We start from the raw sequence: 55717 nt of genomic DNA on the forward strand, positions 1-55717 counted from the left end.
CCAGGGTGGCGCCGCGGGTGGTGTCGAGCCGAAACGGTTCGACGAAACCCGCTGCGGTGGGCCCGATTCCGGGCGACCACCCGAATTGACGCCACGACGCGGACGCCTCACCGAACCCGCGCACCCCCGACAGGGTGCCGAAATAGTGGTCGAAGGACCGGTTCTCCTGCATGAGCAAGACGAAATGCTCGATGTCGCCGAGCCCGCCCATGCCGGCCGGATCGGCGGCAAAAGCTCGGTCGATGATCGGATTCGCCCAGGTGGCAAGCGTTCCCACCGCACCGGCGGCCATAGCCTTCGCAAGGAATTGTCGCCGGTTGAGACCGGCGAAGGGACCAGAACTCATCGTGAGTGGAGCACCTTTCCCGTAGGGGATGGAGCAATCGCGCACACGCTACACCCACCGGAAAAGGCCGAAGGCCCCGGTCCGTGTGGACCGGGGCCTTCGGTAGTGCAGTTGTCGATTCAGCCGTTACCGGTGAATCAGGCGTTGCCGCTCACTCAGGCGTTGCCGCTGAGCTTCTCCCGCAGAGCCGCGAGCTGGGCATCGCTGGCCAGCGAGCCGCCCGTGGACTCGGCCGGACCGGAGGTGGACGCAGCCGCGCTGCCACCGGTCTCGGAGGAGTAGTTGCCCGCGACGGGACCGCCAGCGGCGGCCTCGGCGGCAGCGTCGGCTGCCATCTTCTCCATCTGAGCAGTGTGCATCTTGTGGCGACGCTCGGCCTCGGCGTAGCGGCCTTCCCACTCTTCACGCTGCTTGTCGAACCCGTCGAGCCATTCGTTGGTCTCGGGATCGAAGCCCTCGGGGAAGATGTAGTTGCCCGCATCGTCGTAGCTGTCGGCCATGCCGTACTTCGACGGGTCGAACTCGGCGTTGTAGTCCTCGTTCGCCTGCTTCAGCGACAGCGAGATACGACGACGCTCGAGGTCGATGTCGATGACCTTGACCATGGCGTCGTCGCCGACGGCCACAACCTGGTCCGGGACCTCGACGTGGCGCTCGGCCAGCTCGGAGATGTGGACCAGGCCCTCGATGCCCTCTTCGACGCGCACGAAGGCACCGAAGGGAACCAGCTTGGTGACCTTGCCGGGCACGATCTGGCCGATGGCGTGGGTCCGGGCGAACTGACGCCACGGGTCTTCCTGAGTCGCCTTGAGCGACAGGGAGACGCGCTCGCGGTCCAGGTCGACGTCGAGAACCTCGACGGTGACCTCGTTGCCGACCTCGACAACCTCGGACGGGTGGTCGATGTGCTTCCAGGACAGCTCGGAGACGTGCACCAGGCCGTCGACGCCACCCAGGTCCACGAAGGCACCGAAGTTGACGATGGAGGACACGACGCCCTTGCGGACCTGGCCCTTCTGGAGCTGGTGCAGGAACTCGCTGCGGACCTCGGACTGGGTCTGCTCGAGCCAGGCGCGACGCGACAGAACCACGTTGTTGCGGTTCTTGTCGAGCTCGATGATCTTGGCCTCGATCTCCTTGCCGACGTACGGCTGGAGGTCGCGGACACGACGCATCTCGACGAGCGAGGCGGGCAGGAAGCCACGAAGACCGATGTCGAGGATCAGGCCGCCCTTGACGACCTCGATGACGGTGCCCTTGACGGCCTCGTCCTTCTCCTTGAGCTCCTCGATCGTGCCCCACGCGCGCTCGTACTGCGCCCGCTTCTTCGACAGGATCAGGCGGCCTTCCTTGTCCTCCTTCGTGAGGACCAGGGCCTCGACCGCGTCGCCCACGGAAACGACCTCGTTCGGGTCGACGTCGTGCTTGATGGAGAGCTCGCGGGAGGGGATGACACCTTCGGTCTTGTAACCGATGTCGAGCAGGACCTCGTCACGATCGACCTTGACGATGGTGCCTTCGACGATGTCACCATCGTTGAAGTACTTGATCGTTGCGTCGATGGCGGCCAGGAAATCCTCGGCGGAGCCAATATCGTTAATGGCTACCTGCGGCGAGGTGACGGTGGTGGGCATATGTGGGTTTGCTCCGGACGGATTGTGGTCGGTTGCGGACATTGGATCTTTCGGTACGCTGCGAGATCACCGCGACGACGCGACGAAGGGATACCGGTAAAGTATCGCACGGACCGTCGCACTTGCCGCTGATCAACTTCAGCGTCCCTCTACAGCGTGCATCAGCCTACGCGACCCGCGCCGAGCCGGGCAAACCACCCCCCGCACCACGCCGATACCCTGTTCGGCGTGTCCGACGACGAACGCCACGCGCAGGCCAACGCGCTTCTCGGTACCTCCGCAACCACTCGAACCAAGATCGACTCGCGCGACAGCGAGCGCGCGAATCGCCGCTGGTGGGACGCCGACGCCGAGCAGTACCACCAGACCCACGCCGACTTCCTCGGCGTCGACTCCCCGGGCGGTGAGTTCGTGTGGTGCCCGGAGGGCCTGCACGAGGGTGACATGGGCTTCCTCGGTGACGTGACCGGCAAGACGATCCTGGAGATCGGCTGCGGTTCGGCGCCGTGCTCGCGATGGCTGGCAGGCCACGGCGCGTTCCCGGTCGGGCTCGACGTGTCGATGGGGATGCTGGAGCGTGGCGTGGCCGCGATGGATCAGGGCGGACCGCGGGTGCCGCTGGTTCAGGCGGGGGCCGAGGCACTCCCCTTCGCCGACGCGTCGTTCGACCTGGCCTGCTCGGCGTTCGGCGGCGTGCCGTTCGTCGCCGACTCGGCGCTGGTGATGCGCGAGGTGGCGCGGGTGTTGCGGCCGGGCGGGCGCTGGGTGTTCTCGGTGAACCATCCGATGCGCTGGATCTTCCCCGACGATCCGGGCGAGGCGGGTCTGACCGCCACGATCCCGTATTTCGACCGCACTCCTTATGTAGAGGTGGACGGCGACGGCGTGCCGACCTATGTCGAGCACCACCGCACAATCGGTGACCGGGTGCGCGAGATCGTCGGCGCTGGCCTGCACCTGGTCGACATCGTCGAACCCGATTGGCCGGAGTGGCTCGACCGCGAATGGGGTCAGTGGTCGCCGCTGCGCGGACAGATCTTCCCCGGCACCGCCATCTTCATCGCCGAGAAGCCCTAGCTCGTCGGCCGCAGCATCAGCGCCGTGTTCGATCGCGAGCGGCATTCAATTGCTGCTGTAGGTGTGGACTCCGACCCGACCAGGTCGCCGATGAAGGCAAGTATCCACTCCATGCGCCCGCCCTCGACGGTGACGTTCACTCGCACCGAGCACCCTTATCCGGTGAGCCGGTCTATGCCTGATCGGGTGGCGGTGACGTAGCGACAAGGCTGGTCAGCTCGCGACGGAGGCGCTCGATCTCCCCGCTACCGGTGGTTGCGAAGCGCAGCAGTCGGATCCCGTAGGCGGCACAGATCGCGTTCTTGTGCGCGTCCCTGCTCAGCTGTTCCGGCCGATTCTCGTGGAATTCGAATCCGTCGACCTCGATTGCGCACAGACGTTGCTTGGTCACGCGGTTGTAGACCTCGAAATCGACCGAGGAACGGCGATTCCGCGCGAACCGCAGTTGATCACCGCGCAAGCGGTCGGTGTCGGGCAGAAGGTGCTTCAGCGGAACCTGCTCCGCAAATGTCAGCCCGGGAAACTCGGCAGGCAGCAGCTGCCCGAGCACAGCGCGCATCACTCGCTCAGACTCGTGTCCGGGGCTGCGGGCAACTCGAGAAGCCAGATGGTTCAGCCGCTCGGAGTACTGCCTGTACAGCAGGTCGAAAACCGACACAATGCCACTGTCGAAGACCTCTTTATCCGGATGTTGGTACCGGATGTAGCCGATCAGGTCGCGGAGATTCCTGCTGCGCGGCAGCATCTCGTTGTTGGTTACCAGGACGAACCGCTTCTTCGCGCGCGACACCGCGACATTGACGAGGTGCGGGTCGTCGACGAACTCGAGGCCGCCGAGTCCATTCTGGCTGCTCGACTTTTCGTCGAGCACCGTGGTCATCACGATGACGTCCTTCTCCCGACCCTGGAAGCTGTGGACGGTGTCGGCCTCGCTGTCGGCGATCGTCGCGCTGACCCGATCGGCTTGCTTACGGTAGGGCGAAGTGATCCCGATCTCGGCAGGCTCGAACCCTGCGCAATACCGTTGCAGCACATCCTGTTCGATGACGTCGATCTCGCGCTGGTTGATTCGGCCGCCACTACGGAAACGTCGCATGTGATTGCCCGCACTGGTCCGTGCCACAACCATGGCCTGGAAGTCAGGTCGGCTTTTACTGAAGGGGATCAGGTCGTCGTCGTAAAACTTCTGATTGCAGAAGCCGATGATCGCGGGGTCGCAGCGGTAGTGCTCGCGCAGCATCACTCGAGGTAGCGCGTCACCGAACAACTCGGTCAGCGAGGACAGGATGCTGTGCCGATGAAAGTCGTACGCCGGGTGGGGTACCGGCGCGCACAGGTGCGCGGGGATCTTGCTGTCGACAGGTCGCAGCTGGCGTAGATCCCCGACGACGATCAGATTGCGGCAACTCGACATCGCGACCGCGGCGGCGAGCAGGTCCACCTGTGACGCCTCGTCGATTACGAGGTAGTCGACCAACCGGCCTTTGCCGATGCTGCGCTGCAACGAATGGCAGGTACTCAGGACGACGGGGTAATCGCGACTGAATTCCGGCCACCGGCGCAGGTAGTGCTTGTCGTAGCGTTGCGTCGCCTGGTTGAGGTAGCGCACTCGCAGGCTCTCGGTCAGCCATGCTTGCGAGTGCTCCCGCTGATCCTCGGCCAGCGTGTCGAAATGCTTGCCTGCCAGCAACCTCTCCGAGGTCACAATCTGTTGCCCCAGCTCGGCGAGCTTGGTCCGGTAGTACAGCTGGTGCAGGCGGAGGACGACGTCGACATCCTGGTCGTCGGCGAAACGCATCGACCGGTACATGAAGTATTTTCCGATCCGATCGATGACCTGTCCCAGACCGCTCGTCCGTGCCAGCTCGGGGTCGGTATCGGCGATGAATGCGAGGATCTTGTCGGATCGCCACCGCAGCACCGGTAGATTTTCCGAGTCGGGCAGTTCATGGCGCGCGAGATATCCGTCGAAATGCCGCTGCTCCAAGAGATAGGCCGCGTGCTCGGCGCGCAGCTGGGCGAGGTCGCGTTCGATTTCGCGCAATCCGAGCAGTCGGCGGTCACGTTCGACCATGGCGATGGCCTGCGGCACCGGAATCGGCGCCATCGCACGCAACACATCGATCTGATGGTTGCGCGCCACCTGCTCGTCCAGAAACTGCTCTCTCTTCGCCGCCCGGCCGAGATTGGCGACGATGTAGCCGAATCCGGCCTCATGGAGCTTCGTGTTGACGTTGTCGACGGCGGTGTTGTTGGAAGAGACCACCGCGATGGTCTTCGACTCGTCTCCGACGATATTGGCGATGAGATTGAGAATGGTCTGGGTTTTGCCGGTGCCAGGTGGCCCATCGATCACCGAGATCGGATAGCCCAGCGCGTTCGCGACCGCGGCCCGCTGGCTCAGGTTGGTGCGGAACGGATACAACGGTGGCCCGCCCGGGCCGGCAACCGTATCTATCCGTCCCGCGTGGAGATAGCGATGCAGAACGCTCTCAGGATGGACGAACAACCCGGCACAGTGAATGTCGCGCAGCGTTGAGCTCGGCTCGGTAAAGTGCTGCGCGATCGATGTCCAGTACCGCAGTACTCGCTCGGGGCCGGGGTCGTGCCGATGATCTCGAACGAGTTCGACCGCTGCGGATGGGCAGGCGGTGAACTCATCGGTGGATCCGTGGAAAACATGCATCCAGGTCCCCTGCGGACCTGTGAACCGCAGCACCTGATGCACGGTTTCCCGTAGCTCGCCGCCGATCATGACTCTGGTCCGGGGGTCTAGCGGGACGACCTGCGGCCCGGTCAGGATCGCCACGTTGTGCTGGGCATAGTCGTAGGGCTTCCCTCCGCTGCGGGTGTAGACGATGCGTATGCGGTGACCGGTAGGACGGATGTCCTCGATGTCTTGTGTGCGGTCCCTGAATACGCCGTCCGTTCGAACCAGGACAGCTACCTGCCGTGGATTGACCACCAAGCCCCCATCGCCCCGTCGGTGACGTGACGAGAATACCCGCCCGGGACGGCTCAGCGTGCGCAATACGTCCAGAAAACAGCTGCACGGCAACCGATTTCAACTCTTCGAGGATCCTCAAAAGTCCGGGAGCGCAGCGAAGGACGGGTCGACCCGCACGTTCGGCACCGTGTCGGCGACCCAGCGGCGCGCCCTGGTCAGGGCGTGGTCGGGGAACTCGACGTCGAAGCGGACGTCGTCGGACAGTAGATAGGGCAACCGGCCGCGCAGGCCGGGCGCGTACGGGTGGGGCGGGCACATCTCGTCGCGTCGCACTTGCCGCCCGATCGCGGTCTCGCGCGCACCGGGCACACCGGTCTCGGGGCAGATGACCTGGAACACCGCCGAACACCGGTCCTTGGGCACCACGATCGACGCCGCGAAGACGAGCTCGCCGCGCGGACCCCCGAGCTGGGTCTTCTCCACCCGCAACAGGGCGGGCAACTGGTCGACCCACACCACGAACGCCTCGATCAAGCAGCCGGTCCGTGCGTGGTGCTCGGCCAGTCGCCTGCGTAGCCGTTTCAGGTCGTCGAGTCGAGCGGGCAGGTCGGGCACGCCGTTGACATAGTTCAGCGCGACGACGTCACGAGTGGCCGGATTCCCCCAGGTCGTGTCGTCCAACTGTTGCATTCCAGGAATGTCGAACGAGATGGGCACCGGATCAATTTACCGGCGCCGTCGACTTCGGTTGTCCCCGTGCGGCGCTCGGCGCGTCGATCAGGGGACAATCGCGCTCTTCGACCAAGTCGACGAGCCAGGCTTCGTGATCGATCACCATCGCGCGGCTGCGCGGGGTGGCGAGCACGGCCGCCAATGCGGTGCGAAACGCCTCGGCGGCCGAACGGTCGTCGAAGTCGAGATCGATGAGCACCCGCTGTGGTGTGTCCGCGACCCGGCCGACGCGGTAGCCCCGCACCCCGTTGTCGGCGCGGAACCGCTCGAACTGGTCGAACGCGGCCTTCCAGTCGTCGTAGTCGCGAACGGTGTTGTCGATGTGCAAGGTGACGGTCATGATGGCCTCCGGTGTCGTGCCGAGTGGGATATCTCGATCATCGGCCCGCCCGGAGCGCCGCAACATCCCTGATCCTGGGGGGATTTCGCCGTAGGCTGGGACATGTGCCGAGTACCTTGGCCGACCGGATCGGCCGTCTGTGCCGCGCCGATCACTCCGCCAAACGACTGCGTGAACTCGTCCTGGTCGAGATCCGCGCGACGATCCCGTTCGCCGGTCATGTCTTCGCGCTCACCGATCCCGTCACCGCGGTCGCGACGGCGCCGCTCGCCGATGTCCCCGGCCTCGACTTCGGGCTCCTGCCGGACTTGATCCACGCCCGCTACCTCACCCCGCTCAATCGCTGGGACACTGTGCGCGGCACCGGCGCCCACTCTTTGCTCGGCGCGACCGACGGCGACCCGACCCGGTCCCTGCTGTGGCGCACCGCTCAGCGCGATCTCGGCGTCACCGACTCCGCCACCATCACTTTCGCCGACCGCTATGGCTGCTGGGGCTTTCTCGAACTGCTCCGCTACACCGAATCCCCTTTCACCACAGCAGAACTCACTGCGCTGAGCACGCTGACCTCCACCGTCACCGTCGGCCTGCGCCGTACCGTCGGGGCCACGTTCGTCGAATCCGATGCCCGCCTTCCACCCCTCGGCCCCGCGGTCGTACTCCTCGACGACACCCTGCGAGTGCGCGCCCGAACAGCGGCCGCCGCGGATTCTCTCCTGCGGCTACTCCCCCCGGACGAACCGATGCCGCCTGTCCCCGCCTCGGTCTACAACGCGGCCGCCGCCCTCCTCGCCATCGAGGCGGACACGCCCCTCGGCCCCGCCACGTCACGCGTTCACCTGGGTGGCAATCGCTGGCTCACCGTGAAAGCCGACCGCATCGGCACCGATATCGCCGTGGCCCTGGAATCGAGCACCGCCACCGAACGCCTCGACCTGTTCGCCCGAGCCCACGGCCTCTCCGCCCGCGAATCCCAGGTCCTGACGCTCTTGGCGACCGGCCTGGATTCCCACGAGCTGGCCACGGAGCTGTTCCTGTCCGAACACACGATCAACGACCACGTCAAAGCCATCCTCGCCAAATCCGACACCCGAACCCGCCAACGCCTCCTGTCTCGCGTCCTCGGGGTCGGCTGATCGGCCGTGCGATCGATCCTCTAGTCCCGCTTCGGCTTTCGGCCCGCTTGGTCGAGGGCCAGGCGCAGGGCGTATTCGATTTGGGAGTTGATGCTGCGCAGGTCGTCGGCCGCCCACTTGGCTATTGCCTCGTGGACGGCCGGGTCGAGCCGCAGCAGGATCTTTTTGGGGTCCCTCTTCGGCTGGGTCATCGGGCGGCTCAGGAGTAGAGGGATCCGGCGTTGACCACCGGCTGGGTGGCGCGGTCGCCGCAGAGGACGACGAGCAGGTTGGAGACCATGTTGGCCTTGCGCTCCTCGTCGAGTTCTACGGTGCCCTGTTCGGCGAGGCGATCGAGCGCGAGGGCGACCATGCCGACAGCGCCCTCGACGATCTGGGTGCGGGCCGCGACGACCTGGGCGGCCTGCTGGCGCACGAGCATGGCCTGGGCGATCTCCGGGGCGTAGGCGAGGTGGGTGATGCGGGCCTCGATGACCTCGATGCCCGCGGTGAGGGTGCGCTCGCGCAGCTCGACGGTCAGTTCCTCGGCGACCTCGGCGCCGTCGCGCAGGCTGGTGCGGGCGTCGTCGTGGGCGTCGTAGGGGTGGGTGGTGGCGAGGTGACGCACCGCGGCCTCGGACTGGGTCTCGACGTATTCCTCGTAGTCGTCGACGGCGAAGGCGGCCTTGAAGCTGTCGACCACCTTGTAGACGACGACGGCCGCGATCTCGACGGGGTTGCCGTCGGCGTCGTTGACCTTGAGCTTCTGGGTTTCGAAGTTACGCACCCGCAGTGAGATGGATTTGCGGTCGGTGAGCGGGACCACCGAGAAGAACCCCGGGTCACTGACCGAGCCGATGTAGCGGCCGAAGAAGGTGACGACCTTGGCCTCGTTGGGGTTGACGATGATCAGCCCGGTGGCGAGCAACCACACGACAAGGATCACGACGACGGCGGCGACCGCGCCGGTCCAGGCCAGTGCGCCACCGTTGTGCTGGGTGGCGGAGATGAACGCGAGAACGGCAGCGCCGCCGAACAACAGGGTGAACACCAGCCACCCCAGCACGACGACGAACCCGTTGGCGCGGAATGCGGACCGCAGCTCCATGACATCCTCCCGATATCTGAGTGATATCACTAAGATAGTAGATATCGGGAGGACGGGCAAGGGGCGTCAGGAACCGGGGGCGATGTTGCGGTTGGCCCGAAACATGTTCCGCGGGTCGTATTTCGCCTTCGCCGCCGTCAGCCAGCGGTAGGTGTCCGGGGAGTACCCGGCCGCGGTCTGGGCCGCGTCCGCCGCACCGCCCGCGCCGTAGAGGAACGCGAGGCTGTGTCCGATCGTCCACGGCGCCAATGCTTCTCGAACGGCAGCCAGCCCTTCTGGCGCGGCGTCGCCCGCACCTGGTCCGGTGATCACCCGCACGATGTATTCGGCATTCCGAAAATCGATCGACGCCGGGCCGCCGTGTCGGAGGGCTGCGCCGAGATGGCGGATGTCGATCACCGCGTCGACCTGGCCGCCCGGCGCGGTCAACGCGCGCAGCGCGGACAGGCCCTGCGGGGTCAGCTCCGCGAGCAGCGCGTTGGTCGCGGCGTAGGCGTGTGGGAAGGGCGGATCGCTGTGGATGGTGTGCGTTTCGGCGTAGGGCATCGTCCGTAGGTCCTCGTGCAGACGAGGTCCGATCCGCCGCAACGGCGCCACCCACCGTTCCCCTTCCTCGTCCGTCCCGTCGAAGGCGATCCGGATCGAGGCAACGTGGCGGCCGCGCAGCGATTCCGGCACGGGCGGGATGTCGGGATAGGTCACCACCGCGACCGTCGAGGTCAGCTCGCTCGGCACGGTCGCGGTCCATTCCCGCCACGCCGCCAGCGCCGCATCGACGAGCGGCGCGTCGAAAACCAGCTGTCCACCATAGATTTCGGCAACGGGGACGAGGTCGAGTTCGAGCCCGGTCACCACACCGAAGTTCCCACCCGAACCCAGTACCGCGCCGAACAATTCGTCGTCCGGGCCGAGCGAGCGCACCCGGCCGTCGGCGGTCACCAGTTCGATGCGCCGGACATGATCAGCGGCATAGCCGAATTCACGCGCCAGCAGTCCGAGCCCGCCGCCGAGCACATACCCGACGACGCCCACCGACGGTGACGACCCGTTCAAAGGCGCCAGCCCGTGTCGAGCGGCCGCCTCGACCAAAGCACCAGCGCGCACCCCGGCACCGATGCGCGCGGTCCGAGTCTGCGGGTCGATGGCGATGTTGTCCATGCGTCCGGTCGTGATGAGCACCCCACCGTCGACAGCGACCGACAATCCGTGTCCGGTCGCCTGCACAGCGACCGGCAGCCCGTGCCGTGCGGCGAACTCCACCGCGGCACGCACGTCCTGGCTGTGCAGGGCGCCGACCACGAACTCCGGACGGTGCGTGTAGGCGGTTTGGAAGCCGGCGACCTCCTCGGCGTACCCGGGGTCGTCCGGCGTGAATACGGGACCAGCGAACTTCGTTGCGATATCGGTCATGTCTTCGACTCTGCGCCGACCGGAAGAATAAGTACAAGAGATAGATCTTCTCCTATCTATAATTGATAGTTATGGAACTGCGGCAGCTGCGCTACTTCGTGACGGTCGTCGAAGAAGGCGGGTTCACCAGGGCCGCCGAGCGGCTGCACTTGACCCAGCCCGGCCTCAGCACTCAGATCCGGCAACTCGAACGCGAACTCGGACAGCGCCTGCTCGACCGCGGCGCTCGCACCGTGACGCTGACCGATGTCGGGGCCGCCGTGCTCGAGCACGCGCGCACCGCCCTGGCTGCCGCAGACCGGATCGGGGACACCGTCGGGGAGTTCACGGGCTTGCTGCGCGGGCAGGTCCGGGTCGGCATGATCTCCGGGGCGGCGTCGGAGGTCTTCGATGTGGCGGGGGTGCTCGCCGATTTCCACCACGACCATCCGCAGGTCGGGATCAGCCTCACCGAGGACACCGCCGAACGGATGCTCGCCGCCGTCGAGCACGGTGAGCTCGATATCGCGCTGACCGGGTTGACCGGCGCCCCAACAGATTCCAGCATCGGCCTGCACGTGATCCTGCACACCGCACTCGTCGCCGCCGTCGCTCGCGACGCACCCGTCGACCCCGCCGAATCGGCGGGCGCTATCGCCTTGCAGGACCTCGCCGATCGCCGCCTCATCTGCCTCACTCGGGGCACCGGCCTGCGCGGCGTCTTCGAACGTTCCTGCGCCGCCGCCGGTTTCACGCCGGACATCGCCTTCGAGGCCGCCGCTCCCCCGCTGCTGCTCGAACTGGCCGCGCGCGGGCTGGGAACCGCCATAGTCCCCGCCCTCACCACCGCCGAAGCAGACGCCTTCGGTGTGCGAACCCTCGACATCGTCGAGCCCACCATCCACGGCCGACTGGCCCTGGCCTGGCGCACCGATCCCCCGCCCGGCCCGGCGGCGAAGGTGCTGCTCGGGCAGTTGCGCATCGCCTTCGGTGGTCACGCCTGACCCGTCGCCCGATAGGCGCGGCCGGTCAGGATGTGGATTTCAGACGGGCGATTTCGGCTTCGAGCTCGGCGTTGCGGTGTCGGAGGCGGTCGATTTCGGCTTCGAGTGGAGCGCGGCCGGCGCGGGCGTAGTCCTGGATCCACTCGGTGCGGTAACGGGGAGTGATGTTCTTGGTGCAGTTGCGGTCGAACGCTTCGATCCGCACCACGAACGCCCGGTCCGAGCGCGCGTCGATCGGGCCCGCCGGGGTGGTCAGGAGTCGGTCGAGGAGCTCGGGATCGTCGGCGCGTTCGACGACCTCGGCACGGCCGAAGATCTTGACCCTGGTGCGGGTCGGGTAATCGATGAAGAACAGCGCGACCCGATCGTCGGTGTCGAGATTGCCCAGCGTGACGAACTGGTTGTTGCCCGGGTATTCGGCCCACGCGATGGTCGCGGCGTCGAGCACGTGCACAAAACCCGTTGGACCGCCGCGATGTTGGATGTAGGGCCAGCCGGAGCCGGTGACGGTCGCGAGGTAGAACGAGTCGGCCGCCCGGATCAGGCCCGCCACTTGCGGCTCCAGTTCTTCGGGTTCGCCGATGTCGGCGCCGTCGGCCATCCGCCTGCCGTGGACGGTGAAACCGCCACCGCTGTGCTGGCGGCGCGCGGTGGCCGCGGAGAAGGCGATGGCTCCGTATCGGGTCGGCTTGTTCACCCCACCCACGGTACGACTCGTGATTCGTCAAGGATCGGTCCGCCGTGCCGCTGATGTCGGCGCGGGCGTCAGCGCTACGCTTTGGCTAACCGATGAAGGAGAGCTCGACCAGGACGAGGAAGGGCGTGCGTGGTGGAGTCGACTACTGCTGCGAAACTGCAAGAGCTGCGGGACAATCTGACGGCGGCGCGGGAACCCGCGGGGGATGCGGGAATCGCCAAGCGTGCGGCGAAAGGAATACCCGGCCCACGCGAACGCATCGAAATACTTCTCGACCAGGGCAGTTTCACCGAAATCGGCGCGCTGGTGAAACAGCCGGGCGCGGCCGACGGTCTCTACGGTGACGGCGTCGTCACCGGACACGGCAGGATCGACGGGCGACCGGTGGTGGTGATCGCCCACGACCAGACCGTGTTCGGCGGATCGGTGGGTGAGATGTTCGGGCGCAAGGTCGCGATGGCGATGGATCTGGCGGCCGACATCGCCTGCCCGTTCGTGGCGATCAACGACTCCGGCGGTGCGCGGGTACAGGACGCGGTCACCTCGCTGGCCTGGTACGCGGAGATGAGCAGGCGCCAGACCCGGCTGTCCGGGGTGGTGCCGCAGGTGTCGGTGATGCTGGGCAAATGCGCTGCGGGCGCGGTGTATTCGCCGATCAATACCGATGTGCTGATCGCGACCGAGTCGGCGTACATGTTCGTCACCGGTCCCGACGTCATTCGCGAGACCACCGGCGAGGAAGTGACCCTCGACGAGCTCGGCGGCGCGTTCAACCAGGCGCACAACGGCAATATCCACCATGTGGCGGCGGACGAGAAGTCCGCATTCGAGTGGGCGCGCACCTATTTGAGCTTCATGCCGTCTAATTGCTACGAGCGTGCGCCGCTGGTGAATCCCGGTCTGGAACCGGAGATCACCGACTCCGATCGCGAACTCGACGCGCTGATACCGGATTCCGATCGCAGGGGCTACGACATGTACGAGGTGCTGCTCCGGATCTTCGACGACGGGGAGTTCCACGAGATCGGCGACGGCGCCGCCCGCAACCTGATCACCGGATTCGCGCGGGTCGACGGGCGCAGCGTGGGTGTCGTCGCCAATCAGCCGCTGGTGGCCAGCGGCGCGATCGATGCGCGCGGGTCGGACAAGGCCGCGCACTTCATCCGCCTCTGCGACGCGTTCGACATTCCGCTGGTGTTCGTGGTCGACACTCCGGGCGTGCTGCCGGGGGTCGAGGAGGAGAAGATCGGCGTCATCAAACGCGGCGGCCGGTTCTTCTACGCGGTGGTCGAGGCGACCGTTCCGATCGTCACCGTCGTGGTCCGCAAGGCCTACGGCGGCGGCTACGCGGTGATGGGGTGCAAGCAACTCGGTGGCGACATCAACCTCGCGTGGCCCACCGCGCGGATCGCCGTGATGGGCGCCGAAGCCGCCGTGGGCCTGACCCAGCGCAGACAGCTCGCCGCCGTTCCCGAGGCCGACCGGCCCGCTGTGCGTCAGCAGATGGTCGACTTCTACAACGCCGCCGTCGCCACCCCGTGGATCGCCGCCGAACGCGGCTATATCGACGCGGTCATCGAGCCCTCGAGCACCCGCCTGGAAATCCGTAAAGCGTTGCGCCTGCTCGGTGACAAGCACATCGAGCAGGCGCCCCGCAAACATCGCCTGATGCCGTTGTAGCGGCCCGTCACTGTCAACCGACGCCGTGAGCCCAGGCTCACGGCGGCTAAGCCCCGACCGGATCTGTCTGTGCCACAGCAGAGCTCCCGGCCTGCGAGCGCCGTACGACCTCACGGACGACCAGGTAGATCGGGAAGGCGATGGGCGACAACAGGATTGTGCCGACCAGCAGCGGGCCCATCAGGAGCGGATGGACGTCGCACTCGCGGCTGTCGAGGTAGATCCAGCGTCCGAGGAACAGATCCCACGCGATGATCTGCGCCCACAGCGCGGTGAGCACAGCGGGATCGGCAGTGGCTTCGGTGATGGCGGCCAAGGACGGCGAGGTCACCAGCGACCACATCGCGCCCAACACCGGCACCGCGACGATCGCCCACACCACCAAGGGCACCAGCACGATCCACGGTGAGGAGATGATCGTGCGGGTCCAGCGCCAGGTCGGGGCGAAGATCATCAACGCCCAGAACGGCACAGTGACGAAGAACGACAGGTCGAACAGCGTGCTCATGCGGTGGCTACCTTTCGATTGCCGGCCGCGCTCGCGACCGAGATCATTACTCCGACAACAACTCCGGTGACGATCGCGGCCGCGACGGTGAGTGTGGCCTGATCGGGGTGGATCAACGGCTGCCCACGCAGCGCCTGCCAGGTGACCAGCGCGAGCACCGCCGCGTAACCCGCCGACGCGGTGATGATCAGGCCGAGCCGAACACGCACCGACCGCAGCAGCGCGATCCGTGGCGACAGCACCACCAGCAGTGCCGCGAGCAACGGCAGCGCCTGGAGGGCGTGCATGCCGAAGAAGTGCGGAATGCGCAGGTCGCCGTTGGTCGTGCTCCACCCGGTCAGCGGCATGCCGGGCGTACCGTCGGGCGCTCCCACCGTGTGCGCGCCCGCGATTCCCTCGACGCCGGATTCCTGCTGCGGCATCAGATTTCCCAGCGCCAACCCGACCAAGGTGATCGCGATGCCGAGACGAATCGACCAGGTGATCGAGGCGTCGCCGAGACGTGCGCGCATCAGTCCGATCCCGATCACCAGGGTTGCCAGGAACAGGATGACGATGGTGGATCCCATGATCACCCAGAGGGTGCCGTCCAGGGCCGTGGTCGTGTTGTAGTGGCTGCGAGTCCCGCGGATCACCTGCCCGAAGATGATCGCCTGTTCGATCACCCCGGCGATCACGATCACCGTGGCCATGCCCGAGGCGAGCCGAGAAGGCTTGGGCCGCAACGACATCAACCACGCCAGCGCCACGCCGTAGAAAACGAACGAGATCGCGAACTTGGTCGGCTTGAACCAGGCGGTCGACCCGGCGATCATCCGGTCGTCGACCAGCATCCCGATCAGGCCGACCACGACGAGCGCGGCGTTGACGGCGGAGAAATACATCAGCGGTCGATGCAGAGGAGCTTGGGGGCGTGGCAGCGAGGGAACGGTCAGGACTGACATCGGAATCTCCCAGATATAGATAGCTATACTATCCGTTATGGATAGCTAGACTATCCGCTATGGGTGACGTAGGCAAGGGGTAGGAACACAACGGAGGTAAGAGTGCGAATCTCGGAGTTGAGTGAACGCAGCGGCATCGCGGTGGCCACCATCAAGTACTACCTGCGTGAGGGACTACTGCCCGCGGGTGAACGCAGCAGCCCCAACCAAGCCAGCTACGGCGAAGACCACCTGCGCCGACTGCGCCTGATACGCGCGCTGATCGAGGTGGGCGGGATACCGGTCGCCACCGTCTCCGATGTCCTCGCCGCGATCGACTCCCCCGAGATGCCCCTGTTCCATGTGCTCGGGGTGACGCAGGACAGTCTGTCCACACCCGTGCCCGCCGCCCACGATGCCGAATGGGACCGTGCGTACGAGGCCGTGCGCGCGGAGATGGACCGGCGCGGCTGGGACATGAAACCCAGCCCGCAGGCCATCGACACCCTCACCGGAGTGATCGTTCGACTCGCCCAACTCGGCTACCGGGACTGGGCCGCCACCACCCTGCCCACCTATTTCGACAGCACCCGCGCGGTCGCGGAGAACGACGTGGCGTCGGCCCTGTCCGCGGGCGGACGCGACGACATCATCGACGCGGTCGTCGTACTCACCGTCCTCGGCGACACCGCACTGGCCGCCATCCGCCGCATCGCCCAGGCCCAGGTCTCGCTGGAACGCCTGAAGAACCAGGAAACCCCCTGAGAAAACCTCAGGGGGTCAACTGATCTCGCAAGAACACAGTTCGGCCGAACTACGCGGGGAGGCGGGACAGTCAGAGCAGACGTGACAGGAAAGCCTGGGTCCGCTCCTGTTGTGGGTTGGCCAGCAGTTCACGCGGCGGACCCGACTCCACGACCACACCGGCATCCATGAACACCAGTTCGTCGGCGACCTCGCGGGCGAAGCCCATCTCGTGGGTCACCACCAGCATGGTCATGCCCGAATCGGCCAGCTCCCGCATCACGGCGAGCACCTCACCGACCAGCTCCGGGTCCAGTGCCGAGGTCGGCTCGTCGAACAGCATCAGCTTGGGATCCATCGCCAGCGCTCGCGCGATGGCGACGCGCTGCTGCTGACCGCCGGACAACTGCGCGGGGTAGGCATTGCGCTTGGCCGAGAGCCCGACCCGCTCGAGCAGGTCCTCGGCCCTGGCGATCGCCTCGGACTTGCGGATCCCGCGCACCTGGATGGGCGCTTCGATCACGTTCTCCAACGCCGTACGGTGCGGGAACAGGTTGAAATGCTGGAACACCATGCCGATATCGCGACGCTGCACCGCGGCATCGCGCTCGTGCATCTCGTAGAGCTTGCCGTTCTTCTCCCGGTAGCCCACGAGATCGCCGTCGACATAGAGCCTGCCCGCGTTCACCTGCTCGAGGTGATTGATGCACCGCAGGAACGTCGACTTGCCCGAGCCGGACGGCCCGACCAGGGTGAGCACCTTGCCGCGCTGCACCTCGAGCGAGATGCCCTTGAGCACCTGTAGCGCGCCGAAGTTCTTGCACACCCGGTCGGCCAGCACCATGGGCGGGACTGCCACTTGTGGTTCGGTCATTTCGCCTTCACCGCCGCCTGCGCCGTGGCCAGTTCCTGGAGCTGCTTTGCCGTCAGCTGCCGGGTGGCACCGCGCGAGTAATAGCGTTCCAAGTAGTACTGGCCGACCATGAGGACGCTGGTGATCGCGAGGTACCAGGTGGCACAGACGAGCAGCAGCGGGATCGGCTGGAAGTTCACGCCGTAGATGTCACGGGCGCGGCCGAACAGGTCGGTACTCAAGGGAATCGCGGTGACCAGCGAGGTCGTCTTGAGCATGCCGATCAGCTCGTTGCCGGTGGGCGGGATGATCACCCGCATGGCCTGCGGCAGCACCGTGCGGCGCATGGTCTGCGTCCACGACATACCCAGCGCCACCGACGCTTCGCGCTGACCCTCGCCGACGGAGTTGATGCCCGCGCGCACGATCTCGGCCATGTACGCGGCCTCGTTGAGACCGAGGCCGATCACCGCGAACAGGAACGCGGCCTGCAGGTTCTGCACGTCGAGGTGGAAGAACTGCGGACCGAACGGCACGCCGAGATCGATCTGCTTGTACAGCGAGGGAACGAGACCCCAGAACACCAACTGCACGAACACCGGAGTGCCACGGAAGATCCACAGGTAGATCCAGGCGGCCGTGCGCAGCACCGGGTTCGGCGACAGGCGCATCACCGCCAGCACCGTGCCCAGACCCACCGCGATCGCCATCGCGAGCACGGTGAGTTCCAGGGTGACGATCGCACCCTGGGTGATGCGGGTGTCGAACAGATATTTGCCGTAGGTATCCCACCGGTAGGCGGGATTGGTAGCAGCACCGTAGACGAACAATCCCACCAGGATCAGGATGATTGCCGCCGCGATCCAGCGGCCCGGCCTGCGCAGCGGGACCGCTTTGATCGGTTCGGGTTCGGTGCCCGGTCCGGGCACCTCCACCGTGTCTTTCTCGTCGGTCACGTCAGCTCACTGCACCGTTGATCACCGAGGTCTTGATCTGACCGTCCTGCACACCCCAGTTGGTGGTGATCTCGCCGTACTTGCCGTTGTCGATCAGGTGCTGCAGCGCCTTCTGCAACGACACCGCCAGCGGCGAGGTCTTCTGCACGGCCCAGCCGTAGGGCGCGGAGTCGAACAGCGGGCCCGCCGACTCGATCTTGCCTTCGCCCTGCTTGATCGCGTACGCGGTCACCGGGGAATCGGCCGACATCGCGTCGACCTGGCCGAGCATCAATGCGTTGGTCGCGGCGCTCTGCTCGTCGAATGCCTTCATATCGATAGCGGGCTTACCCTCGGCGACGCACTTGGCGCTCTTGGCGGGAATCTCGTCGGTGTGCTCGACCGTAGTGGCCTGTACGGCGACTTTCAGGCCGCACGCATTGTTCGGATCGATCGTTTTACCGGTTTGCTGGGCCCACTGGATGCCCGCGGAGAAATAGGTCGTGAAATCGACCTGCTGCTCACGTTCGCGCGAATCGGTGATCGAGGACATACCCACGTCGTAGGTCCCTGCCTGAATGGCGGGAATGATCTTCTCGAACGAGGATTCGACATAGTCGACCTTCAGTCCGAGGGTGCTCGCGACGGCGTCGAGGAGGTCCACATCGAAGCCGACGATCTTGCCGCTCGCGTCCTTGTACTCGTTCGGCTGGTACGGCACGTTCACGCCGACGACCAACTTGCCTGCCTGCTTCACTTTGTCGGGGACCGCCGCGGCGAGCGCGTCGACCTTCTCCGCCGACACCTTGTCCACCGAGGCGCCGTCGCCCTCGGTGTTCTCGGCGCAGCCGGTCAACAACAAGGCACCGCCGGCGACGGTACACAGCAGCCGCACGGCGCCACGGCCGAGGACAGTTCGAACAGACAAAGGAGCCTCCACATTTCACGTCGACGCCGGCCACGTGTCAGCGCCTGTTTGGCAATGTATGCGAACCGGACACAGCGTGGTGCGACAGTAACCGAAGATTAATCAGCCGATGTGAAAGGGGTCCCTTCACCTCCGGTGCACACGGGCACTGACCTGTTCGGTGAATTCGCTGGTGGAAGCCAGTCCGCCGAGATCCGCGGTCGCGATTCCGGCCGCGAACGTCGCCGCCACGGCGCGGGTAATCCGGTCGGCGGCATCATGGAGAAAACGATTGTCGTCACGAACTGCCAACCAGCGCAACAGCATTGCCGCCGACAATTGCAGCGCGGCGGGATTGGCCCGATTATGTCCGGCCAGACCCGGCGCCGCGCCGTGCACGGCCTGTGCCATCGCGCGCGTGTCGGAGCAGTTGAGCGAGGCGGCCATGCCGAGGGAACCGCTGAGCTCACCGGCCAGATCCGAGAGGATGTCGCCGAACAGGTTCTCGGTGACGATCACGTCGTATTCGGCGGGTGAGCGCACCAGGTGCGCCGCCATCGCGTCGACGTGTTCGTCGTCGACGGTCACCTCCGGATACTGCTCGGCCACCGCGTAGCAGACGTCACGGAACAGCCCGGTCGTCATCGGCAGCACATTGGCCTTGTGCACCACGGTGACCCGCTTGCGCCGACCCTGCGCCAGCCGCAGCGCCTGATGCGCGATCCGCTCGCACGCCTGGCGCGTGATCACCGCGACCGCCATCGCCACGTCCTCGGTGGGACGGAACTCCCCCGAGCCGGCGAACATATTGCGATCGGCGTAGAAGCCCTCGCTGTTCTCCCGAACGATCACCAGATCGATATCGGGCGCCATCGCGCGCACCCCGGTGAACGCGACGGCGGGGCGGATGTTCGCGTAGAGCCCGAGGCGTTTGCGGATGACGCCGCCCGGTGCCACCCGAATGTCCGACGGGTAGGAGGCGTTGTCGTGGGGGCCGAGGATCCAGGCGTCGAGATCGGCGAGGGCGGTCAGCGTCTGTTCCGGCAGCGGGTTGCCGTACGCGGCGATCGCGTCGTGCCCGATCATCAGCGGAACCCACTGCACCGGGGCGAGCCCGGCCGCGCCGATCGCCTCATCGACGACCGCACGGGTCGCGGCCACCACCTCGGGGCCGATTCCGTCGCCGTCGATCACTCCGAGTCGCAGGCTCGCCTTCGTCGCGTTCACTCCGCTATCTTCGCGCGCACCCGCCCAGCGGGGACCACGCGGGCGGTACTGACACGCGGCCGAGACTGAATTTCTGGCCGCTGTAGTGCGGATTCGCTGCCCGACCGGGCCGTGACAGCCGGAGCGTCGCCCGATCGGGGGAAGATAGTAGGACGCCGCGGCGTTACAGCCGAGGACACCGACAAGGAGAGGACGTCATGGCCACCCAGACGCTGACCCAGCAGAACTTCGACGAAGTCATCACCGGAAACGACGTGGTCCTCGTCGATTTCTGGGCTTCCTGGTGCGGTCCGTGCCGCAGTTTCGCGCCGACCTACGAGACCTCGTCGGAAAAGCACACCGACGTCGTCTACGGCAAGGTCGATACCGAGGCCGAGCAGGGACTCGCCGCTGCCGCCAACATCCAGTCGATCCCGACCATCATGGCCTTCCGCGAGGGCGTGCTCGTCTTCGCCCAGCCCGGCGCGCTGCCGCCTGCCGCGCTCGAGGATCTGGTGACCCAGATCAAGGACCTGGACATGGACGAGGTGCGCAAGCAGATCGCCGAGCAGCAGGAGTCCTCCCCCGCCGAGTAGTTCGGCGCCGCGTCTTTCGCGCGCAACGCAAAGGGCCCGTTCACCTTTCGCGGTGAACGGGCCCCGATGTGTTCGTGTGGTGTCAGCCCGCGAGCAGGTTGACGCCGGCGATCATGGCGCGCACGGTCGACTCCGCGCTGTCGGCGGCTGTCGCCACCGCCCAGCCACGCCTGCCGTTGATCTCGCAGTGCATGAACGTGGCGATGCCGTCGGTGGTCGGGCGCTGATGGAAGCGCAGGATCTCGAGGGGGTAGCCCTCGTCGTAGAGCGCGGAGGTCATCACGGCGACGGGGCTGCCGGTGGCGATGACGGTGCGAAGATGGTCGGCGAATTCCAGGGTGGCGGTGAAATCCGTTCCGGAACAAGACCATTCGCGAAGCGCGATGGATCCGTCGGCGCGGGTGTACCGGTCGAGGAAGGCGGCGGGGTCGAGGTCGGTGAGCTCGGCGCGCAGACCCTTGGGGGCGGCGTCGAACAGGGCATGGTCCAGTGTCAGCGTCATTGCAGGTGAGGTCTTCCCGAAGATGTCTTCGTTGGCAGGATGGGACCAGCAGAACGATGAAAAGCAGCCCGCAGCGTAGGGGCTGGTCCGAATCAGACCCCGCTACGGCGGATTACTACGAGAAGAATTCGCCGTGAAGCTACCTGCGCGGTCTGCGCAGCAGCGACCGCGAGGTCGCGGTCAGCGACTAGCAGCGCGGCACAGCGGGCGGGATTCGGCACGCAGTCGAGAATAGGGCGATCGCCTCGAAACCGCAACCTGGTTCACCGCCCGGAGTGTCTACTCGTGAGTACCATCACCGCAGCTCAGGATCGGTAACGTTGGCCGCGGCACGGCGATGGGTACCGTATCGAGTATGGGGACACTCATGGCGATGACGATTCCGGGGCTGGCGTGTGCGCTGATCCTGTTGGCGTTCATCGAGGTGGCGATCAACCGGGCCACCGGGACACGTTTTCTGCCGTGGACGCGCAAGCGTGGGGGCACGGTCGCCGCGGCGACCGGCTTCGAACATCTCACCGCGATGTTCCAGGGGTCCAAGCACCACGAGTTCGAGCAGCGCCAGAGCACGCTCATGCATCGAGAGGACCCGTCGGAGGGTGCGCCGCCGCGAGATCGGGTGGATCTGGCCGGCGGGTCGGCATCGCTGGTGGCCCGCGAGCGCTGAAGCCGTTCCCAGCGCGCGTCGCGGGCGAAAGCCTCAGCGCGCCGTAGGTTTTCGACGACATCGCCGCCGCTGCTCGATCAGCGCCCCGGCACCTCGCCGGAGAGGGGTTCGACCGAGGCGAGAGCCCGCGCCGAACCGTTGACATCGACCTGCACGCGCAGGCTGTCGGGCTGCGAGCTCGTCCGCAATACCACCTTGTCGCCCATCATCACCGGGCCGACGTGTTCGACGATCGCCCGATACGGCAACCGGTGGCGGCCTGAGTGCGCCGCGAGCGCCTCCTCGACCGCTTCCCAGTAGACGGCGTTGTTGACGTGGCCGAGCCGATCGACATCGGTGACGCGCAGCGGGAACGGCACCGCCTCCACGTGTGGGTCGTCGAGTTCGGTGAGGGCCGCTTTCCAGCGGAGGCGGTGCTCGGTGGTGCTGGCCAGCATCGGCGCCATGAACGCCTCGCTCATCCGGGCGGGCCGGCCGGCGACAGGGTCGATGTGGATCAGGAAGGCCGCGGCCTCGATGTGTCCGCCCTTCTCCCCGCGCAGCTGAATTCGCATGTCGCACCAGCGATTCGAGAGCGCGTCGGCCCAGCGACGTAGCTGGACGCGGTCGCCGAACACGATCGGCTCGTACACGTCGATGACGGTGCGCCGCACGATCCACGCCTGATGGGTGTGGCCGTCCTCGACAGCATCGAGGTGATCGAACCCGATGTCCTGCAGATACCGCGCCACCGCGTCGAGCCGCAACCGGTCGTCGCCGTCGGTATCACCCAGCCGCACCGGCCACGACATCGCGAAGGCCTGCTCGATATCGGGGCAGTCGGGCAGCGGGGTCGCGATGACGTCAGCAGGCATAGGGCCGATGCTGCCACAGTTCGCCACGCCCGCCCCGATCCGACGAAACCGGGCGTGCACCGGCCGGTCGCCGGGAACACTCCGGCCGGCGCGCGGTCGGTCCGGGCCCGTCACCCCGCACGCGGGGCGAGCGTTTCAGCGACGCCTCGATCGAAGATATTGAACCGCAGAACTTTTCGTCCGTAAGGTCGGTTCGAAGCCCCCGGACAGGACGGATGCGATGCTGATCGATTTCACACCGGACCACGCGCTCTACCCCTTCGAGTCCCGCTGGTTCGATTCCTCCGCCGGCCGGGTGCACTACATCGACGAGGGCTCCGGGATCCCCCTCCTGTTCTGCCACGGCAGCCCCACGTGGAGCTTTCTCTACCGCAAGATCATCATGCGATTGGGTGACCGGTTTCGTTGCGTAGCAGTCGATTACCCGGGCTTCGGTCTGTCCGAGCGGCCGCCGGGCTACGGCTACACCATCGCCGAGCACTCGGCTGTCGTCGGCGAGCTCGTCGACCATCTCGGACTCGACCGGTTCGTGATCATGGGCCAGGACTGGGGCGGGCCGATCGGTGCCGCGGTGGGCGCCGACCGCGCCGACCGCGTTCGCGGGCTGGTGCTCGGCAACACCCTGTTGTGGCCGACGGAAACGTGGCCGCAGAAGGCGTTCAGCCGGGTCATGGGCAGCGCGCCGATGCAGCGGCGGATCTTGCGTGACAACCTGCTCGTCGAGCGTTTTCTGCTCCGTGAGCTGCGGAACACGATCAGCGACGCCGAGGCCGATCACTATCGCGCGGTGCAGCCCTCACCAGAAGCCAGGCACGGCATCGCCGCGATGCCCGGACAGATCCTGGCTGCCCGCCCCTTTCTCGAGCAGCTGGCCACCGACGTGCCCGCTCGACTCGCGGCCACCCCGACACTGCTGATCTGGGGCATGAAGGACATGGCTTTCCGGCCTGCGTCGTTCCTGCCACGGATGCGCGGCACGTTCACCGATCACCAGGTCGTCGAGTTGCCCGACGCCGGACACTTCGTCCCCGAACACGAGCCCGGCACGATCGCCGAAGCTATCGTCCAGCGTTTTCGCTAGCGCCGCCTGGACAGTGCGCCGGTTCCGGTCGTCGAGCCCGAGCGAATCTCTGGCTAATAAAGTGTGACCAGATTGTGAATCTCCCGCGTGTCGCCGCCGGGAACGGGCGATCGCACTGTAGCGTCGCCGCCGCTAGGCCAATTGTTACTGCGTGAAAGGAATTGTTCGACATGGCATTCGAAGTCACTGGGGCTATCGGCGATCACTACAACGAAGCCGGTGGCGCGTCCAGCCCGCTGGGTGAGCCGACCTCGGCGGAGCAGGACGCCCCCAACGGTGGCAAGTTCCAGGAATTCACCGGCGGAGTCATCTACTTCAAGCTCCCGACCGGAGCCAAGACCGTGTACGGCGCCATCCGACTGGCATGGGAAGCCGAAGGCGGCGCGGGCGGCCGACTGGGCTACCCGACCACCGACGAGCAGGACATCGACGGCGGCAAGATCAGCCAGTTCGAGAACGGCTCGATCAGCTACTCGATCGCCGACGATGCGGTGACGGTCAACGCGTAATCAGCGTTGCCTGACGATGGGCACCTACCCGCGCGGGTAGGTGCCCATCGTGGCGTCTGGGCCGTCTCAGTGCGCGGCCGCGTCCCAGCTGCGGCCGGTGCCGACGGAGACGGTGAGCGGCACCGAGAGGTCGATCGCGGCTGACATCTGTTCGCGCGCAAGGGCTTCGAGCGCTTCACGTTCGCCCTCGACCACCTCGAAGACGAGTTCGTCGTGGATCTGCAGGAGCATGCGCGAGCGCAGTCCGGCGTCGTGGATCGCCTTCTGCACGTTGATCATCGCGACCTTGATGATGTCGGCCGCGGTGCCCTGGATGGGGGCGTTGAGCGCCATGCGCTCGGCGGATTCGCGGCGCTGGCGGTTGCTGGAGTCCAGGTCGGGCAGGTAGCGGCGGCGACCGAACAGGGTTTGGGTGTAGCCGACCTTGCGGGCCTGGTCGACGACGTCGGACAGGTAGTCGCGGATGCCGCCGAAGCGATCGAAGTAGACGTCCATCTGCTCCTTGGCCTCGGTCGTGCTGATCTTCAGCTGGGCGCTCAGGCCATAGGAACTGAGACCGTAGGCGAGGCCGTAGGACATGGCCTTGATCCGGCGGCGCAGCTCGGGGCTCACTTCCGCGATCGGGATGTCGAAGGCCTTCGACGCGACGAAGGTGTGCAGGTCCTCGCCGGAATTGAACGCCTCGATCAGACCGGCGTCGCCGGACAGGTGCGCCATGATGCGCATCTCGATCTGGCTGTAGTCGGCGGTCATGAGCTCGGCGAAGCCGGGACCGACCACGAACGTGTCGCGGATCTGGCGGCCGGTGTCGGTGCGGATCGGGATGTTCTGCAGGTTCGGCTCGGTCGAGGACAGTCGACCGGTCGCGGCGATGGTCTGGTTGAACGTGGTGTGCACGCGGCCGTCGTCGGACACCGACTTGAGCAGGCCGTCGACGGTCACCTTGAGCCGGGTCGCGTCGCGGTGGGCGAGCAGGTGTTCCAGGAACGCGTGGCCGGTCTTCTCGAACAGCGATTCCAGCGCGTCGGCGTCGGTGGTGTAGCCGGTCTTGGTGCGCTTGGTCTTGGGCATATCGAGCTCGTCGAACAGCACCACCTGCAACTGCTTGGGCGAGCCGAGGTTGATCTGCTTGCCGATCACGTCGTAGGCGGAGTTCGCCGCCTCGGTGACGCGGTCGGCGAACTGCTGCTGGAGGTTTTCGAGCTGGGCGACGTCGACCGCGATGCCCGCTTCCTCGAGCTGACCGAGCACCCCGAGCAGCGGCAGCTCCATCTCGGTGAGCAGCGGGGTCGACTCGATCGCCTCGAGTTCGGTATCGAGGGCCACGGCCAGGTCGGCGACCGCGCGGGCGCGCAGCATCTCCTCGCGCGCGATATCGGCGGCGACGGTGTCCTCGTCGTCGAGCAGGGAGAGCTGGCCGGTGTCGCCGGTCTCGACGCGCAGTTCGCGCTTGAGGTAGCGCAGGGACAGGTCGTCGAGATTGAAGCTGCGCTGGCCGGGGCGCACCAGGTAGGCCGACAGGGCGGTGTCGGTGGCGAGACCGCCCAGGGTGAAGCCGCGCCCGCGCAGGGCGTGACCGGCGGACTTGGCCTCGTGCAGGGCCTTGAGCACCTCGGGGTCTGCCAGCCACGTCGCCAGGGCCGTCTCGTCCTCGGGGGTGAGCACGGTCAGATCGATGTAGCCACCCTCGCCGTCGGCCGCGGCGATGGCCAGGGCCCGCGCGTCACCGTGCACCGGGGTGCCGGTCCCGACGATCGAGAGGCCGTGTCGCACACCGGCTTTCGCATGCTCGGCCAGCCAGTCGGCGACCGCGCCCTGATCGAGGGCGCCACCGCTGATCTCGAAACCCGATTCGGCTTCCGGCTCGGGGGAACCGAGGGTGTCGAAGAGCCGGTCGCGCAGGACCCGGAATTCGAGGTCGTCGAAGAGCTGGTGGATCTTGTCGCGGTCCCACGGCGCCTTGGCCAGCTGATCGGGGCTGTAGGGCAGCGGCACCTCGCGCACCATCTCGGTGAGCTGGCGGTTGAGCACCACGCTGGACAGGTTCGCGCGCAGCGACTCGCCGACCTTGCCCTTCACCTGATCGACCCGGTCGACCAGGGTGGCGAGGTCACCGTATTCGCGGATCCACTTGGCGGCGGTCTTCTCCCCCACCCCGGGAATGCCGGGCAGATTGTCGCTCGGGTCGCCGCGCAGAGCCGCGTAGTCGGGGTACTGGGCGGGCGTGAGTCCGTACTTGGTCTCCACCTCGGCCGGGGTGAAGCGGGTCAGATCCGAGACGCCCTTCTTCGGGTAGAGCACGGTGACGTCGTCGTTGACCAGCTGGATCGCGTCGCGGTCGCCGGTGACGATGAGAACCCGGTAGCCCTGGGTCATCGCCTGGGTGGTGAGGGTGGCGATCACATCGTCGGCCTCGTAGCCGTCGATGGCCATCACCGGAATGCCCATCGCGCCGAGCACGTCCTTGGTGAGTTCGACCTGCCCACGGAACTCGTCGGGGGTGGCGCTGCGATTGGCCTTGTACTCGGGGTACGCCTCGGTGCGGAAAGTCTTGCGCGACACGTCGAACGCCGCGGCGACATGGCTCGGCTTCTCGTCGCGCAGCAGATTGATCAGCATCGAGGTGAATCCGTACACCGCGTTGGTGGTCTGACCCGTCACGGTCTTGAAGTTCTCCGCCGGTAGCGCGAAGAACGCGCGATAGGCGATCGAATGCCCGTCCAGGAGCAGCAGCGTAGGCCGCTCGCCATCGGGGGCAGTGGTCGGTGTCGATGCCTGCGCAGTCGTCGGTGAACTCACGCGCATGAGTCTAGGCACCCCCACCGACAGAACCGGCCCCGCATCGCCCGAGAGCGATGCGGGGCCGGACACTCGCCGGATCCCGGGTCAGTCCACGCCGAGGTAGGCCGACTTCACCGCGGAGTCGGTCAACAACGCCGCACCAGGGCCGGACTTGGTCACCTCACCGGTTTCCAGGATGTAGGCGCGATCGCTGCGGGTCAGAGCCTGTTGGGCGTTCTGCTCCACGAGCAACACGGTGGTGCCCTGGCGGTTGATCTCGCTGATGATCCGGAAGATCTGCTGGATCACCATGGGAGCCAGACCCATCGAGGGCTCGTCGAGCAGCAGCAGCTTGGGCCGGGCCATGAGGGCGCGCCCGATCGCGAGCATCTGCTGTTCGCCGCCCGACATCGTGCCGCCGACCTGCTTGCGACGTTCGGCCAGGCGGGGAAACAGCTCGAAGACCCAGTCGAGGGTCTGCTGGTACTCGGCCTTCTTCTCGAAAGGTCTGCCGTAGCAGCCCATGTCGAGATTCTCCGCGACGGTCATGCCGGGGAACACCCCGCGACCTTCGGGGGCCTGGATCAGACCCTCGACCACCCGATCGTGGGCCTTCATCGTGGTGATGTCTCTGCCCTGGAACAGGATCCGACCCGAGGTGAGCGGCAGCAGACCGGACAGCGCCCGCATGGTGGTGGTCTTGCCCGCGCCGTTGGCACCGAGCAGGGTCACCAGTTCGCCCGGGGCGACCGAGAGCGAAATGCCGTGCAGCGCTTCGATCCGGCCGTAGTTCACGACCATGTCCTGCACCTCGAGCAGCGGCTCCGCCGGCTCGACAGCGGCTTGCGGCTCGTCCTCGCGCTCGGACACCGCCACGGTGTCCGCAACCGTCGGTGAGATCACACCCTCCGCCGCGGCTGCCACGGAGCCCTCACGCACCTCTTCGACGGTGTCCGCGTCGGGAACGCCGAGGTAGGCCGCGATCACCGCCGGGTCCTCGCGCACTTCGGTGGGCAGGCCGTCGGCGATCTTGCGCCCGAACTCCAGGACCACGATCCGGTCGGTCACGCCCATCACCAGGCGCATGTCGTGCTCGATGAGCAGCACGGTGTAGCCGTCGTCGCGGATCTTGCGGATCAGATCCATCAGCGCCGACTTCTCGCTGGGATTGAAACCAGCAGCCGGTTCGTCCAGACACAGCAGTTTGGGCTCGGTGGCCAGCGCCCGCGCGATCTCGAGCCTGCGCTGGTCGCCGTAGGACAGGTTGCGGGCCTTCTCCACCGCGCGCGGTGCGATACCGACGAACTCGAGCAACGCCATGCCGCGTTCGATGGCGTCGCGTTCCTCGCGCTTGAACTTCGGCGTACGGAACACCGCGCCGGGCACCGACGTGGTGTGGCGAGCGTCGGTGCCGACGACGACGTTCTCCAGCGCCGTCATCTCGCCGAACAACCGCACGTTCTGGAACGTGCGCGCGATACCCATTCGGGTGATCTCGTTGCGCTTGGTCTTGGCCAGTGGCTGACCGTCGAAGTGCACGCTGCCCGACGCGGGCTTGTACACACCGGTGATGGCGTTGAAGCAGGTGGTCTTGCCCGCGCCGTTGGGGCCGATCAGACCGAGGATCTCGCCGCGGCGGATCTCGAAACTGACCCCGTCGAGCGCGGTCAGACCGCCGAATTTGACGGTCAGACCGTCGGTACGCAGCAGCGGTTCGCCGACGGCGGTCTCGATCGCGCGATGCGGCGCGACCACCTCGGCGACCGTCTCGGCATCGGCGAGTTCGGGCATCACCGCGGTGACGTCGACCTCGCCCGCGGGCTCGACCTCGGGCGGCGGCCGGTAACCGGCCTTCATGTCTTCGTTGTCGTACAGCGCGTCTCCCGCGCCCGGCCCCGTCATTGCCCTGCTCCGATCGATTCGGCCGCCGGCTCGCGCACTGGTGTGCGCGTCACGGCCTGGTACACCTGTCTGCCGTAGGCGAGCAGCTTCTGCCGCACCGGGAACAAACCCTGTGGCCGCAGAATCATCATCACCACGAGCGCGATGCCGAAGTAGAGGTACTTCAGGTCACCGAGGTTCTGAGCGCCGCCCGGACGGAACAGCAACACGCTGCCGAGCAGCAGCAAACCGAGGATCACCCCGACGATCGCCACTCCGATCACCACCCGCCGGACCCACACGGCCAGCGAATCCTTCTTCCACCGCCACAGCAGCCACAGTCCGATCAGCAGCGCGACATCGAGGCCGAGCATCAGATAACCGGTCGACTCGCTCGACACCAACTGCACCGACTGCAACCGCATCGGCAGGTAGGCGATGAGGAACGCGCCGACGATCACGCCGAGTTTGTTGCCCGAACCACCGAGCACCACCGCGCACAGGAACAGCATCGACAAGATGATGTCGAACTGTTTGGGGTTGACGTAGGTGACCTGACCGGCGTACATCGCGCCGGACAGTCCGCCGACCGAGGCCCCGATCACGAACGCCCACAGCTTGAACTTGAAGGTCGGCACGCCCATGATCTCGGCGGCGTCCTCGTCTTCGCGGATGGCGACCCAGGAGCGGCCGACCCGGCTGCGCTCGAGGTTGCCGATGATCAGCAGCACCACGATCACGAAGGCCATGCCGAGCCAGAACCACCAGGTGCCGTTGCTCGCCCGCTGGAAAGGATTCCAGCTGTTGGGGTCGCCGAGGTTGCCCGGGGAGAAGAAGCCGCCGGGGTGCGCCTCGGACTCGCCGACCGCGGGGTACGCGATCTTGGAGAGCCCGAGGCTGCCGTTGGTCAGCTCGCCCAGGTTGTCGGCCATCAGTCGGACGATCTCACCGAAGCCCAGCGTCACGATCGCGAGGTAGTCACCGCGCAGGCGCAGCGTCGGCGCGCCGAGGATCAGGCCGGCCAGCGCGGTCAGCGCGATCGCGATCGGCAGGCAGGCCACCCAGGCCCAGCCGGGTTCCAGCCAGCCGCCGTCGGTTTGGTTCCACGGACTGTTCGGACTGGTGAGCAGACCGACCGTATAGGCGCCGACGGCGTAGAAGCCGACGTAACCGAGGTCGAGCAGACCGGTCTGGCCGACCACCACGTTCAGCCCGATGGCGATCAGCGCGTACATCGCGAATTGCGCCATCACACCGCCGAAGCTCACGCCCGGAGTGTCGAGCAGCGGGGGCGGGAACAGCGGCATCAGCGCCAGCAAGGCGATGATCGGCACGCCGACGGCCCACTGGGCCGGACGCGAGAGCCCGTCCCACCAGACCCGGATCGCGTCACCGATGCCACGTCGATCCTGGTGCGCGACAGGTGCTTTCGGGGTTTTCGTCAGGTCGGTCATGCGCGTGCCCTCCCCAGGCTCTCGCCGAGGATGCCGGTCGGCCGGAACATCAGCACGGTCACCAGCAGGACGAATGCCACCACGTCACGCCATTCGGTACCGAACAGGATCTGTCCGTACTGCTCGGCGACGCCGAGGATCAACCCGCCGAGCAGCGCGCCACGCAGGTTACCGATGCCACCGAGCACCGCGGCGCTGAACGCCTTGATACCGAGGATGAAGCCGCCGGAGAAGATGATGCCGGTGGGGATGTAGAGCGTGTACAACATCGCGGCGGCGCCTGCCAGCAGCCCGCCGATGAGGAAGGTCAACACGATGACCCGCTCACGCGAGACGCCCATCAGGGTGGCGGTGTCGGGGTCTTGGGCCACCGCACGGATGGCGCGGCCGAATTTGGTTCTGTTGATGACGATCTCGGTGGTGACCGCGAGCACGATGGCCGCGGCGAAGATCACCAGCGCCACATTGGTGACCGGCGCGCCGAGGAAGGTGAACTGCACCTTCGGTTCCACGAGCCGGATACCGGTCTGGGCGTTGGACCCGCCGAGACCGGGCTTGATCTTGGGCAGGATGTAGTGGACGAACTCCTGGATCACGAACGACATACCGATCGCGGTGATCAGGAAGGCCAGCGGTTTCGCGCCCCGCCTGCGCAGCGGCCGGTAGGCGACTCGTTCGAGCCCCACCGCCGCGATGCCGGAGACGAGCATGCCGAACAGCATCGCCAAGCCCAGATACAGAACCGTCAGCCCGACACCCTGGGAATACACGTTGCCGCTGGGCGCGAAGCCGAGCAGTTCCAGTCCCACATAGGTGCCGAACATGCCGAGCATGAAGATCTCGGAGTGGGCGAAGTTGATCAATCGAAGCACGCCGTAGACCAGCGTGTAGCCGACAGCGACCAGAGCATAGATCGAGCCGTAGGTGAGGCCGTCCACGGTCAATCGCCAGAACTGGTCGATCACCCCGGAGACGTTGAAATCGATGGACCCCTCGGCTAACAGGGATACACCGAGCGAAGCCGCTGATGTCATGATTACTCTCGCGTCAGGCGAGCGGTGCGCGTGGCATCACAGCCACGCGCACCGCCGCACACATCGTCTGAACTACTTGACCTGGTACATCCAGATCTGGATGTTGGCCAACTCGCCGGTCTCGCCCCACTTGTACTGGCGGGCGACACCGGTGCCGTCGTAGTTACGGACGTAGTCGACGAGCTCGGCGCGGGTGACCTTGCCGGAATCGATTCCCTTGAGCAGGATCGTGGTCAGGTCGTAGCCCTCGACGGAGTAGACGCCGGGCGCCTGGCCGTTGAGCGCCTTGTAGTCGGCGGCGAACTTCTCCGGCGCGGGGCTGCACGGGCACGACAGCAGCGCGTCCTTGGACGAGGAACCGGCCTGACGGACGAACTCGGGATCGTTGGTGCCGTCGGCGGAAACGAAGGCCGCGGTCACGCCACCGGAACGCAGCTGCTGCACGAACGGTGCCGCCTCGGCGTAGTAACCGGCGTAGAAGATGGCGTCGGGCTTGGCCGCGGACAGCTTCGAGACCGCTGCCGAGAAGTCCTTGTCACCTTCCTTGACGCTCGTCCCGCAGGAGGCGTCGGCCGCGGGACCCGCGGCGGTGATGAAGGCCTTCGCCAGACCGGCACCGTAGTCGGTGTTGTCCTGCACGACGCAGATCTTCTTGAAGCCCTTCTCGCCGGTCAGGTAGTTGGCCACGGCCGGACCCTGCGAGTCGTCGTTGCCGAGACCGCGGAAGAAGGTCTTCCAGCCGTTCTGGGTGAGCGTGGGGTTGGTGGCCGACGCCGTCAGCGTGGGCATGCCTGCCTCGCTGAGGATCTGGCCGGTCGCCTTGGTCTCACCCGAGAAGGTCGGGCCGACCAGCGCCACGATGTTCGGGTCGGCGACGATCGTCGGAACCACCTGGCTGGCGATCTGCGGCTTGCCCTCGGTGTCGAACTGCTTCACCGAGACCTGACAGTCCGGGTTGGCCTTGTTGTGCTGGTCGAGCGCGAGCTTCACGCCCATGATGATGTTGATGCCGAGGGCGGCATTGCCGCCGGTCAGCGGGCCCGCCATGCCGAGGGTCAGCGGCGCGCACTTGGCCTTGCCGTCGCCTGCGGGGTCCGCGGCCGCACCGGCTTCGGTTGTCGCGACGGCCTTACCCTGGGTATCGAGCTGAACAACCGACTGGATGGAGAGATCGGTGTTGCCGCCACCGCCGCCATCGGACGACTTGTCACTGCATCCGGACAACACCAACGACGCGGCAGCTCCGATAACCAGAACTCCTCGCGTCGACCGACTGCGCCATGTCGAACTGAGCACGTCTCACCTCTATGTCCTGTGCTCCCCGGGTTCACCGAGGGGGCCGACCACGTTCAGCCCGCAGAGAACATATCGCCGCTTTGTTAGATCCGCATCACATTCGCATCATGTCGGACGCCTCTTGTCCAGCAATAGTTCACATTATTGTTTCGCTTGCGTAAACATTTTCTGCTTTCGGCCCGCGAGGCAGCGAGAGCCGAACCGTGTCACTGCGGGGTGAGGTTCTCCAGCACGACTTCGGCGACCGCCTTCATGGTCGTGCGGCGATCCATCGCGGTGCGCTGAATCCATTTGAACGCCTGCGGTTCCGACAGCCCCTGGGTCTGCATGAGCACGCCCTTGGCCCGCTCCACCAGTTTGCGCGTCTCCAAACGGTCCGACAGATTCGCTACTTCTGTTTCCAGCGCGGTGATTTCGTGAAAACGACTGGCCGCGAGTTCGATCGCGGGGACCAGATCGGATTTGGTGAACGGCTTCACGAGATAGGCCATCGCGCCGGCGTCCCGTGCCCGCTCGACCAGGTCGCGCTGACTGAACGCGGTCAGAATCACCACGGGCGCAACACGTTTCGACGCGATCTCGGCGGCGGCATCGATGCCGTCACGGCGCGGCATCTTCACGTCCATGATGACCAGATCGGGGCGCAGCTCCTCGGCGAGCTCGACGGCCTGCTGCCCGTCACCCGCTTCGCCGACGACGTCGTAGCCCTCCTCCTTGAGCATCTCGACGAGATCCATCCGGATCAAGGCCTCATCCTCGGCGACGACGACCCGCTTGGCCGCGGCCTCACGCGTGGCGCCGGCTGCATTCGTGCTCATAGGTTCGACCCCTCTGGATTCTGATGCCTGTCGATCACACCACGACTGGCGTTGTAAAGAGTACCTTTTGCTTCCGCGCAGAGAATGCGCCTGCGATGAGATCGCGCACACCCTGCGCCGGATACTCCCCCGCGGAGCGCGGCCACTTGCGCCGCGCTTCCGCCGTGGTGCCGAGTGTGGGACTCGAACCCACACGTCCTTCCGGACAACGGTTTTTGAGACCGTCGCGTCTGCCAGTTCCGCCAACCCGGCGCACCGCGGTCACTATAGCGTCTCGGCGCGCCGGGAAGCCAACCGCCGGTCGAACCAGACGTCGGCCCGCGCCGTAGTACCTCGTAAGGGCACCACGGAAGGGGCTGCGATCATGCGCGTGCACAGAACTACGGTCGACCTGGACGCCTACCCCGACCTGGTGATGATCCTGCTCGGGATGCGCGTGCGCACGCCGCGCGGGGTGCTGCGACTGCTCGGCGTCGGCCCGAAGTTGTATCGCTCACATACCGACCGACCCGACGGATTGCTTCGGCACGAAGACATCGTGTGGTCGATGTTTCCGCCCCACTGGGGAGCCAGGCAGTACTGGCGCGATCTGGATTCGCTCGAGCGCTGGACGCGATCGGAGCCACACCGGCAGTGGTGGCGGGAATTCCTCCGCGATTCCGGCGGCACCGGCTTCTGGCACGAGGCCTACTTCCGCCGCGGTGGGATCGACGCGGTCTACGACGACATGTCGACCACGACCGGACTGGCGGCGTTCGCGCCGGTCGTGCCCGCGCGTGGCCCGATGTTCTCCACCAGGGGCCGCGTGCACGGCACCCCGCCGGCGGTGCCGCCGGTTATTACCGAATCGAATTATTATGATCGGAAAGAGTGACGGCCGACACATATCATCGCAAGGTTTCCCACCCCTATCTCGCGGGTATCACGGTCACACACAACAGATTTGCGCATCGTGAATGATGTACGGCATTCAACCGAAAGGTGAATAGGTAGTACCGCGCTTGTGATGGTTACAATTCCGACCTACTCCGTGACAATCGACCCGATTACGGTGTCGGTATGCACGTGCTCTTCGTCTGCAACTCCAATGTGTGCCGGTCGGTGATCGCCGAACGGCTCACCCGGGCGTTCGCGACAGAGCACCGACTACCCGGCCTCACCGCGGAAAGCGCGGGCACCCGCGCCCTGGTCGGCTTTCCGCCCGAGCCGATGGCGGTGGAGACCATCCAGGGCCTCGGTGGCGACACCTCCGGATTCAAGGCCAGAAAGCTCCGGCCCGAGATGGTCGATCGCGCCGATCTGGTGCTGACGATGACCGATTCTCTACGCGACCAGGTCGGCGAACTGGCTTTCGGCGCCGCGCCGCGCACCTTCACCCTCGCCGAGGCGTATCGCATCGCCAAGGTCACCGGCGCGAAATCCATTGCCGCCCTGCACTATGCGCGCAACAACCTGGCCTACGTCGGCCGGGAGAACATCGCCGATCCGATCGGCCTCTCGCCGGAGGCCTTCCTCGAGGTCGGCGACCGCATCGCCGAAATGCTGTTCCCCGTACTGGGAGCGCTCGCCCCGCACGAACAGACGAAACTCTCCGGCGACGGCGATCGCCCCGGCCTGGTGATAGCACCCGGCGCGCCCGCCGGGCCCCTGTCGGCCTTCCTCGCCGCGCAGCGCGGGCGCTGAGTCCGCGCTAGGGCTGTTCGCCACGGCGCGCAGGGATTAGACTTCGGCGCGGACGTGGGTGGTTACCCCTTGCAGGTTCGACACACGACGGGACTACAGACTTGCCGAAACGCATTTCGGATGTTTCGCTCCATGTGTATGTGACGCCGGAGATCCTCGACCGCATCGTCGCCGGTGTTCGAACGGTCCTCGACGACCATGTGCACGACCGCGATGTCTATGCCTGGCGGTTCACCATGCCTGTCGACGCGAGTGATCCGATTCATCGCGATCTCGAATCACAGTGGCGCGGAAGCTTTCCCGGTTGCGATCCGAGCGCGGAGAGCACCTACGAGATCGCGCTGAGTCTGGTCGGTGATCCGGCCGATCTCACCGACGCCGACATCGCCGACCTCGAGCGCGGGCTGGCACTGGCCGTGTACGGCGTGCCCTTCACCTTGCGCGCGCATCAGCGCACCGACGTCGTCGAACCGGAACTCGACCACGAACTGCGTTGAGCTGTCCGCCCGTGTGAGCCTGCAGCGGTACTCAGCGCGCCGGGAAATGCCGGATGACGCCTTCCTGCACGGTGGTGGCGATCAATTCGCCGGTGCGTGAATAGAACCGGCCCGTCGCCAATCCGCGCGAACCCGCCGCGACCGGCGACTCGGTGGCGTAGAGAACCCACTCGTCGAAACGGAACGGGCGATGGAACCAGATCGAATGGTTCACCGTCGCCGCGAGAATTCGGTCCAGCCCCCACGACAAACCGTGCGTGGTGATGATCGAATCGAGCACGGTGGTGTCGGAGGAATAACCCAGCGCGGCGGTGTGCAGCAGCGGATCGGCGGGCAACGTGCCGTCGGTACGCATCCAGACGCGGTTGTGATTGAGCTTCTCGCCGGTGCCCTTGAGGATCCACGCCGGATCATTGGTGTAGCGCATGTCGATCGGGTGCGGCGCCTTGATGAACATCTCCAGCTTGTCCTCGAAGCCGGCGAAGCTCTCCTCCACCCGGGGCAGGGTTTCGGGATCGGGCACGTCGGGGCCCTCGTGGGAGTGCTCGAGGCCCTTGCCGAAGTCCTGGAACGCGGCCAGCATCACGAACAGTTCCTGGCCGTCCTGGCTGGCCGTCACCGTCCGGTTGGCCAGCGCGCGACCGTCACGGTGACGCTGCACGTGATACTCGATCGGCTTCTTCACATCGCCGCCGCGCACGAAATGCGCGTTGATCGCGTGCAGCGGCCGATCCCCCGCCGTACGACCGGCCGCGATGATGGCCTGCGAGACCAACTGCCCACCGAAGGTACGGCTCCACACCTTCTCCGGGTGCTTGCCGAGGAAGGTGTCCTCGCCGATCAACTCGAGGTCGAGCAGGTCGAGCAACACCCGCAGATCGGGTGTCGGCTCGCCCTGGGTGGTCTCGAGTTCGATCGAACTGTTCACTACTAGTGGTCCTCTTCGCCGATGCGGTGCACGTGGATCAGGTTGGTGGAACCGACGGTACCCGGAGGGGAACCGGCGACGATGACCACCAGGTCACCCTTGCGATAACGCTCCAGCGACAGTAGCGCCTGATCCACCTGGTGGATCATCGCGTCGGTGGTGTCCACCATCGGCACGATGAACGTCTCGGTGCCCCAGCTCAGCGTGAGCTGGCTGCGCACCTCCGGCATCGGGGTGAACGCCAGCAGCGGCAGCGGGGTGTGCAGACGCGCAAGGCGGCGCACGGTGTCACCGGACTGGGTGAACGCGACAAGGGCCTTGGCGTTGAGCCGCTCGCCGATATCGCGGGCGGCGTAGGAGATCACGCCGCGCTTGGTGCGCGGCACGTGGGTCAGCGGTGGTACCCGCGAGGTTTCGGTCTCGACCGCGGTCACGATGCGCGCCATGGTGCGCACCGCGTCGATCGGCCATGCGCCGACCGAGGTCTCACCCGACAGCATCACCGCGTCGGCGCCGTCGAGCACCGCGTTGGCGACATCGGAGGCTTCCGCGCGGGTGGGGCGCGAGTTCTCGATCATCGACTCCAGCATCTGGGTGGCGACGATGACCGGCTTGGCGTTCTCGCGCGCCATCTGGATCGCGCGCTTCTGCACCAGCGGCACCTGCTCGAGCGGCAGCTCCACACCGAGGTCACCGCGGGCGACCATCACCGCGTCGAAGGCCAGCACGATCGCCTCGAGGTTCTCGATCGCCTCCGGCTTCTCCAGCTTGGCGATCACCGGGACCCGACGGCCCACGCGGTCCATGATGTCGTGCACGAGTTCGATGTCGGACGGCGAGCGCACGAACGACAGCGCGATGAAGTCGACGCCCAAATCCAGGGCGAATTCCAGGTCGGCGATGTCCTTTTCGGACAGGGCGGGCACCGACACGTTCATGCCGGGCAGCGACAGGCCCTTGTTGTTGCTGACAGGGCCGCCCTCGGTTACCCGGCAGACGACATCGTTGCCCTCGACGGATTCCACCGTGAGGCCGACCTTGCCGTCGTCGACGAGCAGCCGGTCACCGGCCTTGGCGTCCTGGGCGAGCTCTTTGTAGGTGGTCGAGACACGGTCGTGGGTGCCGTCGACCTCGTCGACGGTGATCCGCACCTGCTCGCCGTTGGCCCACACGGTCTTGCCGTCGGCGAAGCGGCCGAGGCGGATCTTGGGGCCCTGGAGATCGGCGAGGATGCCGACCGCGCGGCCGGTCTCGTCGGAGGCCGCGCGAACCATCTTGTAGTTGTCGGCGTGGTCGGCGTGGTCGCCGTGGCTGAAGTTCAGCCGGGCCACATCCATGCCGCTTTCGACGAGCTCACGAATACGATCCTGGGTGGCAGTGGCCGGGCCCAAGGTGCACACAATCTTCGTCCGTCGCATCACGGCCCCTAGCCTAATGCTTGTCCGCCGCTCCGCGAATTTTGCCGGTCGGGGGGTTGTCCTCACCTATCAACCGGACCGGCGATTATCGACGGAACGGGGCCGAGCGTTCCCGATGAGTTACCCATGTGTTCACGAAATCACTTGTCATCGAACTGCTACGTGTCGGGAAAGCCTTGTCTCCAGACGGGTTTGGCCGAAGCCGAGAATCAGGCAGATCACCCAGTAGTAGAGGGCCGCGACGCCGTAGAGGGCGAAGAAGTCGAAGGTGGGCGCGGCGGCGAGCTGGGCAGTGCGCAGCAGTTCGGTGACCAGGATGGTCGAAGCCAGAGAAGTGTCCTTGACCAGCGAGATCAGCGTGTTCGACAGCGGGGGTACCGCGATCCGGGCGGCCTGCGGGAACACGATGTCCCAGAGCGTCTGGACATAGGACATGCCCAGCGATTGCGCGGCCTCCCACTGCCCGTGCGCCACGCTCATGATCGACGAGCGCACAACCTCGGCCGCGTATCCACCGACATTGAGGCTGAACGCGATCACCGCCGCCGGGAACGGATCGATGACGATCCCGAACTGCGGCAGGGCGTAGAACACGATGAACAACTGCACCAGCAGCGGGGTGCCGCGAATGATCGAGATGTAGAAGCGGGCAGGCAGAGACAGCACCCGCCGGGTCGACATCCGCGCCAGCGCGACACCCACCGCGATGGCCAGGCCGATGACGAAGCTGATGGCCGTGAGCGGCAACGTCATCGTCACCGTGGCCTTCAGCATCGGCACCAGGTTCTGCCGGATCAGCTCCCAGGTAGCCGGATCCATCCGCTATTTGCTGACGTCGGTGCCGAAGTACTTCTCCGACAGCCGAGCCAGGGTGCCGTCGGCCCGCAGCTCCGCGAGCGCCTTGTCGACATCGGTGATCAACGCGGTGTCGTCCTTGCGGGCGGCGAAGGCCTGCTTGCTGGTCTCGCCGGTCTGGGCCGCGACTTTGATGCCGGTGTCACCGGTCTTCTTGGTGTACTCGCCCACGGCGAGAGTGTCGTTGACGGTGGCGTCGACCCGACCGGCCTTCAGCAGCTGAACCGCCTGCACGAACCCTTCCACCGCTTCGACTTTCGCGCCCGCGCCCGCGGCGACCTTGCTCCAGTTACTGGTGGCCGACTGCGCGGTGGTCTTGCCCGCCAGGCTCGCCAGCGAGGTGATGGTGGTGTTGTCGGACTTGGTGACGATCACGCCCTCGGAAGTCGTATAGGGCTGCGACAGCGCGTACTTGGCCGTGCGCTCGGGGTTCACAGTGACCTGGTTGGCGACCAGATCGAAACGCTGGGACTCGAGACCTGCGAAGATCGAGTCCCAGGGGGTCTGCACGAATTCGACCCGCTTGCCGAGCTTCTCGCCGACCGCGCGAGCGACCTCGACGTCGTAGCCGGTGAGCGTGCCGCCCTCCTGGTAGCTGAACGGCGCGTAGGTGCCCTCGGTGCCGACCTTCAGCACATTCGGGTCCGAGGCGGACGAGCAGGCCGACAGTCCCGTCGCGGCGACGACAGCGAGTACGGCGGCAGCAATGAATTTGCGCACGGACATCCCTTTCTCCGCTGCGCGTATGGGGCACGCGCAGGCCCAGCGACGCTACGGCGCCGCCACAGACCGACACAGAGTATCGCTCACCGTGATCGCAATACCGGTGGGGAAACGCGAAAACGGGCGCTCCGCGTGAGCAGAGCACCCGTCTACATCCCCGTGTGGGCGAGCAATCACTCGCGCAGCGGGCGACCCTGCGCGTCGGGCACCTTGCCGGTGAGCATCATGATGCCGTCGATCAGCGGCCAGATGGCGCCGAGGCCACAGGTCAGCCAGGTGACCGCGATCTGGGCGATGCCGAGGCCGGTGTAGCCGAGGTAGAAGCGGCCGACACCGAAGCTGCCGAGGAAGATCTGCAGCAGACCGGCCATCAGCTTCTGCTTGTCCGAGAAGGGCACGCCGTACATGTCCCGGCCGTAGGGCGCTTCCGGATCGTTCGGGTTGTAGCCCTGCGGCATGGCCCCGTACGGCGCGGCACCGTAACCCGGCTGCGGCTGCTGGGCGTACGGGTCGGCGGGCTGACCGTACTGCGGCTGCGGCGCACCGTACTGCGGCTGGCCGTAGCCGGGCTGCGGCTGCTGGGCGTACGGATCGGAAGGCTGACCGTAGGCCGGCTGACCGTACTGCGGCTGCGAGCCGCTGTCCTGCGGCTTGCTCAGGTCAGGTCCGTACTGGGGATTGGGGTTGTAGGGGTCGGTCACTCATGTCCTCCATCATTCGTGCGGGTACCCATCGTGGCCCCCGGCCAGTGGCGATCAACCGAACGACGGTGCGCCCGCGACGATCACGCCGACATTGTTGCCGGTACTGCCCTGTGTTGTCTTGTCGGGTGCCACCGATCGGCGCTCGCCATACATTCGGAATATCGCGGCGGGCGTCCGCAATGTTGCCGGACGCCCGCCGAGTCGACGAAAACTGTCGTGGATCAGGACTTCTTCGCACCGGATTTCGTCGACTCCGCGGAGTCGTCGGTCGCGGAAGGAGATTCCTCGCCGGTCGCCTCCGCCGCGGCCTTCTCGTCGGCCTCATCACCCGAATCCTTTTCCACCGCAGCGGAATCCGACTTCTTCGTGACATCGACGGCCGCGGTCTCGGCGTCCGTCGCCACGGTGTCGTCGGCCGCACCGGCCGCCCGCAGCGCGGAGAACTGCCACGGCCAGGGGCGTGGCTCAGCATCGGGCTGCAGCTGCGCCGGTGTCTCGCGCCCCTTGGTCGCCAACGCGAAGTAGGCCATGGCGGCGAGGAAGACGAGTGCGGAGGTGAACGAGTTGATCCTGATGCCGAGAATGTGAGTGGCTTCGTCGTTGCGCAGCAGTTCGACGAAGAACCGGCCGAAGCTGTAGCCCGCGACATAGAGCGCGAACAGGCGACCGTGACCGATCTTGTAGCGCTTGTCGAGCAGCACCAGCGCGACGACGACCAGCGCGTTCCAGACGAGCTCGTAGAGGAACGTCGGCTGCACGACCTCGAGCACTCGCCCGGTCGACACCCCGTTCATCATGTCGCGCGCGCCGGTCTCCGGGTCGAACCGCTCGTAGATCTCCAGGCCCCACGGGACCTCGGTGGCGCGTCCGTAGAGCTCCTGATTGAAGTAGTTGCCGAGCCTGCCGATCGCCTGCGCCAGCAGCACTGCGGGCGCGACCGCGTCGCCGAGCGCGGGCAGCGGGATCTTGTACATCCGGCAGCCGATCCAGGCGCCGATGGCGCCGAAGAACACCGCACCCCAGATCCCGAGGCCGCCCTGCCAGATATAGAGCGCCTCGACGGGGTGCTTGCCCTCGCCGAAGTACTTCTGCCAGTCGGTGGCCACGTGATAGATCCGGCCGCCGACCAGGCCGAACGGCACCGCGAACATCGCGACATCGAGCACGGCGCCCGGCTGACCACCGCGCTCGCGCCACCGCCGTTCACCCCACCAGATGGCGACGACGATGCCGAGAATGATGAACAGTGCGTACGCCCGCAGCGGGAAGGGTCCGAGGTGCCAGACCCCCTGGGGCGGACTCGGAATGTAAGCCAGGACTGAGTTCACCCGGCCCACGTTAGTGGAGAGGCTTACGGGCGTGTTGCCGCGACCCGGACGGCGGACGACGGGCCGGTGACGAGCGATGGGCCCGGCCGCTGATCAACGGCCGGGCCCATCGTGCGACTCTCAGGAACGAACGGTCGCCGCGCGCACGCCTTCAGCTAGCTCGGCGGTCAGTGCGCGGACCGCGTCGAGGCCCTCGGGTACAGCCGAGACCAGCGCCGAACCGACGATGACGCCGTCGGCGTACGCGGCGATCTCGGCGGCCTGCGCACCCGAACGCACGCCGAGGCCGACGCCGATCGGGATGTCGGAGTGCGCGCGGATGCGCGAGCACAGCGCGGGCGCGGCCGAGGAGACCGCGTCGCGCGCACCGGTCACACCCATGGTCGAGGCCGCGTAGATGAAGCCACGCGAGGCCTCGAGGGTCTTGACCAGGCGCTCTTCGGTCGAGGACGGTGCGACCAGGAAGATGCGATCCAGGTTGTGGGTGGACGAGGCGACGAACCAGTCGTCGGCCTCGTCGGGAATCAGGTTCGGGGTGATCATCCCGGCGCCACCGGCCGCGGCCAGGTCGCGGGCGAAGGTGTCGACGCCGTAGCTGAGCACCGGGTTCCAGTAGCTCATCACCACGGCCTGACCACCGGCGTCGGCGATCGCCTCGACGACGGAGAACACGTCGCGTACGCGCACCCCGCTGCGCAGGGCCTGCTCGGCGGCGGCCTGGATGACCGGGCCGTCCATCACCGGATCGGAGTAGGCGACGCCCACTTCGACGATGTCGCACCCGGCTTCGACCAGCGCGCGACAGGCGGCGATGGATCCGGCGAGGTCGGGAAAGCCCGCGGGCAGGTACCCGATCAGGGCGGCCCGACCTTCGCTACGCGCGGCAGCGAAGGTGTTCGCGAGACGGGACTGCTGGCTCACTGCTTGTTCTCCTCGGCGGCATCGTCATCGAACAGGCCGAACCAGCGGCCCGCGGTGTCCATGTCCTTGTCGCCACGACCGGACAGGTTGACCAGGATGACCGCGCCCTCGCCGAGCTCGGAGCCCAGCTTCAGCGCGCCCGCCACCGCGTGCGCGGACTCGATCGCCGGGATGATGCCCTCGGTGCGCGAGAGCAGCAGCAGCGCGTCCATCGCCTCGGTGTCGGTGATCGGCCGGTATTCGGCGCGGCCGATGTCCTTGAGGTGGGCGTGCTCGGGGCCGACGCCCGGATAGTCCAGACCGGCCGAGATCGAATGCGATTCGATGGTCTGGCCGTCCTCGTCCTGCAGCAGGTACGAGTACGCGCCCTGGAACGCGCCGGGGGTGCCGCCGGTGAAGGTGGCCGCGTGCCGCCCGGTTTCGACGCCGTCACCGGCCGCTTCGAAACCGACGAGGCGCACGCCCGCGTCGGGAATGAACGCGTGGAAGATGCCGATGGCGTTGGAACCGCCGCCGACGCAGGCCACGACGGCATCGGGCAGCCTGCCCGCCTGCTCCGTGGTCTGGATCTGCTCGCGCGCTTCCAGACCGATCACGCGCTGGAAATCACGCACCAGCAGCGGGAACGGGTGCGGGCCCGCGGCGGTGCCGAAGCAGTAGAACGTGTCGTCGGCGTGGCTGACCCAGTCGCGCAACGCCTCGTTGATGGCGTCCTTGAGAGTCTGCGAACCCGAGGTCACCGGAATCACCTCGGCGCCGAGCAGCCGCATGCGGGCCACGTTCAGCGCCTGGCGGGCGGTGTCGACCGCGCCCATGTAGATCACGCAGTCGAGGCCGAGCAGCGCGCAGGCGGTGGCGGTCGCGACGCCGTGCTGGCCCGCACCGGTCTCGGCGATGACGCGGGTCTTGCCCATCCGCTTGGCGAGCAGGGCCTGGCCGAGCACATTGTTGATCTTGTGCGAGCCGGTGTGGTTGAGGTCCTCGCGCTTGAGGAAGATCCGCGCGCCACCGGCATGCGCGGCCAGCCCGGTGCATTCGAACACCGGCGAAGGACGGCCGGTGTAGTCGCGCTGCAACCGGTCGAGCTCGTCGAGGAAGGTGCGATCGGTGCGGATCTTGTCGTACTCGGCGGTGACCTCTTCGATCACGGCCATCAGCGCCTCGGGGACGTGGCGTCCGCCGTAGACGCCGAAGTGGCCACCCGCGTCGGGTTCGTAGTCGGAGTGCTGCGCGACACCGGCGCTCGCCGGGGGAAGCACCGTCACCGGATGCTCCGGCGAGCCGGCTTCGGGCAGGACGGGTGCGTGCCCGCGGTCACCAGTTCGGACACGGCCGAACGCGGGTTACCACTGGTCACCAGGCCCTCGCCGACGAGCACGGCATCGGCGCCCGCACCGGCGTAGGCCAGCAGGTCGGCGGTGCCGCGGATGCCGGACTCGGCCACCCGGATGACCTCGGAGGGCAGGCCGGGCGCGATCCGCGCGAACACATCGCGGTCGACCTCGAGGGTCTTGAGGTTGCGCGCGTTGATGCCGATCACCGTCGCACCGGCTTCGAGGGCGCGGTCGGCCTCTTCCTCGGTGTGCACCTCCACCAGGGCGGTCATGCCGAGGGATTCGGTGCGGTCGATCAGCGAGGCCAGCACGTCCTGTTCGAGCGCGGCCACGATCAGCAGGATCACGTCGGCGCCGTGGGCACGGGCCTCGTGGATCTGGTACGGACCGACGACGAAGTCCTTGCGCAGCACCGGGATGTTCACGGCGGCGCGCACGGCGTCGAGATCGTCGAGCGATCCGCCGAAGCGGCGGCCCTCGGTGAGCACGCTGATGATGCGCGCGCCCCCGTCTTCGTAGGCCTTGGCCAGCACGGCGGGATCGGGGATGTCGGCCAGCGCGCCCTTGGAGGGGCTGGCTCGCTTCACCTCGGCGATGACACCGATTCCGTCCTCGTGCAGCGCGGCGTGTGCGTCCAGCGGTCCCTTGACCGCGGCGGCAGCAGCTTTGATCGCTTGAAAATCGAGGAGGGCTTCGCGAGCGGCAACATCCGCTCGGACCCCGTCGAGAATCGAGTCGAGTACCGTCATCTGGCTCGAATCCTTTCTGGGGAGACGCACTTCTCGCCCGAGAGTCCCCTCAGGCGCTGTCTCACCGATGCTGGTAAAGAATAAATGCCCGTCGCGCGTGTCACTGCGGCGGGGGTGCTGCCGGTCACTTGTTTCCCTCGGCCGGACGCTGGTCGGCGCCCGAGGTGTCGGAGGTGTCGGTCGGGTCGGTGCCCGCGTCGAGCGCGTCCCACAGCACCCGGTCCGACAGTGGCGCCGCGGTTCCGGTCTCCGTGTTCTGCTTGCTCACCGCGGCGCTGGCGTCGGCCTTACGGAACACGGGGTTGTCGTATCTGTCGGAGACCTCGGCGCGTTCACCGGGGCGACGGGTGAGCAGGATGCCCGCGGCCAGTGCCAGGCTCGCCGCGAAGATCGACAGGATCGCGGGGGCGAGATGCGTCTCGGCGGAGCTGACCACCGCGCGCACCGGCAGCTCGGCCAGCGTGCCCGCCCGTTCGGCGGTCCTGCCCGCGCCGACGGCCAGCGCGAAGCCCGGCACCGCGGCGGCCGCGGCCACCACCGAGATCACCACCCCGAGCAGCTGACGCAGCACGCCCTTGACCGCGAAGACCGCCGCGATCGAGGCGACCAGCACCAGCGCGAGCGGGGTGAGCGCGCCGAACCACACGCCACCGTTGAGGTCGTCGGTGCGCGGTTCGGTGAGACCGTCGGCCGAGTGCACCGTCACCCACGTCATCCGCGAGGACGCCCACAGACCGGCGGCCGCCAGCGCGAGCAACACGACCGGAACGATCGGCTTCGCCGTCGGGGCGGGCGTGGCGCCCGTCCCCGGCACGTCGGCGTCAGTCGCGTCGACCGACCGTCCGGTGTCGTCTTCTCCTGGGGTGGCCGTCACAGGGCCCCGCCTTCGTAGGTGTGCAGGGTCTGCGCCGCCGCGATCGCCTTGAGCACCGCCATGGCCTTGTTGCGGGCCTCGGTGTCCTCGGCGATCGGGTCGGAGTCGGCGACCACGCCCGCGCCCGCCTGGACATAGGCGGTGCCGTCCTTGAGCAGGGCGGTGCGGATGGCGATGGCGGTGTCGGCGTCACCGGCGAAGTCGAGGTAGCCGACCACGCCGCCGTAGATGCCCCGACGGGTCGGTTCCAGCTCCTCGATCAGTTCCATCGCCCGCACCTTCGGCGCCCCCGACAGCGTGCCGGCGGGGAAGCAGGCCCGCACCGCGTCGAGCGCGTCCTTGCCCTCGGCGAGCAGCCCGGACACCGTCGAGACCAGGTGCATCACGTGGCTGTACCGCTCCACGTGGCGGTACTGGGTGACCTTCACCGTGCCGGGACGGCAGACCCGACCGAGATCGTTGCGACCGAGGTCGACGAGCATCAGGTGCTCGGCGTTCTCCTTCTCGTCGGCGAGCAGATCCTTCTCGAGCAGGATGTCGTCCTCGGCACTGTCGCCACGCCAGCGGGTGCCCGCGATCGGATGTGTCGTGGCCACCCCGTCTTTCACGGTGACCAGCGATTCCGGACTCGATCCGACGATGGAGAACGCGGTGCCGCCCACGCCGTCGGGGATGTGCATCAGATACATGTACGGGCTCGGATTCGAGGCCCGCAGCATCCGGTAGACCGCGAGCGGGGACCCGGTGTAATCCATTTCGAAGCGCTGCGAGAGCACCACCTGGAACGCCTCGCCCGCCTCGATCTCCTTGATCAGGCGGCGCACGCCCGCACCGAATTCCTCGGTGGTGCGCCTGCGCAGGAACTGCGGTTCGGGCTGTTCGAAGACCGACACCGTCGAGGGCGCCGGGGTGGCCAGCGCGGCGGTCATCCGGTCGAGCCGGGCGACGGCGTCGTCGTAGGCGGCGTCGACGCGGGAGTCGGTGCCGTCCCAGTTCACCGCGTTGGCGATGAGGGTGATCGCGCCCTCGTGGTGATCGAACGCGGCCAGGTCGGTGGCCAGCATGAGCACCAGTTCGGGAACTCGCAGATCGTCGGCGGCGAGCTCGGGCAGCCGTTCGATCCGGCGCACCGCGTCGTAGCCGAGAAAGCCGACCATGCCGCCGGTGAGCGGCGGTAGACCGGGCAGCCGTTCGGTGCGCAGCAGTTCGAGCGTCTCGTGCAGCACGCGCAGCGGGTCACCGCCGGTGGGTGCGTCGGCGGGCACCGTGCCAAGCCAGGCGGCTTCACCGTCGACGACGGTGAGCGCGGACGGGCTGCCCGCGCCGATGAACGACCAGCGCGACCACGAACGCCCGTTCTCCGCGGATTCGAACAGGAAGGTCCCCGGCCGGTCACCGGCCAGTTTGGAATAGGCCGAGAGCGGAGTTTCGGAGTCCGCCAGCACCTTTCGGGTCACCGGGACGACCCGGTGCTCGGCGGCGAGCAGCCGGAACTGTTCGCGGGTCGTGGTGGTTGGTGTCGACGCGCCCTGCATGAGCCCATCATCCCAGGCGTGCCGTCGCCGACGCGCGCGGACCCGACCCCGCGCCGAATCGGGCGGTGACCGGCATCACTACACTCTCGCGCGTTCCATGTCGCATGCGGTAACCCCCTTTCCGAGAGGAGCAATGTTGTACCCCTCGCACCAGGGCGCACAGGACGGCCGGCTGGCTGTCCCGTCGCAGCAGCACTACGGTCCCGGCCAGCAGGCGGTGTCCACGAGCGCGATCAACTCGTTCGTCACCTACGCCAAGGCCATCCAGGACCTCGACAAGAAGAACTTCCCCGACGAGTACGCCGGGCACAGCGATCGCATCCGTGAGCTGGAACCACTGCTGCGCGCGCACGGCATCCTCGACGTGATGCAGATCCGCAATCCCGACATCGCGGCGCTGCTCGACCAGTAGGCCGCGAAGATCCCCGCTCGTCTCCGTGAGCGGGGATCTTCCTTCGTGGGCCGCTGATCGTTACTGTCTGGGCATGCAGCCAGGCCAGCGCGCTCCGCAGTTCGAGCTCCCCGATCAGTCCGCCCAGCTCCGCACGCTCGACGGCTTGCTCGCCGACGGCCCGGTGGTGCTGTTCTTCTACCCCGCCGCCAATACCCCGGTGTGCACCGCGGAAGCCTGCCACTTCCGTGATCTGAGCGGCGAGTTCGCCGCGCTCGGCGCCGCGTGTGTCGGCATCAGCACCGACAGCACCGAGGTGCAGGCCGGTTTCGCCACCAAGCAGCGCCTCGATTACCCCGTGCTGTCCGATCACGACGGCGCGGTGGCCGCCGAATTCGGCGTGAAGCGTGGACTGCTCGGCAAGCTCGCCCCCGTCAAACGGCATACCTTCGTCATCGACACCGACCGCACGATCCTGAAGATCATCACCGGCGAACTGCGCGCGGCCGTGCACGCCGACGAAGCACTGGCTTTCCTGCGCGAACGCAGCCACACCCCGGAGTAGCGCCGATCGACGAATCGCCGGGCGACGGATCGACGCCCGGCGACCTCGACGCACTTACGCTGGCCAGATGACAACCGGCGAGGTGCAGTCGAGCGGTCAGAAATCCACGGCCGTCATCTGGCGCAACCGGGCGATCATGGCGCTCGCCACGGTGGTGGTGCTGGTGATCGCCTACTTCGTTCTTTCCTCGTTCATCCCCCGATGGTGGGCACAGCGACTGGCCAACACTGTGCACGGCAGTTTCAGCTCGGGCATCTGGTGGGGTCTGGTCTACGGGTTCGTGTTCACCCTGCTGCCACTGCTGCTGCTGATATTCGCGGTGCGGGTCTGGAAGCGCAAGGGCGGCAAGTTCATGGCGGGCGCGGCGGTGATCGTCGCGCTGGCCTGCTCGCTGCCGAATCTGATGACCTTGACGATCGTGCTCGGTGGCAACAATGCCGCACACGCCGGTCAACGCATTCTGGATGTGGACGCACCGGCCTTCCGCGGCGCCTGCCTGGTCGGCGCCATCATCGCGGCGGTGGTGTTCGCACTGGCGCTCGCCCTGCTGGGCAAGCGTGGATTCAGCCGTCACAAGGCCGCCAAGGCCGCCGCCCAGGCGCCGGAGCCTGTCACCCCGCCGATGACCGGCGATCGATAGCCTTCACGCACACCCCCGCGGTGATGTGAGTGACCTCACGACCACCGCCAACTCGCGGACGCCACAGCGACGTCGTGGCAAACTCTTTCTTGTGAGCGCCCAACTCCACCATGTCCGCCGTCCGGCCGCGAGGCAGTCACGGCGATGACTCAGTGGCTCGACCCCGTCGAACAACGCGCATGGCAGGCGATCGTCGCGCTCATGACCCGGATTCCCGGCGCGTTGGACACCCGGCTGCAACGCGAGTCCGGGCTCACCCATTTCGAATTCCGCGTGCTCAGCGCGCTCTCGGAGGAGCCGGGCCATCGTCTGCAGTTGAGTGATCTCGCCCACAAGGCAAATGCGTCGCTATCGAGACTGTCGCATGTGGTGTCGAAGCTGGAACGACTCGGCTGGGCCCGCCGCGACACCACCGCGGGTCGACGCGGAGTGCACGCGGTACTCACCGACGCGGGCTTCGAAAAGGTGATCGAGGCCGCCCCCGGCTATGTCGACGCCGTGCGCAGGCTCGTGCTCGACGGTCTCACCGATCAGCAGACCGCGCAACTGGCGGTGTTCGGAGAAACTCTGTCCGACCGGCTGAATCGAATCCTCGCCGAAGACGGCGACTAGTCCGCGGCGAGCAGGACGTCGGCGTCGAAGCAGGTGTGGGTGCCGGTGTGGCAGGCCGCGCCTTCCTGATCGACGATCAGCAGCAGCGTGTCGCCGTCGCAATCGAGGCGCACCTCGTGCACGTACTGGGTGTGCCCCGAGGTCTCGCCCTTGACCCAGTACTGCTGCCGCGAGCGCGAATAGTAGGTCGCCCGACGGGTGTGCAGCGTGCGGGCCAGCGCCTCGTCGTCCATCCACGCCATCATCAGCACGTCACCGGTCGCCTTCTCCTGCGCGATCGCGGCGATCAGTCCGTCCTCGGTGCGCTTGAGGCGGGCGGCGATGGCAGGGTCGAGGCTCATGCCTCGTTTATAACAGCAGCCAGTTCGATGGCCACCAGCAGTTCGACGAGGTCGTTCACGCTGCGCACATTGCGACCGGTGAGCTCCTGGATCCGGCCGAGGCGGTACTTGGCCGTATTGAGGTGGATGTGGAGGGTATCGGCGGCCTCGCGCAGATTCATGTCGGCGGCGGCGAACGCGCGGATCGTCTCGGCCAAGGTCCCGCCGCGAACACGGTCCTCGGCCAGTGCGCTGCCGATGCGCGGGTCGACCAGCTGGCGGGTCGTGTCATCGGCACGCAGGAGCAGGTATTTGAACGGCGTGATCTGCGGCAACGCGAGTACCCCACCCCCTTCGGGCAGGAGCTCGAGCGCGGCCTGCGCCTGCCGGTAGGCGCGGGGAATCTGGGCGACCTCGGTCACCGTGGTGCTCACCCCGATGGCAAGCGTGATGCCCTCGGCGCCCAGTTCGTCCTGCATCGCGCGCAGCCGCTCGCACAGTCCGTCGGCCGCGACGCCCGCACCGAGCGCGGGCACTGCGACGATCTCGGAACCGCGCACCACCGACAGGGTCCGCAATCCGTTGACCGTGCACCGCGCCAGCGCCGCGGATACCAATTGCTTTGCCTGAAGCAGACTTTCGGACGAGTCCTCGCCCCGATCCAGGACCACCGCGGTGACGACGACCACCGGCGTGGCGCGTTCGGCCCCGATGCCGTGCGCGGTGGCCACCGACAGGTGCGGACCGCTCGCGGGCAGCGCGCCGTCGAGCAACGCGTCCATCAGAGCCTGCGAGTCGCGCCCCGATTCGGCGGCCACGTACTGCTGGAATTCCAGATACGCGTCGGTGGCCTGGGTACTGATCAGATCGGTGTAGCGCGCCAGCGGTCCAGCTAGCGACAGCACGGCCGCGCGACCGGCCTCGGAATCGCCCGCGTGCGCGAGCAGCGATTTCCAGATGGCCCGCTGGCCGAGACGGAACGCGGCGATGTAGTCGACCAGCGGCAGCCCGGTGCGGGCCCGCCGCGCCGCCGCCTGCCGGGCATAGGCGACGTCGGACGGGCAGACCCGACGGTGCTCGAGCAACGCGCCGAGCCCCGTGCGGCTCAGCCGGGCGAGCTGATCGTGCACGTCATCGAGCAGGCCGGGACCCGCGGTGGCGTAGCCGGGCAGCTCGGCGCGGATCTTGGCCATCACATCGTCGGCGATCTCGTCGGCGTGGTCGTAAGCGGCGCCCGCTATCCGGTGACGCTCGGCCCGCACCTGATCGGACTCGGTCGAAACGGATAAAAGTGATCCAGCTGACATATTTCGGGAGTGTGCATGCAACGCGCCCACAGTGTCAACCACGTCACACTGTCCGCAGCGGACGAGCACCGGCCGAGTTTCTTGGTCCGCAACGTCCGATGTGGGCTCCGACCTGCGGTCTTAGTGTTCTTCACATGCTCGAGATAACCAACCTGACGGTGCGCTTCGGCGGCATCACCGCTTTACAGGACGTCGGGTTCACGGTCGCTCCCGGCGAGATGGTCGGCCTGATCGGACCCAACGGCGCCGGCAAGACCACCCTGTTCAACTGCATGACCCGGCGCAACCGGCTGACGTCGGGCACCATGCGTTACCTCGACACCGATCTGTCCACGGTGCGGCCCGACGCGCTGGCCACGCTCGGTATCGCCCGCACGTTCCAGAACCTCGGTCTGTTCCCCCGCCTCTCGGTGCGCGAGAACGTCCTCGTCGGCGCGCACCACCGGGCCTGCGCGGGCTTCGTTTCAGCCGGACTGCGGTTGCCGAAGGTCCGCAAGGAGGAAAAGCTGCTGCGCGCCGAGGCCGACGAACTGCTCGAACGCCTCGACCTGACCGCGGTCGCCGACCACCCGGCCTCCGGCCTGCCGTTCGGCACCCTCAAACGCATCGAACTCGCCAGGGCGCTGGCGGTGCGGCCACAGCTGCTGCTGCTCGACGAACCGGTGAACGGCTTGAGCCACGGGGAAGTGGACGAATTCGCCGCCCGCCTGCGCGGCCTGCAAGCCGACCTCGCGCTCACCGTGATCGTCGTCGAACACCACATGGGTTTCGTGATGGGCACCTGCGATCGGGTGATCTGCCTCGAGTTCGGCCAGGTGATCGCCGAGGGCAAACCCGAAGCGGTGCAGCAGGATCCGGCCGTCATCCGCGCATACCTGGGAGCTTCGGCATGAGCGAGCACTGGCCGACGGCCGACAACGCGTTTCTGACGGTCACCGATCTGCATGCCGGTTACGGTGCGGCGAAAGTCCTGCACGGCGTCAGCTTCTCGGTCGAGCAGGGCACCGTGTGCGCGATCCTCGGCCCCAACGGCGCAGGCAAGACCACCCTGCTGCGCGCACTGTGCGGAATGATCAAGGTCCGCGGCAGCCTGGTCCTCGACGGTGACGAAGTATCCGGTCGCGCACCGGAATCGATGGCGCGCCTCGGTGTCGCCCATGTCCCCGAAGGACGCGGCACCTTCGCCCCGCTCACCGTCGAAGAGAACCTGCGTCTCGGCGCCTACACCCGCCGTGACCGCGCCGCCGTCGACACCGACCTGCGCCGCGTCTACGACTACTTCCCGATCCTGCGCGACAAACAGCGCGACGCCGCGGGCGGCCTGTCCGGCGGCCAGCAGCAGATGCTCGCCATCGGCCGGGCGCTGATGCTGCGGCCACGCATGCTGCTGCTCGACGAACCCTCGCTCGGCCTCTCACCGCTGGTCACCCAGGAGTTGTTCGGGATCGTCGCCACCATCAACGAAGAGGAACGCACCACGGTGATCGTCGTCGAACAGAACGCCCATCTGGCGCTCAGTGTCGCCCAGCAGGCGCACGTCCTGGAAACCGGGCGCATCGTGTTGTCGGGCACCGCCGAGCAGATCAGGGCCGATGAGCAGGTCACCCGCTCCTACCTGGGAATCCAGGTGAAGCCGTGATCGAATTCCTGCAGCAACTCGTCGAGGGCCTGTCCGCGGGCGCTATCTACGCGGGTCTCGCGCTGGCGCTGGTGCTCATCTACCGATTCACCGGGATCGTCAATTTCGCCCAGGGCGAGCTGGCCATGTTCTCGGCGTTCCTGGCCTGGCAGCTGAGCCAGACCATGCCGTTCTGGGCGGCGCTGATCCTCACCCTCACCATCTCGTTCGCCGGCGGCATGCTGATCGAACGGGTGGTGATCCGTCCGGTCGAGGGCGCACCCGAGATCACCCTGGTGATCGTCACCGTCGGACTGTTCTTCACCATCAACGCCACCGCGGGCTGGATCTGGTCGTATCAGACCAAATCGTTCCCGAATCCCTTCCCGGAGGGGGCTCTCCGTGGTGGCGGCCTGAGTGTGGGCTACGGCAGTCTCGGCGTCCTGCTCGTTGTCGCCGTGGTCATGGCGCTGCTGTATCTGCTGTTCCGCTACACCAGGATCGGACTCGCGATGCGGGCGGTGGCGTGTAACCCGCAGTCGGCCAAACTCGTCGGCATCCGGGTCGGCACCGTACTCGCGCTCGGCTGGGGACTGGCCGCGCTGGTCGGATCGGTGTCGGGCGTGCTGTCGGCGCCGCTGCTGTTCCTCGAACCCAACATGATGGGCGGAGTCCTCATCTACGCCTTCGCGGCGGCGACGCTGGGTGGGTTCGACTCCCCCGGCGGCGCGGTGGCAGGCGGTCTGATCGTCGGCGTCGCCGAAACCCTCACCGGCGCTTACGTCGACGCGATCGGCACCGAACTCAAGATCGGTGTGCCGCTGGTGATCATCCTGGGCGTGCTGTTGCTGCGCCCGCAAGGTCTGTTCGGACACGCGGCGGTGGAAAGAGTATGAGCGAAGTGAACATTGCGGCTACGCCTTCGGCAACGCCTGTCGCGACACCGGAACCGAAACCGAAACCGCACCGACTGACGACGCTGCGCTGGCCGCTCGTCGCGACGGCCGGAGTTCTCCTGCTGGCCTGCGTCGCCCCCTTCCAGTTGGTGCCCTTCCACACCTTCCAGCTGGCCATGGCGATGATCTACGCGGTCACCCTGCTCGGGCTGAACCTGCTGGTCGGCCACACCGGCCAGATCTCGCTCGGCCACGGCGCCTTCTTCGCGGTCGGCGCCTACACCGCCGCGATCGCGATGGAGCGCTGGGACATACCGTATTTCGCGACCATCCCGATCGCCGCGGCCATCGCCTTCGTTCTCGGTTTCGCACTCGGCGTCCCGGCGCTGCGACTGCGCGGGCTGTACCTGGCCCTGGTCACCCTGGCCATCGCGATCTTCCTGGTCCCCCTGCTCAAGCGGTTCGACGGACTCACCGGCGGCTCGATGGGACTCGTCGTCGACAAGCCGGTGCCGCCCGCGTGGACCGGCCTCGCCGAGGACCAGTGGCTGTATTTCCTGGCGCTGGCCACCACCGTGCTCAGCTTCGTGCTGGTCGCCGGGATGCTGCGCTCGCGAGTCGGGCGGGCACTGCACGCGATGCGCGACAACGAGATCGCCGCCGAGGTGCTCGGGGTGAACCTGGCGCACTACAAGACGCTCGCCTTCGCCTGGAGCGCGCTGCTGGCCGGTGTGGCCGGCTGTGTCTACACCTGGGTGATCGCGTTCGTCTCGCCCGACTCGTTCGCGCTGACGTTGTCGGTCACGCTGCTGGCCGGGCTGGTCGTCGGCGGGCTCGGCACCACCTGGGGCCCGCTGCTGGGCGGACTGTTCGTGATGTTCGTGCCCAGCTTCGCCCAGGACGTCAACCAAGCCGCACCCGGCGTCATCTTCGGACTGCTGATCATCGCGGTCATGTACCTCGCGCCCAAGGGATTGGCCGGCCTGGCCACCCAGTGGACGCAATGGCTCGGACATCGTGTCCGGAAAGGGAAAACTCATGCGCACTAGGGCAATCCGCTCCATCGGTGTAACGGCCGCGCTTCTCGCGACCCTCACCGCGTGTGGTGGTCGCGGCGAGGAGACCGGCTCCGTCGGTCAAGGCGACTGCCAGGGTCAGCAGACCACCGGAATCACCGACACCACCATCAAACTCGGCGGGGCGTACCCGCTGTCGGGTCCGGCCTCGGCCTACAGCGAGGTACCCAAGGGCGCCAAGGCCTACTTCGACTACATCAACGCCGAGCAAGGCGGCATCGACGGACGCAAAGTCGACTACATCGTCCGCGACGACGGCTACCAGCCGCCCAAGACCGTCGAGGAGACCCGCCGCCTGGTCGAACAGGACCAGGTGTTCGCGGTATTCCAAACCCTGGGCACGGCAACCTCTTCGGCGGTCACCGACTACCTCAACCAGCGCAAGGTGCCCCAGGTCTTCGTCGCCACCGGGGCGAACAAATTCGGTGCGGGCACCGAGCACCCGTGGACCATCGGCTGGCAGCCCAGCTACCGCACCGAGGGTCTGGCCTACGCGCAGTACGTGAAGGCGCAGCGGCCGAACGCCACCGTGGCGGTGCTCTATCAGAACGACGACTTCGGCAAGGACCTGCTCGCGGCGTTCACCGAGGGCGTCGCCGGCAGCGGGGTGAAGGTGATCGCCGAGCAGAGTTTCGAGGTCACCGACCCCACCGTCGACGCCCAGGTGCGCAACCTGGCCAACTCCAAAGCCGATGTGCTGCTGAACTTCTCGACGCCGAAGTTCGCCTCGCAGGCGCTGGCCGCCGATGTGCGCAACGCCGACTGGAATCCGTTGCACGTGCTCGCCGTGGTCTCCAACACCATGGCCACCCTGCGTCCGGTGGGCCTGCCCAATGTCCAGGGCACGGTGACCGCGGCATTCCTCAAGGACGCCGCCGACCCGCGCTGGGCCTCCGACGCGGGTATGCAGGCCTACCGATCCAAGCTGGCGCAGTACGCCCCCGGCGCCGATCCCGAGAACCAGCACGCCATGGCCGGATGGACGATGGCCGAGAGCTTCCGCAAGACCATGGAAGCGGCGAAGTGCCCGACGCGAGAGGGCCTGCGTGACGCGATGCGCTCGCTCGACAACGTCTCCGCCGACCTGATGCTGCCCGGCATCTCGATGAAAACCGGTGCCGACGA

The 55717-nt window shown here is 66.9% G+C and carries 57 protein-coding genes, 1 tRNA gene and 1 pseudogene (2 of these 59 only partly in view); 21 read left to right on the top strand and 38 right to left on the bottom strand.

Annotation, left to right across the window (positions count from 1 at the left end; all coding sequences use genetic code 11):
• Both ASD42_RS32815 and rpsA read right to left on the bottom strand, forming a co-directional pair.
• A protein-coding gene (locus tag ASD42_RS32815) for a phospholipase C (protein WP_056824520.1) crosses the window boundary here: on the bottom strand, positions 1-346 show its 5' portion. Its footprint begins 1196 nt before the window's first position; the window shows 346 of its 1542 coding nt (coding positions 1-346); it begins with the start codon at positions 344-346; its stop codon lies beyond the left edge, outside the window.
• Positions 347-501: 155 nt separating this feature from the next.
• On the bottom strand, positions 502-1980 hold the full coding sequence (gene rpsA, locus ASD42_RS32820; protein ID WP_056824523.1) for a 30S ribosomal protein S1: 1479 nt from the start codon (positions 1978-1980) through the stop codon (positions 502-504).
• A 228-nt stretch (positions 1981-2208) separates the two neighbouring features.
• Between rpsA and ASD42_RS32825 the strand changes: the two genes are divergently transcribed.
• Positions 2209-3057 (top strand): class I SAM-dependent methyltransferase, encoded by an 849-nt coding sequence (locus ASD42_RS32825; RefSeq protein ID WP_056824526.1) that lies wholly within the window; start codon positions 2209-2211, stop codon positions 3055-3057.
• A gap of 172 nt (positions 3058-3229) precedes the next feature.
• Here the strand turns inward: ASD42_RS32825 and ASD42_RS32830 are convergent, their stop codons facing one another.
• The 3 genes from ASD42_RS32830 to ASD42_RS32840 all read right to left on the bottom strand — a co-directional run bounded on the left by ASD42_RS32830 (position 3230) and on the right by ASD42_RS32840 (position 7076).
• A complete protein-coding gene (locus ASD42_RS32830) occupies positions 3230-5566 on the bottom strand; it encodes an AAA domain-containing protein (RefSeq protein WP_162256249.1) in 2337 nt (778 codons plus the stop codon).
• 573 nt (positions 5567-6139) lie between these two features.
• Positions 6140-6694 (bottom strand): hypothetical protein, encoded by a 555-nt coding sequence (locus ASD42_RS32835; RefSeq protein WP_056824532.1) that lies wholly within the window; start codon positions 6692-6694, stop codon positions 6140-6142.
• A 31-nt stretch (positions 6695-6725) separates the two neighbouring features.
• A complete protein-coding gene (locus ASD42_RS32840) occupies positions 6726-7076 on the bottom strand; it encodes a hypothetical protein (RefSeq protein ID WP_056824536.1) in 351 nt (116 codons plus the stop codon).
• A gap of 104 nt (positions 7077-7180) precedes the next feature.
• On the opposite strand from ASD42_RS32840, the gene ASD42_RS32845 reads away from it, so the two are divergent.
• The gene (locus ASD42_RS32845; protein WP_056824538.1) at positions 7181-8212 is read left to right on the top strand and encodes a helix-turn-helix transcriptional regulator; all 1032 of its coding nucleotides are present in this window, start codon (positions 7181-7183) and stop codon (positions 8210-8212) included.
• Between the two features lie 20 nt (positions 8213-8232).
• Here the strand turns inward: ASD42_RS32845 and ASD42_RS34725 are convergent, their stop codons facing one another.
• The 3 genes from ASD42_RS34725 to ASD42_RS32855 form a co-directional block, all read right to left on the bottom strand.
• Positions 8233-8403, bottom strand: coding sequence for a toxin-antitoxin system HicB family antitoxin (locus ASD42_RS34725; protein WP_131816700.1), 171 nt, complete (start codon positions 8401-8403; stop codon positions 8233-8235).
• Positions 8404-8411: 8 nt separating this feature from the next.
• Positions 8412-9299, bottom strand: a complete 888-nt coding sequence (locus ASD42_RS32850) for an SPFH domain-containing protein (RefSeq protein WP_056824543.1) — start codon at positions 9297-9299, stop codon at positions 8412-8414.
• Between the two features lie 66 nt (positions 9300-9365).
• Positions 9366-10709, bottom strand: a complete 1344-nt coding sequence (locus tag ASD42_RS32855; protein ID WP_056824546.1) for an FAD-binding oxidoreductase — start codon at positions 10707-10709, stop codon at positions 9366-9368.
• A gap of 71 nt (positions 10710-10780) precedes the next feature.
• On the opposite strand from ASD42_RS32855, the gene ASD42_RS32860 reads away from it, so the two are divergent.
• The gene (locus ASD42_RS32860; RefSeq protein WP_056824549.1) at positions 10781-11692 is read left to right on the top strand and encodes a LysR family transcriptional regulator; all 912 of its coding nucleotides are present in this window, start codon (positions 10781-10783) and stop codon (positions 11690-11692) included.
• 25 nt (positions 11693-11717) lie between these two features.
• Here ASD42_RS32860 and ASD42_RS32865 read toward each other — a convergent pair whose 3' ends face one another.
• Complete coding sequence (locus tag ASD42_RS32865; protein WP_056824552.1) at positions 11718-12389, bottom strand: pyridoxamine 5'-phosphate oxidase family protein; 672 nt, start codon at positions 12387-12389, stop codon at positions 11718-11720.
• Positions 12390-12521: 132 nt separating this feature from the next.
• Between ASD42_RS32865 and ASD42_RS32870 the strand changes: the two genes are divergently transcribed.
• On the top strand, positions 12522-14069 hold the full coding sequence (locus ASD42_RS32870) for an acyl-CoA carboxylase subunit beta (protein WP_056824555.1): 1548 nt from the start codon (positions 12522-12524) through the stop codon (positions 14067-14069).
• A gap of 46 nt (positions 14070-14115) precedes the next feature.
• On the opposite strand, the gene ASD42_RS32875 is transcribed toward ASD42_RS32870, so the two are convergent.
• Together ASD42_RS32875 and ASD42_RS32880 are read right to left on the bottom strand one after the other, a co-directional pair.
• Positions 14116-14577: an ABA4-like family protein gene (locus ASD42_RS32875; RefSeq protein ID WP_056824559.1), complete on the bottom strand. Its 462-nt coding sequence runs from the start codon at positions 14575-14577 to the stop codon at positions 14116-14118.
• Positions 14574-15521, bottom strand: coding sequence for a hypothetical protein (locus tag ASD42_RS32880; protein WP_056824562.1), 948 nt, complete (start codon positions 15519-15521; stop codon positions 14574-14576). Before ASD42_RS32880 ends, ASD42_RS32875 begins: the two co-directional genes overlap by 4 nt.
• Before the next feature lie 102 nt (positions 15522-15623).
• On the opposite strand from ASD42_RS32880, the gene ASD42_RS32885 reads away from it, so the two are divergent.
• Complete coding sequence (locus ASD42_RS32885) at positions 15624-16265, top strand: MerR family transcriptional regulator (protein WP_056824563.1); 642 nt, start codon at positions 15624-15626, stop codon at positions 16263-16265.
• Positions 16266-16335: 70 nt separating this feature from the next.
• Here ASD42_RS32885 and ASD42_RS32890 read toward each other — a convergent pair whose 3' ends face one another.
• The 4 genes from ASD42_RS32890 to ASD42_RS32905 form a co-directional block, all read right to left on the bottom strand.
• On the bottom strand, positions 16336-17088 hold the full coding sequence (locus ASD42_RS32890; protein ID WP_056824568.1) for an amino acid ABC transporter ATP-binding protein: 753 nt from the start codon (positions 17086-17088) through the stop codon (positions 16336-16338).
• 26 nt (positions 17089-17114) lie between these two features.
• Complete coding sequence (locus ASD42_RS32895) at positions 17115-18053, bottom strand: amino acid ABC transporter permease (RefSeq protein WP_056824570.1); 939 nt, start codon at positions 18051-18053, stop codon at positions 17115-17117.
• 1 nt (position 18054) lies between these two features.
• Entirely contained in the window at positions 18055-18960 is a 906-nt protein-coding gene (locus ASD42_RS32900) for an ABC transporter substrate-binding protein (protein WP_056824573.1), read from the bottom strand.
• Positions 18961-19086: 126 nt separating this feature from the next.
• The gene (locus ASD42_RS32905) at positions 19087-20166 is read right to left on the bottom strand and encodes an isocitrate/isopropylmalate dehydrogenase family protein (RefSeq protein ID WP_056824576.1); all 1080 of its coding nucleotides are present in this window, start codon (positions 20164-20166) and stop codon (positions 19087-19089) included.
• 197 nt (positions 20167-20363) lie between these two features.
• Between ASD42_RS32905 and trxA the strand changes: the two genes are divergently transcribed.
• Positions 20364-20741, top strand: coding sequence for a thioredoxin (trxA, locus tag ASD42_RS32910; RefSeq protein ID WP_056824580.1), 378 nt, complete (start codon positions 20364-20366; stop codon positions 20739-20741).
• An 82-nt stretch (positions 20742-20823) separates the two neighbouring features.
• On the opposite strand, the gene ASD42_RS32915 is transcribed toward trxA, so the two are convergent.
• A complete protein-coding gene (locus ASD42_RS32915) occupies positions 20824-21243 on the bottom strand; it encodes a hypothetical protein (RefSeq protein WP_056824583.1) in 420 nt (139 codons plus the stop codon).
• Positions 21244-21598: 355 nt separating this feature from the next.
• Here ASD42_RS32915 and ASD42_RS32920 point away from each other — a divergent pair, with 355 nt between their 5' ends.
• A complete protein-coding gene (locus tag ASD42_RS32920; RefSeq protein WP_056824586.1) occupies positions 21599-21910 on the top strand; it encodes a DUF6191 domain-containing protein in 312 nt (103 codons plus the stop codon).
• A gap of 77 nt (positions 21911-21987) precedes the next feature.
• On the opposite strand, the gene ASD42_RS32925 is transcribed toward ASD42_RS32920, so the two are convergent.
• The gene (locus tag ASD42_RS32925; RefSeq protein WP_056824589.1) at positions 21988-22764 is read right to left on the bottom strand and encodes an acyl-[acyl-carrier-protein] thioesterase; all 777 of its coding nucleotides are present in this window, start codon (positions 22762-22764) and stop codon (positions 21988-21990) included.
• Positions 22765-22984: 220 nt separating this feature from the next.
• Between ASD42_RS32925 and ASD42_RS32930 the strand changes: the two genes are divergently transcribed.
• Positions 22985-23845, top strand: a complete 861-nt coding sequence (locus ASD42_RS32930) for a haloalkane dehalogenase (protein WP_056824590.1) — start codon at positions 22985-22987, stop codon at positions 23843-23845.
• 170 nt (positions 23846-24015) lie between these two features.
• Complete coding sequence (locus ASD42_RS32935; protein WP_056824593.1) at positions 24016-24354, top strand: LGFP repeat-containing protein; 339 nt, start codon at positions 24016-24018, stop codon at positions 24352-24354.
• Between the two features lie 66 nt (positions 24355-24420).
• On the opposite strand, the gene polA is transcribed toward ASD42_RS32935, so the two are convergent.
• The 8 genes and pseudogenes from polA to ASD42_RS32970 form a co-directional block, all read right to left on the bottom strand.
• Positions 24421-27159 carry a DNA polymerase I gene (polA, locus tag ASD42_RS32940; protein ID WP_056824598.1) on the bottom strand — a complete coding sequence of 913 codons (2739 nt, stop codon included), beginning with the start codon at positions 27157-27159 and terminating at the stop codon, positions 24421-24423.
• An 81-nt stretch (positions 27160-27240) separates the two neighbouring features.
• Complete coding sequence (locus ASD42_RS35560; protein WP_235569926.1) at positions 27241-27936, bottom strand: ABC transporter ATP-binding protein; 696 nt, start codon at positions 27934-27936, stop codon at positions 27241-27243.
• A gap of 150 nt (positions 27937-28086) precedes the next feature.
• Positions 28087-28992 (bottom strand): annotated as a pseudogene (locus ASD42_RS35770) (ABC transporter ATP-binding protein); the annotation flags it as partial.
• Positions 28993-29033: 41 nt separating this feature from the next.
• Positions 29034-30470 carry a branched-chain amino acid ABC transporter permease gene (locus ASD42_RS32950; RefSeq protein ID WP_056824601.1) on the bottom strand — a complete coding sequence of 479 codons (1437 nt, stop codon included), beginning with the start codon at positions 30468-30470 and terminating at the stop codon, positions 29034-29036.
• On the bottom strand, positions 30467-31504 hold the full coding sequence (locus ASD42_RS32955; protein ID WP_056824606.1) for a branched-chain amino acid ABC transporter permease: 1038 nt from the start codon (positions 31502-31504) through the stop codon (positions 30467-30469). The genes ASD42_RS32950 and ASD42_RS32955 overlap by 4 nt, the downstream gene beginning before the upstream one ends.
• A gap of 72 nt (positions 31505-31576) precedes the next feature.
• A complete protein-coding gene (locus ASD42_RS32960) occupies positions 31577-32800 on the bottom strand; it encodes a branched-chain amino acid ABC transporter substrate-binding protein (RefSeq protein ID WP_373864340.1) in 1224 nt (407 codons plus the stop codon).
• 206 nt (positions 32801-33006) lie between these two features.
• Entirely contained in the window at positions 33007-33618 is a 612-nt protein-coding gene (locus ASD42_RS32965; protein ID WP_056824610.1) for an ANTAR domain-containing response regulator, read from the bottom strand.
• Positions 33619-33783: 165 nt separating this feature from the next.
• Positions 33784-33870, bottom strand: a tRNA-Leu gene (locus ASD42_RS32970).
• A 112-nt stretch (positions 33871-33982) separates the two neighbouring features.
• Here ASD42_RS32970 and ASD42_RS32975 point away from each other — a divergent pair.
• The 3 genes from ASD42_RS32975 (at position 33983) to ASD42_RS32985 (ending at position 35798) form a co-directional block, all read left to right on the top strand.
• A complete protein-coding gene (locus tag ASD42_RS32975) occupies positions 33983-34492 on the top strand; it encodes a monooxygenase family protein (protein WP_056824613.1) in 510 nt (169 codons plus the stop codon).
• 185 nt (positions 34493-34677) lie between these two features.
• Positions 34678-35301 carry an arsenate reductase/protein-tyrosine-phosphatase family protein gene (locus ASD42_RS32980; protein WP_056824616.1) on the top strand — a complete coding sequence of 208 codons (624 nt, stop codon included), beginning with the start codon at positions 34678-34680 and terminating at the stop codon, positions 35299-35301.
• A gap of 140 nt (positions 35302-35441) precedes the next feature.
• A complete protein-coding gene (locus ASD42_RS32985; RefSeq protein ID WP_084787399.1) occupies positions 35442-35798 on the top strand; it encodes a hypothetical protein in 357 nt (118 codons plus the stop codon).
• Between the two features lie 31 nt (positions 35799-35829).
• Here ASD42_RS32985 and ASD42_RS32990 read toward each other — a convergent pair whose 3' ends face one another.
• From ASD42_RS32990 to ASD42_RS33040, 11 genes are all read right to left on the bottom strand, one after another.
• Positions 35830-36726 (bottom strand): acyl-CoA thioesterase, encoded by an 897-nt coding sequence (locus tag ASD42_RS32990; protein WP_235569919.1) that lies wholly within the window; start codon positions 36724-36726, stop codon positions 35830-35832.
• A gap of 2 nt (positions 36727-36728) precedes the next feature.
• Entirely contained in the window at positions 36729-38147 is a 1419-nt protein-coding gene (gene pyk / locus ASD42_RS32995; protein WP_131816701.1) for a pyruvate kinase, read from the bottom strand.
• A 144-nt stretch (positions 38148-38291) separates the two neighbouring features.
• Positions 38292-38963 carry an amino acid ABC transporter permease gene (locus tag ASD42_RS35570; RefSeq protein WP_056824623.1) on the bottom strand — a complete coding sequence of 224 codons (672 nt, stop codon included), beginning with the start codon at positions 38961-38963 and terminating at the stop codon, positions 38292-38294.
• 3 nt (positions 38964-38966) lie between these two features.
• Positions 38967-39725 (bottom strand): amino acid ABC transporter substrate-binding protein, encoded by a 759-nt coding sequence (locus ASD42_RS35575; RefSeq protein WP_174562658.1) that lies wholly within the window; start codon positions 39723-39725, stop codon positions 38967-38969.
• Positions 39726-39895: 170 nt separating this feature from the next.
• Complete coding sequence (locus ASD42_RS35665; protein ID WP_056824628.1) at positions 39896-40423, bottom strand: TM2 domain-containing protein; 528 nt, start codon at positions 40421-40423, stop codon at positions 39896-39898.
• Between the two features lie 224 nt (positions 40424-40647).
• Complete coding sequence (gene lgt / locus ASD42_RS33015; protein WP_235569920.1) at positions 40648-41754, bottom strand: prolipoprotein diacylglyceryl transferase; 1107 nt, start codon at positions 41752-41754, stop codon at positions 40648-40650.
• Between the two features lie 120 nt (positions 41755-41874).
• Positions 41875-42675, bottom strand: coding sequence for a tryptophan synthase subunit alpha (trpA, locus tag ASD42_RS33020; RefSeq protein WP_056824633.1), 801 nt, complete (start codon positions 42673-42675; stop codon positions 41875-41877).
• Positions 42672-43940 (bottom strand): tryptophan synthase subunit beta, encoded by a 1269-nt coding sequence (gene trpB / locus ASD42_RS33025; protein WP_174551987.1) that lies wholly within the window; start codon positions 43938-43940, stop codon positions 42672-42674. The genes trpA and trpB overlap by 4 nt, the downstream gene beginning before the upstream one ends.
• On the bottom strand, positions 43937-44758 hold the full coding sequence (trpC, locus tag ASD42_RS33030) for an indole-3-glycerol phosphate synthase TrpC (protein WP_056824640.1): 822 nt from the start codon (positions 44756-44758) through the stop codon (positions 43937-43939). Before trpC ends, trpB begins: the two co-directional genes overlap by 4 nt.
• Positions 44759-44882: 124 nt before the next feature.
• A complete protein-coding gene (locus tag ASD42_RS33035) occupies positions 44883-45632 on the bottom strand; it encodes a TIGR02234 family membrane protein (RefSeq protein ID WP_327154046.1) in 750 nt (249 codons plus the stop codon).
• Positions 45629-47167, bottom strand: coding sequence for an anthranilate synthase component I (locus ASD42_RS33040; RefSeq protein ID WP_056824647.1), 1539 nt, complete (start codon positions 47165-47167; stop codon positions 45629-45631). The genes ASD42_RS33035 and ASD42_RS33040 overlap by 4 nt, the downstream gene beginning before the upstream one ends.
• A gap of 133 nt (positions 47168-47300) precedes the next feature.
• On the opposite strand from ASD42_RS33040, the gene ASD42_RS33045 reads away from it, so the two are divergent.
• The 4 genes from ASD42_RS33045 to ASD42_RS33060 all read left to right on the top strand — a co-directional run bounded on the left by ASD42_RS33045 (position 47301) and on the right by ASD42_RS33060 (position 49375).
• Positions 47301-47579 (top strand): hypothetical protein, encoded by a 279-nt coding sequence (locus ASD42_RS33045; RefSeq protein ID WP_056824651.1) that lies wholly within the window; start codon positions 47301-47303, stop codon positions 47577-47579.
• A 73-nt stretch (positions 47580-47652) separates the two neighbouring features.
• Positions 47653-48123: a peroxiredoxin gene (locus ASD42_RS33050; protein ID WP_056824653.1), complete on the top strand. Its 471-nt coding sequence runs from the start codon at positions 47653-47655 to the stop codon at positions 48121-48123.
• 67 nt (positions 48124-48190) lie between these two features.
• Positions 48191-48763, top strand: coding sequence for a hypothetical protein (locus ASD42_RS33055; protein ID WP_056824656.1), 573 nt, complete (start codon positions 48191-48193; stop codon positions 48761-48763).
• Positions 48764-48907: 144 nt separating this feature from the next.
• Positions 48908-49375, top strand: a complete 468-nt coding sequence (locus ASD42_RS33060; RefSeq protein ID WP_056824659.1) for a MarR family winged helix-turn-helix transcriptional regulator — start codon at positions 48908-48910, stop codon at positions 49373-49375.
• On the opposite strand, the gene hisI is transcribed toward ASD42_RS33060, so the two are convergent.
• Both hisI and ASD42_RS33070 read right to left on the bottom strand, forming a co-directional pair.
• On the bottom strand, positions 49372-49716 hold the full coding sequence (hisI, locus tag ASD42_RS33065) for a phosphoribosyl-AMP cyclohydrolase (protein ID WP_056824662.1): 345 nt from the start codon (positions 49714-49716) through the stop codon (positions 49372-49374). The genes ASD42_RS33060 and hisI overlap by 4 nt on opposite strands.
• The gene (locus ASD42_RS33070) at positions 49713-51002 is read right to left on the bottom strand and encodes a PucR family transcriptional regulator (protein WP_056824665.1); all 1290 of its coding nucleotides are present in this window, start codon (positions 51000-51002) and stop codon (positions 49713-49715) included. Before ASD42_RS33070 ends, hisI begins: the two co-directional genes overlap by 4 nt.
• A 134-nt stretch (positions 51003-51136) precedes the next feature.
• On the opposite strand from ASD42_RS33070, the gene ASD42_RS33075 reads away from it, so the two are divergent.
• The 5 genes in view from ASD42_RS33075 to ASD42_RS33095 are tightly spaced (each overlapping or abutting the next) and all read left to right on the top strand, a layout consistent with a single transcriptional unit that may run on beyond the window.
• Complete coding sequence (locus ASD42_RS33075) at positions 51137-51895, top strand: ABC transporter ATP-binding protein (protein WP_056824668.1); 759 nt, start codon at positions 51137-51139, stop codon at positions 51893-51895.
• A complete protein-coding gene (locus ASD42_RS33080) occupies positions 51892-52641 on the top strand; it encodes an ABC transporter ATP-binding protein (RefSeq protein ID WP_056824671.1) in 750 nt (249 codons plus the stop codon). The genes ASD42_RS33075 and ASD42_RS33080 overlap by 4 nt, the downstream gene beginning before the upstream one ends.
• Positions 52638-53516 carry a branched-chain amino acid ABC transporter permease gene (locus ASD42_RS33085; RefSeq protein WP_056824674.1) on the top strand — a complete coding sequence of 293 codons (879 nt, stop codon included), beginning with the start codon at positions 52638-52640 and terminating at the stop codon, positions 53514-53516. Before ASD42_RS33080 ends, ASD42_RS33085 begins: the two co-directional genes overlap by 4 nt.
• A complete protein-coding gene (locus ASD42_RS33090) occupies positions 53513-54565 on the top strand; it encodes a branched-chain amino acid ABC transporter permease (protein ID WP_056824677.1) in 1053 nt (350 codons plus the stop codon). The genes ASD42_RS33085 and ASD42_RS33090 overlap by 4 nt, the downstream gene beginning before the upstream one ends.
• Positions 54555-55717 carry the 5' portion of an ABC transporter substrate-binding protein gene (locus tag ASD42_RS33095; protein WP_056824680.1) on the top strand. Its footprint extends 94 nt past the window's final position, so only the first 1163 of its 1257 coding nucleotides appear in the window; the start codon lies at positions 54555-54557; its stop codon lies beyond the right edge, outside the window. Before ASD42_RS33090 ends, ASD42_RS33095 begins: the two co-directional genes overlap by 11 nt.

The sequence above is a fragment of the Nocardia sp. Root136 genome, from assembly GCF_001427185.1.
In the GTDB taxonomy this organism is placed as follows: Bacteria; Actinomycetota; Actinomycetes; order Mycobacteriales; family Mycobacteriaceae; genus Nocardia; species Nocardia salmonicida.

What these genes read in the sequence shown, in the direction of transcription:
- rpsA (WP_056824523.1), bottom strand. Translation starts at nt 1,980, where the DNA reads ATGCCCACCACCGTCACCTCGCCGCAGGTAGCCATTAACGATATTGGC.
- ASD42_RS32835 (WP_056824532.1), bottom strand. Translation starts at nt 6,694, where the DNA reads ATGCAACAGTTGGACGACACGACCTGGGGGAATCCGGCCACTCGTGAC.
- ASD42_RS32840 (WP_056824536.1), bottom strand. Translation starts at nt 7,076, where the DNA reads ATGACCGTCACCTTGCACATCGACAACACCGTTCGCGACTACGACGAC.
- ASD42_RS34725 (WP_131816700.1), bottom strand. Translation starts at nt 8,403, where the DNA reads ATGACCCAGCCGAAGAGGGACCCCAAAAAGATCCTGCTGCGGCTCGAC.
- ASD42_RS32850 (WP_056824543.1), bottom strand. Translation starts at nt 9,299, where the DNA reads ATGGAGCTGCGGTCCGCATTCCGCGCCAACGGGTTCGTCGTCGTGCTG.
- ASD42_RS32855 (WP_056824546.1), bottom strand. Translation starts at nt 10,709, where the DNA reads ATGACCGATATCGCAACGAAGTTCGCTGGTCCCGTATTCACGCCGGAC.
- ASD42_RS32860 (WP_056824549.1), top strand. Translation starts at nt 10,781, where the DNA reads ATGGAACTGCGGCAGCTGCGCTACTTCGTGACGGTCGTCGAAGAAGGC.
- ASD42_RS32875 (WP_056824559.1), bottom strand. Translation starts at nt 14,577, where the DNA reads ATGAGCACGCTGTTCGACCTGTCGTTCTTCGTCACTGTGCCGTTCTGG.
- ASD42_RS32880 (WP_056824562.1), bottom strand. Translation starts at nt 15,521, where the DNA reads ATGTCAGTCCTGACCGTTCCCTCGCTGCCACGCCCCCAAGCTCCTCTG.
- ASD42_RS32890 (WP_056824568.1), bottom strand. Translation starts at nt 17,088, where the DNA reads ATGGTGCTGGCCGACCGGGTGTGCAAGAACTTCGGCGCGCTACAGGTG.
- trxA (WP_056824580.1), top strand. Translation starts at nt 20,364, where the DNA reads ATGGCCACCCAGACGCTGACCCAGCAGAACTTCGACGAAGTCATCACC.
- ASD42_RS32915 (WP_056824583.1), bottom strand. Translation starts at nt 21,243, where the DNA reads ATGACGCTGACACTGGACCATGCCCTGTTCGACGCCGCCCCCAAGGGT.
- ASD42_RS32920 (WP_056824586.1), top strand. Translation starts at nt 21,599, where the DNA reads ATGGGGACACTCATGGCGATGACGATTCCGGGGCTGGCGTGTGCGCTG.
- ASD42_RS32925 (WP_056824589.1), bottom strand. Translation starts at nt 22,764, where the DNA reads ATGCCTGCTGACGTCATCGCGACCCCGCTGCCCGACTGCCCCGATATC.
- ASD42_RS32930 (WP_056824590.1), top strand. Translation starts at nt 22,985, where the DNA reads ATGCTGATCGATTTCACACCGGACCACGCGCTCTACCCCTTCGAGTCC.
- ASD42_RS32935 (WP_056824593.1), top strand. Translation starts at nt 24,016, where the DNA reads ATGGCATTCGAAGTCACTGGGGCTATCGGCGATCACTACAACGAAGCC.
- polA (WP_056824598.1), bottom strand. Translation starts at nt 27,159, where the DNA reads ATGCGCGTGAGTTCACCGACGACTGCGCAGGCATCGACACCGACCACT.
- ASD42_RS35560 (WP_235569926.1), bottom strand. Translation starts at nt 27,936, where the DNA reads ATGGTCGTGAACTACGGCCGGATCGAAGCGCTGCACGGCATTTCGCTC.
- ASD42_RS32950 (WP_056824601.1), bottom strand. Translation starts at nt 30,470, where the DNA reads ATGACCGACCTGACGAAAACCCCGAAAGCACCTGTCGCGCACCAGGAT.
- ASD42_RS32955 (WP_056824606.1), bottom strand. Translation starts at nt 31,504, where the DNA reads ATGACATCAGCGGCTTCGCTCGGTGTATCCCTGTTAGCCGAGGGGTCC.
- ASD42_RS32965 (WP_056824610.1), bottom strand. Translation starts at nt 33,618, where the DNA reads ATGAGCACGAATGCAGCCGGCGCCACGCGTGAGGCCGCGGCCAAGCGG.
- ASD42_RS32975 (WP_056824613.1), top strand. Translation starts at nt 33,983, where the DNA reads ATGCGCGTGCACAGAACTACGGTCGACCTGGACGCCTACCCCGACCTG.
- ASD42_RS32980 (WP_056824616.1), top strand. Translation starts at nt 34,678, where the DNA reads ATGCACGTGCTCTTCGTCTGCAACTCCAATGTGTGCCGGTCGGTGATC.
- ASD42_RS35570 (WP_056824623.1), bottom strand. Translation starts at nt 38,963, where the DNA reads ATGGATCCGGCTACCTGGGAGCTGATCCGGCAGAACCTGGTGCCGATG.
- ASD42_RS35575 (WP_174562658.1), bottom strand. Translation starts at nt 39,725, where the DNA reads ATGTCCGTGCGCAAATTCATTGCTGCCGCCGTACTCGCTGTCGTCGCC.
- trpC (WP_056824640.1), bottom strand. Translation starts at nt 44,758, where the DNA reads ATGACGGTACTCGACTCGATTCTCGACGGGGTCCGAGCGGATGTTGCC.
- ASD42_RS33040 (WP_056824647.1), bottom strand. Translation starts at nt 47,167, where the DNA reads ATGCAGGGCGCGTCGACACCAACCACCACGACCCGCGAACAGTTCCGG.
- ASD42_RS33045 (WP_056824651.1), top strand. Translation starts at nt 47,301, where the DNA reads ATGTTGTACCCCTCGCACCAGGGCGCACAGGACGGCCGGCTGGCTGTC.
- ASD42_RS33050 (WP_056824653.1), top strand. Translation starts at nt 47,653, where the DNA reads ATGCAGCCAGGCCAGCGCGCTCCGCAGTTCGAGCTCCCCGATCAGTCC.
- ASD42_RS33055 (WP_056824656.1), top strand. Translation starts at nt 48,191, where the DNA reads ATGACAACCGGCGAGGTGCAGTCGAGCGGTCAGAAATCCACGGCCGTC.
- ASD42_RS33060 (WP_056824659.1), top strand. Translation starts at nt 48,908, where the DNA reads ATGACTCAGTGGCTCGACCCCGTCGAACAACGCGCATGGCAGGCGATC.
- hisI (WP_056824662.1), bottom strand. Translation starts at nt 49,716, where the DNA reads ATGAGCCTCGACCCTGCCATCGCCGCCCGCCTCAAGCGCACCGAGGAC.
- ASD42_RS33070 (WP_056824665.1), bottom strand. Translation starts at nt 51,002, where the DNA reads ATGTCAGCTGGATCACTTTTATCCGTTTCGACCGAGTCCGATCAGGTG.
- ASD42_RS33075 (WP_056824668.1), top strand. Translation starts at nt 51,137, where the DNA reads ATGCTCGAGATAACCAACCTGACGGTGCGCTTCGGCGGCATCACCGCT.
- ASD42_RS33080 (WP_056824671.1), top strand. Translation starts at nt 51,892, where the DNA reads ATGAGCGAGCACTGGCCGACGGCCGACAACGCGTTTCTGACGGTCACC.
- ASD42_RS33090 (WP_056824677.1), top strand. Translation starts at nt 53,513, where the DNA reads ATGAGCGAAGTGAACATTGCGGCTACGCCTTCGGCAACGCCTGTCGCG.